This window comes from Exiguobacterium sp. TDN 0502 (genome assembly GCF_050846835.1).
Lineage (GTDB): Bacteria > Bacillota > Bacilli > Exiguobacteriales > Exiguobacteriaceae > Exiguobacterium_A.
The window spans coordinates 458,053-515,723 of the sequence record NZ_JBOZGJ010000001.1; the positions used below are offsets into that span (position 1 = coordinate 458,053).

A 57,671-nucleotide genomic window follows, 5' to 3' on the forward strand; every position below is an offset into this window, starting at 1 on the left:
GACGAGTAACGCAACAGCACTAGCATACGTAACAGCGAGCGTTCGTCCTGACAGCCAGACATAAAACAGATTGATCGATCCGTCGGGTACATCCGCATGTGCTTGAATAATTCCTGCGAACGCTGGAAGTGTCAGCAGCAAGCTGATTCCAAGCGTCCACCAGAGGAAGCGGTTCGAAGGGGGCGCTGTATTGAAACGTTCCATCAAGTAGGCTCCAATCAGGAACAATGATAAAATTTCCGGCCAAATGACACCGGAATTCATAAGCGCTTCTGGTAATTGAACCGTCGCATGATGCAACAAAAACCCGAGAATATCGCGCGATGCGACGAACGACTGAAGTGTTCCATCCATTTCGACGAGCGGAACATCGCCAAATTGACGAGCACCCCAAAAAATAAGTAGGTAGAGTAGAATGGCATAGATTTGAAATGCTATCGCAAATAGGAGTTTCGTGATCGGCTTGGTTTTTGCAAATAACAACAAGATAAAACCAGTCAGTGCATACGTATGTAAGATATCTCCCTGCCAGAAGACAAGATGCACGAGGCCGATGATGAGCAGAATTCCGAGCCGTCTTGCGAAAATCGTCATCGGTAGACCACGTTGGCGTAACCGATTGATGAACAGATAAAATCCTGCCCCGAATAAGGCACTGAACAACGTATAGAATTTCGTCTGGATGAAGAGATCAAAGAATAGACGGATCCATTGGTCTACCTCCCCCATCATCGCATTCGGTCGATCGCCCAGAAAACTCGGCATATTGACGAACAGAATACCACACAAAGCAAAACCACGTAACACATCCAAGTAAACGATACGTTGATTCAATTGTTGTTCCAATTTAACACTTCCTTTCTAAAAAAGACCGCCCAGAACGTGAGCGGTCATTGTCAGATGTTATTTCGATGTAAAGCGTTCCAACAAACTTAACAGCGGACGATAGCGTTCGCCGAGCAACCCGAGCGACTCGACTAAGATGTCGAGAACAAGCAGCAGCATCACGAGTGACACGAGAGCACCGAGCGAGTTCGTCTGGGAGAAAAGAATCGCCGTCATCCCGAAGATGGCACAGAGTCCGTAGATGACGAGGACAGCTTGGCGCATCGTAAAACCGAGGTCGAGCAACCGGTGATGCAAATGGGCCTTATCCGGTGCAAATGGCGGTTTTCCTTGCAGGACCCGCCGGACGATCGCAAACAGCGTATCGGAAATCGGGATCCCGAGCAAAATGACCGGAACGGCAAGCGAGAACAACGTCACGTTCTTGAATCCAAGGAGTGACAAGACTCCAAGCATGTACCCGAGGAACAAGGCACCGGTATCACCCATGAAAATCTTCGCCGGATAGAAGTTATGGAAGAGGAAGCCGAACGTGCTCATCAATAAGAGGATTGCGACGATCGTCACATAGACGTTTCCTTGGATGACGGCAAGACTGATCAATGTCAACAGGACGATACTCGAGACACCGGCCGCTAGTCCGTCTAATCCATCAATCAAGTTGACGGCGTTCGTGATCCCGATGACCCAAAGGAACGTCAGCGGCACACTCCACCAGCCGAGATACAGCTGCTGGTCGAACGGCAGATTGATGAATTCGATCCGGATGCCCCCGTTTAAGACGATGACGGCGGCAACGATTTGCCCCATCAGTTTCAGGCGGGCATTGAGTTGGAATCGATCATCGAAGGCGCCAGTCAAAATAATAACGAATCCGCCGACCAGTATATGCGTCGCGTACGGACTCGATGGTTGTAAGATAAAATAACCGATCATGAACGCGATATAAATCGCGAGTCCGCCAAGTCGCGGCATGATTCGGACATGTACTTTTCGCGCGTCCGGACTGTCAACGGCACCGACTGCAATCGCAAAGCGTTTCACGACGGGTGTGATCAGTAAGGCGGCGATAAAACAGACGATGGACGCAGTCCATAACATAGTAACATCACGCTCCTGCGCGAATTATATCATAAAAAAAAAGAGCCGACGAGCGGCTCTTACATGAAGATTGGTACTTCAGCTGCAGGATCATATGTATAGACGCCGCGTCCGACTTTTTTTATGGCAGGGTTTGCCTGTTCGACTTTCGCCATCAACTGGTAGATGTTACTAATTTGGTGACGATAGCGCAGTTCGAGCTCCATTTGGATATCACGCGCCGTCATGGATTCCCGCTCCCGCATCAGATCACTGATTTGATGGACGTAGACTTCAAGCGGATAACGCTGGTTGACGCGACGTTGCTTTAACGGACGTTCATGCGTGACAGCAACTTCCTGGGAGTGTTCTCCCGCTCCCCGGCTTAATTCCGAGATCAAGTATTCCGCACGACGTTGCAAACGACGGTATTCCTCTTCGATTTCCATTAGTTCGCGGTAAATATGTTCACTGTTCCCCATTCCTTGCCCCTCTTCCCTTTTTTATACATTAATATTTCATTTGTGTTTCAATTGTATGTATTTTGAAATATATTAAACTATAATTTGCCTTGATAATATATAATTTCTTTAATTATTTAATTATCCTGTAATATTTTCATATCCTTACCGATAAATTGGCTACACCTCATATTAACAGAAAGGAGTGAAAACGGAACATATAATTTCTACATTTAACTATTTTAATAATACTTAAGTTCTCATAAACCAATTTATATCTTTCTTATTTTACCGAAAAGGAGACTGGAAATTTAATGGACAAATTACCTAAAACACTTCAGACAGCGCTGGTACTTTCGTTGGTATCCGGATGTTTCGTCCCTGTTTCTTCTGTATCGGCTGCGACCGGCACATCTTTTACAAAAACCTCGTATCAGACGACGGACGCCTTGAATTTGCGCAGTTCGAACTCGACGTCTTCAAAAAAACTGCTGACGATCCCGAAAACGACGAAAGTCACATCCAGCTATCGGAAAGGTTCCTGGTATAAACTGTCATACAAAGGAAAGACCGGGTATGTAACGGGATCCTATTTAAAGAAGATCGAAAGCGGGACATCGTTTACGAAAACATCCTATAAGACGACGGATGCCCTTTCGTTGCGCAGTGCAGCTACGACTTCCTCCGCCCGGCTGTTGACGATTCCTAAAAATGCGAGTGTCCAGTCAAGCTATCGTAACGGCAACTGGTACAAAGTGACGTATGCGAAAAAGACCGGATATGTGTCCGGCTCTTATTTAAAGAAAGTCACCGCTCCCGCTAAAACGACTGTTTATACAACGACGGACCGGCTCAATTTCCGCTCCAGTCCTTCGACGTCCGGAAAAGTACTCGCTACGATTCCGAGCGATACTGCCGTCAGTTCCTTGTCCGTCAAATCGAATTGGCATACGATACAGTATCAAGGAAAAACGGGGTATGTCCTTGGAACATATCTGAAGAAGGGCACTTCCGTTCCGGCTTCGACGACCGGTGCCGCAGATTACAGCGGTTCGAAGATGTATGTCTTAATCCCGTCCGGTAACAGCGTTGCTTTACGCGCCGGTGCTTCGACACTCAGCGGACAAATCGCTCGCCTTGGTCGCGGTACCCCCGTTGTCGTCACGAATCCACGTCACCAGACGAAGGGCTTCGTTCCGGTCAGAACGGCAAGCGGTCAAAGCGGTTATATCGATGCGACGTATCTGACGTTGTTCCAACCGGCACCGTCGAATCGTCCGTTACTTGTCATCGATCCCGGGCACGGGGGGCATGACGCCGGCGCTGTCCGTTACGGTGTCACTGAGCGTGATATCGTTCTCACCGTCGCAAAACAGGTCGCAGCGCGTCTCGCGGGAAAAGTTGACGTCACGCTAACTCGTTACACGAACGACTATTACCCGACGCTCGGAGAACGCAGTGCTCTCGCGAACAGTCATGCAACGACCGCTTTCGTCAGTGTGCATATCAATGCGTCTACGAGCACGCAAGCGTACGGTGCAGAAACGTTCTACTATAAAGGTGCTTCTTCGGTCAATCTCGCCCGTAACGTCCAGCAACGACTCGTCTCCTACGCCGGCATGCGCGATCGCAGTGTACAGTATGCAAACTATGCTGTCATTCGCGGAACACAAGCACCATCGATTCTAGCGGAACTCGGTTTCCTCTCAAATAGCGCGGACCGTTCCAAATTGACGAATGCAACGTATCAATCACGCTACGCGCAAGCAATTGCGGACGGAATTCTCGCTTCATTCTAATTCTAATCGAATCAACATACGAAAAAGGATCGCTCAGGGAAGCGATCCTTTTTTCGATACACATTCATGTTCAAGGAATGTCCTTCACCATCAGGGAATGGTTCAGACAAGGGAGCGACTAGCGAGGATCTGCTCAAGGGAAAGCAAATCTGTCGAATCGACACGATAGTCTGCCTCATGGAGCGCCGATTCCGGTCCTACACCAACGGCATACATACCGGCAGCGTGGATGGCAGTGATGCCCGCTGTTGCATCTTCTACACCGATGCAACGACTCGGTTCGACGTCGAGCGCTTCCGCGGCACGGAGAAACACTTCAGGGTGTGGTTTCGATTGTGCAACGGTCGCAGCGTCTACGATGTCATCAAAATAGTGCCGGACCTTCAATGCCTCAACGACCATCAGCGCATTTTTAGAAGCGGACGCCATCCCGATTTTCAGCCCAGCGTTTCGGATTTCATCGAGGAATGCAGTGATTCCCGGAAGAAGGTCCTGTTCAGAGATATGTTGGATTAATGTGACGTAGTGATCATTTTTCTTCGCGGCGAGCGCTAGCTTCTCGTCCTCCGAAAAAGCGTCCTGTTTCCCACCGAGCGCAAGGATACGCTCCAGGGAATCCATTCGGCTGACCCCTTTTAATGTCTCATTGAACTCCCGGTCGAACGGGATCTCCAACTCCTCTCCTAATTGTTTCCACGCTAAGTAGTGATACTCTGCTGTATCGGTGATTACGCCGTCTAAATCAAAAATGACCGCTTCGATCGTTGGTGCCATCCGACATCCATCCTTTCTTCCATCGTCCATGCAAGGCAAGAAACCGAATGACTTTGCGCAAACGATTGCACTTGCCTCATGAATAATTTTACTGGTTCTTCCGAATCTTTGCAAGCGTTATCAAATATTTCTGATTCTTTGTTTTGGGATGATTCCTTTAGTTGATTTGATAACGCTTTCAATTTTAAGGGAATGTTTTACTTATTTCGTTCTTTTCTATTCGTTTTACATTTTTTAACTGCTATAATGAACCTCATAGCATATGAGGGAGTGACGAAGATGTTTCAACGTGTCAAACAGTTGTTGAATGATCAAAGTCGTAGAATCCATCGTTATGAAAAAATCGTAACGACGATCAATAGCCTAGAACGGGAAATGGAACAACAATCAGATCAAGCGTTACGTGAGTTGACGGTCGCATTACGTGAACGACTCCAGGCGGGTGAGCGGATCGAGACCGTTTCCCCGACCGCCTTTGCGCTCGTTCGCGAAGCGAGTAAACGCACACTCGGTTTGCGGCATTACGATGTCCAGCTCATGGGCGGTCTTGCCTTACTTGAAGGGCAGATCGCCGAGATGGCGACCGGTGAAGGAAAGACACTCGTCGCTTCACTCGCAAGTTTCACGCAGGCATTATATGGAAAAGGTGTCCATGTCATCACCGTCAATGAATACCTAGCACACCGCGATGCCGAACAAATCGGTCAGATTCACCGTTTTTTAGGACTCGAAGTCGGAATCAACTCGGCAGAGGCAACGTTTGAAGAGAAACGGATCGCTTACGCAGCTGATATTACATACGGGGTCGGCACCGAGTTCGGATTCGACTATCTCCGCGATCACCTGATTACGGAACCGGCGGAGCGTCTGCAACGTCCCCTTCACTTCGCCTTGATTGATGAGGTCGATAGCATTTTGATCGACGAAGCTAAGACACCACTCATCATGGCAGAGCGGGACAGCGTCCACGAAGGGTTACAACAACTCGTCCGTCATGTCGTCCGGACGTTTGAGGAGGAGCAGGACTACACGTTCGATGAGGAAATCAAAGCTGTCGCGCTGACGGATCAGGGAATTGAGATGATCGAAGAAGCATTTGCGATCGATCAACTGTTTGCTGCCGAACACTCCGTGCTGTTCCATTACGTCATTCAAGCCTTACGCGCCCATGTCGTCCTGAAGCGTGATGTCGATTATATCGTCAAGGATCAAAAAATCGCGCTCGTCGATCTGTTCACCGGTCGCCTAATGGAAGGACGCAGTCTGTCTGATGGTCTGCACCAAGCGCTTGAAACAAAAGAAGGTGTTCCGGTCACAGAAGAGAACCGGACGACCGCCCAAATTACAATCCAACATTATTTCCGCTTGTATGCACAGGTCGCCGGCATGACAGGGACAGCCTCGACTTCGCGAGAAGAATTCCAAAAGACGTACGGGATGGATGTCGTTTCAATTCCGTCGAACCGCCCCAAAATCCGGATCGATGCAGACGATATCATCTTTGCGACACGTGATGAAAAGCTAGAAGCTATCGCCATTGCTACAGAAGCGGCACACATTACCGGACGACCGGTGCTGATCGGAACATCTTCGATCGAACAATCACTTCGTGTCGCCGAGGTACTTGAGCGCCACGGGTTATCCTACGAAATCCTCAACGCCAAAACCGTCGATCAGGAAGTCCGGATCATCGCCTCTGCAGGACAGACTGGTCGCATCACGATTGCAACGAACATGGCAGGTCGAGGAACGGATATCCTGCTCGATGAAACGGCACAACAGCAAGGCGGTCTGTTCGTCATCGGTACCGAACGGCACGAGTCGGTCCGGATTGATAACCAACTCCGCGGTCGGGCCGGTCGGCAAGGGGATCCCGGATTGACACAATTTTATCTCTCACTTGAAGATGAGCTGCCTCGCCGGTTCGCCCGCGATCGTCTCGAGCGCGTGCAACAGAAAGTACGAGAGTCGTCTGGTCCGCTTGCTTCACGTGACGTCCGGGATTTGTTGCAATTCGCTCAATCGACATGTGAATCCGTCAACCGGAGTGTCCGCGACGAACTTGTCCAACTCGAGGAAGTCATCAGTGAACAGCGTCTCGCCATCTATCATCTGCGGAATCAAATCGTCGATGCGACGTCACTCGAAGACATCGTCCAGCCGTTTGCTTTACGTGTCCTCCCGTCAATCATCGACCAACTGCTCTCTGACGACCTCGTGCCAGAAGAATGGCCGCTCGCATTGGTCACAGCAGAGCTCGAACAGCTGCTGCATCACCCCGTCTCACTCAAGCGGCTGGAAACGATCGACGAGATGAAACGGCAACTCGATCCGCTGATTGCTGAGATCGAAGCGTTGCTCATCGCACACGTCGCAGCCGAAAAAGAGACCGCTAAACGTTTCATCCTTCTTGCACTCGATGAGCAGTGGACGCGTCATCTGACTGCGATGAACACGTTAAAAGAAGGCATTCATCTGCGCAGTTACGGTCAGGAACAACCCGTACGGATTTTCGAACGGGAAGGGATGGATTATTTTGAATATGCCATTGCCAGTTTTGAGAAGCAGGTTCTTTCCGGCATCTGTCGGGCGGAACGGATAACGGATAGCGAAGGAGAACTGCACCATGCACACGTCGAATGAAGTCCTGCGTCCCCCCCTCTATTTCACGGAGGATATGCCGATCGTCAAAGAAGATGAATACGTCTTCCGCCACGTTGCCAAACAACTTCCTGCATTACACAGCAACCAGATGGCGATTCATCTGGTTCAAGTATTGTCGCGTCGTCCGCTTCATGTCATTGCCCTGTTCCAAAATACGTTAGCCGAATCGTTTCAGCTCAATGATCTCGTCGTCTTGGTGTTATCCGGCGACGAACTAGTCGCACGTAAGGTCTTAAGTATCGAAGAAGTGCCGGTCCTTCTCCCGATGGCGACGCTTCCGCTTTGGTTGACTTTTGAAGAAGAAGACTGTTTCGTCGACCTCGAGCAGTTGACGGAGCCGCTGCAACTCGTCTTCTCAAGCGAGACGCTGACGGAGCTTTTCATCGACGATAACTTCACGGAACCCGAGCAACGGATGGTTCGTCAAGTCGCTTACTCGCACCCGACGCCCCCTGCGGATGGATGGTCCCTCTTACCGATTTCGATCGTGCGCGAGGCGGATGCAGTGACCGCGATCGTTCTCGTCCGCAATGCGAGCGCTCAGACACTGACGCTTGAAACCCTTGCGTTTGAATTGATGGACGACGAGACTCCGCTCGCAGAATTCACCCACCCGGGCGTGTCACTACCCGCTCACAGCGAGCAGGCGATCCGTCTTCGTTTTTCCTGCACGGCACCTGACGTCTCTTCATTCGGACTCCGGTACCTCCCGCCTTCTTCATAAAAAAACGTCTCGGCATCGTTTGATGCCGAGACGTTTTCGTTATCCTTTTAAGAGTCCGATGACACGGACGTTGATCGCTTTCGGTTGGAACGCGAGCATGTTTTCCATGTCTTGTGCGATCCGCTCTTGCACTTTTCCGGCCGTCTTGATGATCGACATACCGTATTTAATATGCACGGACAGACTGACCGTGATATCGCCGCCGACATCCTCGACCTTCACGAGTTTAACCATCTGTTTTTCCTGCAGTTTCGAATCATCCGCCGTAAAGGCGATGCCTTCCGTTTCCTGAACGGCTACACCTGCGATGACCTCGATGACTTGTTGCGAGACGTTTACGACACCATCCGCATTATTTAAATTATATGACATACCTTCCACGCCCTTCGTCTAATAATCCATCTATCTTAAAGTGTAATGCATTCAGCCCTTTTTTGAAAGGTCTTCCCGTTTCTCGACGATCGGACGGATGTCAATCTCGATCAAAGGACGGAGAACGCGGACGACGAGCGGGTGTATGATGATACCAACGATCAATAAAGCAACCCCGATCATGATCAATAGAGCGAGCCAGGCTTGTGGTACGAAGGCATCGGTCACGTACTGGCGCCACGCCATGACGAAGAACACGTGCAGCAAATAGACGTAAAGACTGAGTTCCCCTGCCCGTGTGACGAGCGGCAGGCGACGCATCGGAATCAACATCATGAAACCGAGCGAAGCCGCGATCGATAGAAGATAAATGACACTATGTTTGAGCACACCAATCCAGGCATCACTATCGTACTGTTCGACATACGGGAACCGGTGCTTGAACGCATTCGCAAAATCGACGATCTCTTGCGGTGTATCGCGCCATGCCTGAAACAATAAGAAGACCATGACGGCTGTAAACGTGATGCCTCCAATCAAGCGAACGTTCATTCGTCGCTTGAAGTTCTTTGGCATCTCAAAAATCCGGATGAACTGATGCTCCGACAAATAATTTCCAAGCAGGAAATACGGATAAAACATGATCAACTTCCGGAGTGCTAGGAAGCCTGTGTTTTCGAGTTCGAATCCATATAGTAACGCAAAGGCAAGACCGAACCAGACGTATCCACGCAAATGAACGACATACGGCGTCACGATATACCAGACGACCATGACGAACAGGTACCAAAGGGCCCAGTATGGACGCAGTAAATGCGTACCGATGTTTTCCCCGGACAAGAGTGGCAACCCTTCACCGAGCGTCGCCCAGGAGCCGATTAGAATTTGCCAGACACAGTAGACAGCAAATAATTGAATGACACGTAAATATTTGTTTTCGCGAAAGAAATAACCACTTAAAATAATAAATAATGGCATATGAAACGAGTAAATCAACAGATAGACTGTCTCAAGTAATTTCCCATCATAATCAAACCGTAAATCCGTCAACATATGACCGATGACGACAAAAATGACAAGAAAACCTTTAATATTATCAAACCACGGATTCCGATTCATGTTACACTACCCCTTATACTCCCTCGAAAGGAACGAAATGTTTATGAAAAAGACACTCTTGATTCTATCTGTTGTCGTAAACGTCGTTCTCCTTGCATTGTTACTGGGACGTAAACCGCTCGAACTAATCGAAAGCGTCTTACCTGCAACGAGTACGACTCCGGTCTCGACTTTCCAATACGATAAAAATCCGAACTACGTCCGGTTAAATAGTCTATTCCATACTTATCAATACCCAAAATCAGCGAATGCTGTCATGTTAGGTGACTCGATGACTAACTTTGCCGATTGGCGTATTCTGATGGAGGATCCGACGATCATCAACTTCGGGATTCCCGGAGATACGACGGAAGGATTTTTGACCCGGCTTGACCTGATCCTCGAGATGAAACCGAAACGCGTCTTTTTGATGGGCGGTATCAATGACATCCGTCACTATACGCCGATTCCGCAAATCACGGAGAACATGACGACGATCGTGACGACACTTCGAAAAAATAACATCGACGTCGTCATCCAGTCAACCGTTCCCGTCGCTCCGAAATATTCGGATTCGGTCCGGATCAACCAGGATGTCGAAGCGCTGAACCGGAACCTGCAGAAATTAGCGCAGTCGATCGGTGCACCGTTCGTTGACCTGCGCCCGGCTTTGACGAATAAACAAGGCTATCTGCAAAATCGATTGACGTACGACGGACTTCATCTCGTCGGCGGCGGATATCTCCGCTGGAGTGACGCACTGAAACCTTACGCGCTGAAAGCCGATATGACGGCGAATAAATGAGTATTCATAAAAAACGGCTCACCCCGAAATCGGAGTGAGCCGTTTTCCTGTTCGATTAATCTTCCTGGTTTTTGACACCCATGTATGCTGCGACGCTCGATGCTGAGAAAACAGCTACGGCAACGATACCGACAGCGATCCAAATCACCTGATCCATCATTTCTGTATATCCCCCTTTATGTAACCGCTCACTTCTATATGTAGCGTACACGAATTTCGTCAAGAAAGAAACACATTTTCCATGTCTAATGACTGGACGATTCGGGAAAAGTTAACTATAGTAGAAGGACAACTACAAATTGTCAGAAAATTCGATTATTTAACAAGGAGGTGTTTCTGATGGCCACTTCATTGCTTACGCCGAAAGAGACGTTACGACATCGAAGTACGCTCAACTTTGGATATTGGCTCGTCATCGGATGCATAGGATGGACGATGCTTGCCCTCGTCACGGATGTAGGTACCGTTCTTGGACGTCTCCCTTTGTATGAAAGCATCCCGCTTGCCATCCTCGTCATCGGTCTGACCGGTATCCTCTTGAAAATGGCACGGGACGAGTGGTGGATTCATTACCTGGAACGTCAGATGCAATACTATATCGGACACGAGACCGTCACCGGCTGGTGTACGACGATCGATAGCATGTGGCTGATCCGTAAGACGATGCGTCGTGAACTTCGGCTATTGTACCGGCAACTCGCACAGACGAAGGCATCGGAAGAAGTGAAACAGACACTTGCTCTCAAGCTCGTCGAACGTGGTGTCCTGATCGTCTACTCCCGTCCGAAAAGCGATCATCCTGCTTAACACGAAAAGAGGACTGCCCCATCGACTTCTGTGATAGAAGCGGATGGGACAGCCCTTTTTTTACTGTTTCAACCAATCCGTCGCCGCTTCGATCGTCGGCATGACGAGCTGGTGACCGTAGTTCGACCAGGTGACATCGACCGATGCTCCGGCCTCCGTCAGGAGTGTTGATAATTCCTCTGTTTCCTGCGCCGGGCAAATCGGATCGTTACTGCCGGCACCGATGAAGACACGGACGCTCGATAAGTCAGGCAGTGTCACACCGCGACGCGGTACCATCGGATGCAGCAGGATTGCTTGTTTGAATAAGGCTTCCTCAAACAACATATTCGCCGCGATGTTTGCACCGTTCGAATAACCGACGGGAATCAGACGATCAAGAGAAAAGTCATGCTCCGCTGCTTGCTCACGTAAAAATTGCATCAATCGTGCTGTCCGTAAAGCGAGGTCCTCCTCATCAAAGACGCCTTCTGCAAGCCGTTTAAAGAAACGCGGCATCCCGTTTTCCGAGACTTCTCCGCGGACGGACAAGTAGCCAGCTTCTGAATCGAGCAGTGAGACAAGTCCGACGAGATCTTGCTCCGTTCCACCAGTTCCGTGTAAGAGTAAAAAGATTGGTGCGTCTGCTGTTTTTGGTGCTTGATATAAATGAATCATACGAGTCTCCCCTTCGGTACTATAATAGGTGTTACATGATTTGCGATCGCCGCACGATGTGCTTCGAATTGCTCCGGTAACTTCAAATCTTCCCCGAGCATCTCGAACTCTTCATCGATAGTAAATCCTGGATTGTCCGTCGCGATTTCATGAAGAATCCGTCCGCGGTCATGGAAATAGATCGACGTGAAGTAGTTGCGGTCCTTCACCTCGGTCGTCAGTAAACCGAACGCGTTGATTGCCTTCATCCAATCGAGTTGCTCGCGTTGATCCGTTGCCCGCCAAGCAATATGATGAACCGTCCCAATACCCGGGCGACCGATCGGCATCTGACCGTGAACGACGTCAATGACATTGCCGAACTCACCTTCCGCGATATACCGGTCAACGGTTTCCGTCCGTTTGCTGAGTGTGAGTCCAAATGTATCTGTCAATAATTTGGCAGTGTCTGATGGATCCCGCGACAGTAACGTTGCACCTGCAAACCCCTTGATTGCAACGTTGCTTGAAATCCCATCGATTTCATAGCGACTGTCAGCTCCGTCCTTGCGTTCGACGAGTTCAATCTGCAGACCATGCGGATCTCCGAACGCGATTTGTTGTTCTCCGAATCGAACCGTTTCTTCAAACGAGACGTTCTTTTCCGTCAGCCGTGCTTTCCAGAAATCCGATGCGCCGGGCGGAATCGCGTAAGCTGTTGTTCCGACTTGTCCGGCACCTACTTGCCCTTTCGCCATGCCTTCAAACGGAAAGAACGTAATGATGGTTCCCGGTGCCCCGGACTCGTTTCCGAAATAGAAGTGATACGTTCCCGGATCATCAAAGTTGACCGTTTTTTTGACGAACCGTAGTCCAAGAACGGTTCCATAAAAATCGAGATTTTCCTGCGGATCGCCGACCATCGCCGAAATATGGTGAATGCCTGGTGTATGCATGTCATTCGTTCCCCCTTTTTAATTTCATCTGTTAATACGATAATAGTAACTAACAAACAAAAAGTAAACAAATAAGTCTTACCGTGTTTCTGGAACCATTACCCAATTTTATCCGTAGGACATCTTGTAAAAATGGTACACTTGTCGTGCAAGAGACATCTTTAAAGGAGGTTCTTATGCTAGAAATCAAACAGATCACGAAACGCTTCGGTGAATTTACAGCCGTTGATGCCCTGACGATCGAAGTGCCGCCCGGGCAAATTTTCGGTTTACTCGGCGCGAATGGTGCCGGGAAAACGACGACGTTCCGAATGCTGCTCGGTTTACTACAACCGACCGAAGGGTCCATCACCTGGAAAGGACAACGCATCCCGACTTCAAAAATCGGTTACCTTCCGGAAGAACGGGGACTCTATCCGAAAGTCCGAGTCGACGAACAGTTATTGTTCCTCGCAGAACTCCGCGATATGAAACGGAAGGATGCGAAACAGGCACTGAGTGAATGGCTCGACTATTTCCAAATTCCCCAGTATGAAAAGATGCGCGTCGAACAACTCTCGAAAGGGAATCAACAAAAAATTCAGTTGATTTCCGCTGTCCTACATAAACCAGAACTCCTGATTTTAGATGAACCGTTCAGCGGACTCGATCCGGTCAATGCGGAACAATTGAAGCGCGCTGTCAAAAAGCTGACGGATGACGGAACAACGATCGTCTTCTCGAGCCACCGGATGGACCATGTCGAAGAACTCTGCGAACACGTCGCGATTCTCGATCACGGAAAACCGGTTGTTGCTGGCTATCTCCCTGACATCAAGGCAGGTTACGGAAAAACGCGGGTTCTTCTGACGACGGACGCCCCGCCCCTCCTATGGGACAGCTTGGACGGTGTCCTGCAAGTCGAATCCGACAACAATGGACATATCGTTCAAGTCGCCTCGAAGGAAACAGCGGACCAGCTGCTAAAGCATATCGTCAGCGAAGGGTATCATGTCGACCGCTTCGTCTGGGATCAATTATCCCTGCAGGATATCTTCATCGAGGAGGTCGGAAAACGTTATGAACCGTAAATTTTTCACTTTATACCGCTTTAATCTATTGCAGAAGCTACGTGCCAAAAGCTTCTTGATCTCAACGATTCTGATGGTCCTGTTCCTCGTCGGTTTCGGAAACATCGAACGGATTCTTGATTGGTTCTCGGGTGACGATCCGAAAGTCGCTCTCGTCAGTGAACTATCGACGGACCTTCGCCCCGCCTTGAAGAAGGCCGGTGTCACCTCGGATATCACACCGAAGGAATACACGGTGGCGCAAGCTCGAAAAGCCGTCGATCGCGGCACGTTCGACGTCGTCGCGATCGTCAAGGATTCTTATGACGTGACACTCGTCAGTGCCAGTCCGGAATCCGAACTGCAGACACAGGTCTCGACAGTCGTCAAACAAGTACGTGATCAGGCGATCATTACAGATGCTGAGATTGATCCGAACGTGCTCGCTTCGCTCGCTCAACCGGTTCCCGTCAAACAGGAATTGACATCGACTGGCGGAAAAAGCGAAGACGAACTGTTCGCCGCTTCTGCTCTCGTTTATGTATTGCTGTTCCTGATGTACTTTACGATTGCCATTTACGGCGGCATGATCGTCACCGAAATCGCGAACGAAAAGTCCTCACGTGTCATGGAGTTGTTGATTTCAGCGGCGAGTCCGATCCAGCATATGCTCGCAAAGATTCTTTCAATCGCAACCGTCAGTATCGTACAGCTGTCGATCCTTGTCGGCGTCGGGTACTACAGTGCTCAAAACAGCAGCCTGTTCGACCAACTATCACTTGATTCCTTAAGTATTCGGACTATCGTTTATCTGTTCGTCTTCTTCCTGCTCGGATACTTCTTGTATGCGACGCTCCTTGCGGCACTCGGTTCACTCGTCAGCCGCGTCGAGGATGCACAACAAGTGACGTTACCCGTCATCCTATTGATCGTTGCCGCCTTCATGATCTCGATGTTCAGCCTGAACGCTCCGACAAACCAGGCCGTCGTCGTCTTGTCGTTCGTGCCGTTCTTTACACCGATGGTCATGTTTCTCCGTGTCATGCTGACTGACGTACCGGTCTGGCAAGTTTCGATTTCACTTATCCTGATGCTGATCAGTATCAGTCTCGCCTTGTTCGTCGGTACGAAATTCTACCGCGGCGGTGTTCTGTTCTATGGTTCGAATCCGGTCAAACAACTCCGGCGTATTTTAAGCGGTCGCCGGTAACAGTTTACAAGACGAATCGTTTCCGCTATCGTTAGGTGAGAAAAAGCCTTTAGGAGGAACTACGTTATGCGGTCTCGTTTTTGGGCAGCGATCCTTTTCACAGCTGCTGCCATGGTCTCGTCACTTGTCATGTTCACGAAATTCCCGCAAGCGAGTGCGACGTGGGAGCTCGTCCTTGCCTATGGAGGCATGGCGTTCATCTCCAGTCTCTTTTGCTGGTCCTTCGTTGCGGTCCGCCGCCAGTCTTCCCGTTTGTACGGTAGCTGGGTCGGTGTCTTCATCGCCGGACTGACCGTCCTGCTCGTTTGTGTCGCGCGATTCGTCATACGTGGTGACGTGATGATGATTTTCAAATGGCAAGCGATGCTCGGTAGCTTAACTCTCAATTTCGGCTATGTCGGTTGGGTACTCGTCATTGCAAATGCGATCATCGGTTTCATCATTGGTCGAACGCGTCAAAAGATGCGTCGTCCACGTCCGATGCCACAACGTTAACAAAAAGTCGCTGTCTTCTGAACGTCAATCAGAGGACAGCGACTTTTTTATTTCCGGTGATAACGCGCTCGGCTTTTTTGTTCACTATAGTCTGCGTAATACGTGGACCGGGACAAGGATACACCATCCGTCATCCGGTCGAGATACTCATCCAGTTGCATCATCGATGGTAGCTTATCTTCAAACAATTCATACGTCTCTTCCGCTTGGTCCCGTTGCAACTCTCCGGCTTCCATCACGGCTTCGACGAGTTCATGAAAGACACGTTGCTCCGTTGCACTCATCGTCTGCTCGATCCGTTTGACGTCATCGTCATACATCAAATCGAACAGGCGCATCCGTTCTTCGAGCTGCTCTTCGACCCACGAACCATCTTCTCCGAGTGTCTGTTCATACGCAAGCTTCATCTCGTCAAACGGCGTCTTCTGCTGCATGACGAACTTCAGCGATTCGCCTGTCCAGATATGGCGGGCTAAATAACTGGCGTCGATATTCAAGACGTCCGCCAATGCCTCGATATAGGGTTTTGTCGGGTAGACTTCGCTCAGTTCTGTCCGACGAATGAAATACGGGGCGACGCCGAGCCGTTCTGCCAGCTGTTCAATCGTAATTCCGGCACGCTCCCGCAAAATGCGGATCCGGTCACCGTAACCCCGATAGGGTGAATGGTCTAGCATATGATTCCCTCCCTTGTTCCTATGGTATCATCATACCCTTGAATCCGGTGCCGGAGACATGAAACTTTCGGATGATTTTCGAAACAGGTGCCGTGGATACCGTAACCAGATCGGCAGCACACTCAAGAAATAACCGACCGTGACGATTCCGATCCAAAACAGTGACAAGTCAAGGAACGAAGTCGTTTTAAGTCCGGCTTCCGAGATGAGCGCCTGAAACAGTAAGAAGGCATGGAAAATCGAGATCAGATACGGAACGATTAAGACCGCACCGTACTTCACAAGCAGATAGAGACGGACGTTTCCGGATCCGAAGCCCAGGGCAAACAAGGTCTTCATCCGCTTTTGTTCCTGCTCAGCTGTCATCTGCATCCAGACGTGCAGAAAACTCGCATTGATGACGAACAGCCAGACGGTCAGAAGAATGACGACGAACGTGACGAGACGAACGATCCGGATCCCGTCGATCTCGTCCTCGGTCTCATTGATCAATTGATACGGGACAGGTTGTTTCTCATCGAGTTTGGCTGTCGACTGGATGTTGCGGACGATCTTCATCCATTGCTTCCAGTCCTTCGTCCCGTAATCCTGATACGATGGTGTATCGAAGACGACGATTTGCCGGACGGGCTGGTCAAGCGTCTGAAAGACGGCATCGCTGACGACGAACAGCGTCTCGATCCGGTAATTGTAACCAAAGACAAGCGCATGGGAAGAAGCCGGCAGTAAGTCGAAGTCTGCTTGTTTCATGGCAGCTGCCGCCTTCTTCATCGTCGGCGTATTTTCCTCAAGTTGCACAGGGCGGGCGGGCACAAAGAAACTCTGCCGTCCTGTAGCCGTCCGCTCCGGGAGATGCAGGTGGCGCATCATCCCGTTGTATGCGGAAACCGGTAAGACGAAACGCGTTCCGTCCGACTTCAACCGGATATCTTGCTGATACCGATCCGGAAAGGCATCCGTCATCGTCTGTTTGACTTCCTTCAAGCGTTTCGTCGGTTGTGCGGATTCCTCATAATAGACAAGACCAAATTGGTTTTGTGACGATAAGTCGAGCCCGATCAGCTGAAAAAAGAAGACGAGGCCGACCGCCGTCAGCGCACAGGATGTCAAAATCGTTCCAAGCGCGATCAACGTGCTGTTCGTCCGCAATTGATTGGCAATCTCGGAAATGATCAGTTTTCGTAACGACAATCGGCAAGGACGGTATAATTTCGTTAACCACGGCAGGACATATCGACACATGAAAAAGGAACCGATGAAGATGACGAATGGAAACATCATGAAAAAGCCGTAAGTCCGGGTGAACGCTAATACGTACCCATAGATTAAAGTCAAAACGGCGACGACTTGCGTAACGATCCAGATCCGCTTTCGAAACACCGAACGCAGTCGCATCGGTCGATCGGGACGAAAACGATAAATGGCGAGGATCGTCGCCGTCAACAGGACGAAGAAGGAGCCGCCAATCAAAGCGAGGATTGCATAAATGGATAACTCGAATTCGATTGCGGGCAGGAACATGACCTTGACGACGGATAACAACAGCATCTTCGTCAGGACATTTCCAAGAATCATTCCGACCGTGATCGCCATTCCGCCAACCAGCAGGACTTCAATCAAGAAATATTTCAAGAAATGCGAAAAGCCGCTCCCGAGCGTCCGCATCGTCCGCAAATCATTCTTCCGGTGTTCAAGCATCGTATATGTCGTCGAATAGATGAATAGAACACTAAAAAATAGGATGATTAGCTCCGCGATGAAGACAAAGAAAATCGTCATCTCGATGACTTGGTTCAATTGACTGAGTACTTTGGCAACGTTTTGGAACGACTCATTCGTCAGTAAGTTCCAGTAGCTCGTCACGATCGTCATCGCAACGATGATCGTCAAAGCATAGCCGTAATACAGGCGCTGATAGCGACGGATGTTACGTAGGGCGTATTGCAGATAATTGATGCTCATCCCCTCCTAACAACGACAGCGATTCGATGACACGCTGGAAAAAGACACGCCGCGGCTCATCACGGAACAGTTCCGTCTGGATGCTACCGTCTTTTAGGAAGAGGACGTGATTACAATACGAAGCGACTTGCGGGTCATGGGTCACGATGACCATCGTCATGCCGGCTGCGTTCAACTCCGCTAAGACGTCCATGACGTGTTTCGTCGCTTGAAAATCGAGCGCCCCGGTCGGTTCGTCAGCAAGCATCAGCCGCGGGGCGTGAATCAGGGCACGTCCGATCGCCGTCCGTTGCCGTTGCCCTCCGCTCACTTCGTCGACCTGCTTATCGAGCAACTCGTCAATTTGTAAGCGCCGTGCGAGTTGTTCCATCTCCTCACGGGCAGGCTTCGCCTTTTTACCGGTCAACATCAACGGAACGAGCATGTTCTCGCCTAGCGTGAGGGAATCGAGCAGATTGAACTCTTGAAAGATGATGCCGAGTGTCTCACGCCGGAAGCGAATCGTCTCTTTGCGTTTGAACGTCGCCGTGTCGACACCGTCTATCAGAATCGATCCCCAGCTCGGCTCGTCGAGTGTCGCGAGCAGATTAATGAGCGTCGACTTCCCACTTCCCGATGGTCCCATGACCGCGACCATCTCTCCCTCCTCGACCCGGAAGTTCAAATCCGTCAGCGGCTGTTCGCTCACCTTTCCGGGATAGACTTTTCCTAATTGTTTGACCTCAATCATGTGTGCGACCTCCCACTAATCGAATCCGGCATGTCGTTCCGGTTCCTTCTTCACTTTCTAGCTCAATCTCATGTCCGAGCTTTAGGCATACCTGATGTACGAAATATAACCCCATCCCGGTCGATTCCCCGTATCGTCGTCCGTTCTCCCCGGTGAAGAAGGCATGAAAGACCCGCGGGACATCCCGCTTCGGAATACCGACACCATCGTCCTGGATCGAGAGGATGACTTGCCCATTCGTCTCAGCCGCCGACAAAACGACCTCCTGTCCATGACCGGTCGTATACTTAATCGCATTCGTCACCAGTTGCAGGACGAGGAAGCGAAACCATTTCGAATCGGTATAGACGTATATGCCCTCTGCAATATCCAGTTTCGGAAAGACCTGATTTTTGACGAATAAGCGTTTTTCCTGATTGATGATTCCTGTAATGAGCGGCTTAAGCGCCAGACGTTCCGCCTTTAAATCGGTCTCAATCGCTTCCAGTCGCGAGGAATACAGCATTTGATCGAGTCCCGACCGCAACCGGTCGACTTCCTGCCGTAAATCGGCCTGATACTGCTCCCCGGGATGTTCGAGAATCAGTTCGATGACGGACAACGGAGTTTTCATCTGGTGAATCCATTGATCGACGTAACGGTGCCGCTCCTTTTCCTTTCGACGCTCAGCAAACAGACTGTTTCGAAACAGCGTCTGTTGCCGTTCTAGGAATTGCTCGACAGCGACTGAAATCGGTTCTTCACTGTCACTGCGAATCGGCTCGGCAACAGATTGGATCGGCTGTTTCAACCGCCGGAGTAGCGGTAACATGCTGAAAAAGCGGTAACTGAGATAGATGACGAGGGCGATGCTGTTTAAGAGGACGATATAAAAGAAGGCAGCCGGTCGGTATAAATCGTACAACCATAAAACGGCGTACAACACGACCATCTGTCCGATGAAGAATAGGGTTCCCGGTAAAGCGTGCCGTAAGAACAGTTTCATGATTCAAGAACCAGCTTGTAACCAACGCCACGCACCGTCTCAAGACCCGTCACGCCAATCTCCGCCAACCGTTTTCGAACGCGAGTGATGTTGACGTTCAACGTGTTTTCGTCAACGAAGGCCTCGTCATCCCAAATCCGTTCGAGCAGATCCCCACGGCTGACGATGCGCGGACTGACGGTCAACAGCATCTCAAGAATCAAGCCTTCTTTTTTTGATAGCTCGATCGACTGTTCTCCATGTTCGACGATATACCGATCTAAATAGAGTGTGACCCCCTCTTTCGTCACTGTCCGCTCGTCACTTTCACTGGATAAGGCTCCATATGCCCGACGGATGTGGCTTTTGATTTTGGCGATGACGACCGCTCCCTGGAAGGGTTTGACGATATAATCGTCCGCCCCGTATTCGAGTGCCATGACCTGATCCATCTCTCCGACCCGGGCCGAGATGAATAGAATCGGTGCCCGTGTCTTCATCCGCAATTGCCGACACCAATAGAACCCGTCGAATTTCGGTAAATTGACGTCGAGCAGAATGACATCCGGATTCGTCTGTTCATACGTCGCGACGATATCGTCCCGTCCATCCTCGACGACGACCTCAAAATCATAGCGTTCCAGCAATTCCTTGAGTAACGTCGCAATTTTCACATCATCTTCTACTAATAAAATCGTATGCATCGTTCGCTTCAACTCCTTCTCCCTTTATCATAACGAACTCAAAAAGGACTGGAAACGATTATTCCGTTTCCAGTTCCGTGTACGCGTATTTAGTTCCTCACGTGACGATGCGGCGATACGCACGGACCGTAACGATGTAGTAGATCAAGTAAACGATCGTATAACAGCCGATGGCGAGCAGGGTCGGGCGAACGATATTGTAGTTCAACAGTTTTTGCAACACTTTCATCGCCACTAAACTATGCACGAGTCCGAGCACGTACGGTAAGGAGAAGACGAATCCGACAAGACGCCGGATGATGCCGGTCTGCTCCTTCGAATCAACACCAATCTTTTGGATGACGGCAAACCGTTGTTTTGATTCTTCTGCTTCCGCGAGCATCTTGAAGTAGATGATTGAACCGGTCGCAAGTAAGAAGACGAGACCGAGGAATCCGGCAGCGAATGCCAGTAAGCCGGTCGTTGCCGTCGTCATCGCATAGACCGGATAATAGGCTGCCATTTCCGTGTCCGCTTGTTTTCCATATAGTTGTGTCAACTGTTTCATCAGTCCATCGTCATGACGTTCATCTGAGAACTGATAATTCGTCAGCGTGAAGCCTTTTTCCGGCATCTTCGCGAAGGCATCATCGTTTACGACGAAGGCAAGCCTTTGTTTCTCATAAAGTTGAGCGATCGGAAGATTCGTCGCAGCGGTGATGCGAAAGGATTCGTGAACATCCTTGATTTTGACACCAATCGGTGATTTAACCTTCATCTTTAACAAATCGTTGCCTTTGAACGTCTCAAGGACGATCGCTTCGCCCTGTTTCGGTTCCGCAATGACCGGTTTTCCGTTTGCCTTTGCGAGCTTGACGTAATCCGAGTAGTTGACATAGCTGAATTGTCCCGGCTGGTCTTCATACGCATACGTCGCGTAGTAGCGTGTGAACGTCAGCGGATTCGGCAGCTCGGTCATCTGATGGTCGACGTTCTTGACGTTGACCATCGTCCGGCTTTCAATCTTCTGATCGGACTGTTCAATCAACTGTTCCGCTTCCGCCTGTTTACTGGCAATCGATAGACTGTAAGGGACTTGCTCCTCGACGGTCTGATCGATGAAGTAATAAATCGATGTCGCCGTCCCGACAGTCGTCAATGTTACGGCAGTGATAACCGTAATCGTCGATAGCATGACGGCATTCGATTTGATTCGTGATAACAATTGCCCGTGCAAAATTAAATTCGTTCCTTTAAAGTGCCGCGCTTGATTACTTAAGACGCGCAATAAGAAGATCGTGAAATAACTCATCGTTCCGAACGTCCCGAGAATGACACACAGCATCAAAAGCGGTGCGACGATCGTAAAGTGATCCATCAACGGTTGTCCTGTTAAATAGTAACCGACACCGATCAAGACGACCGAAAGAACGGCCAGGATTGGATGCACTTTCGGAAGGGATTCCGCTTGTTGTTCTGCTTTGAACAATTCGATCAATGTAAAACGATAAATCGTCCGAGCAGAACGTAAGGCGATGATCAGGAAAATCAACAGGAAGACACCGATCGTCTGCAGGACGGAAGCTCCACTGATCGTAAACGTCGCATCGACTTGCATCGCCATGACGGAAGCCAGCAACTGCACGAAGTATTTCGAAGCGACGGTACCGATCGCAATTCCGAGGATCAGACCGATCACCCCGTACCCCATCGTCTCAAGGAAGATGAGACGGGCAATCTGTCCTCGTTCTAAACCGAGCAACGCGTAGAGCCCGATTTCCTTCTTACGGCGGCGTAAGAAGAAGTCACTTGAATACCAAATGAAGATGGCAGAGAACAGCGCTAAAATGACACTTGCTCCCGTAAAGACCGTTCCTAGTTTTCCGTACAATTCGTTCGCCTGAAGCATCGCTTCGTTTGAGCGAATGGCGAGGAACGTATAATAAATGAGAATCGCAAACGTGACCGCACCGAGGTACATCACGTTTTGACAGATGTTTTTTAAATTCTGAAATGCCAGTTTAAACAAGCTCACGAACGGCACCTCCGAGTTCCCGCTGGACTTCCATGATTTGTTCGAAGAATTCCTTCTGCGAACCGAAGCGATGGACTTCCTTGAATAGCTCTCCGTCCTTGACGAACAGAATCCGTTCCGCGTAAGACGCCGTCATCGGATCGTGTGTCACCATCAAGATCGTCGCGCCTTCGTCGTTTAGTGATTGCATCGCTTCGAGCAATCCGGTCGCGGACTTCGAATCAAGCGCACCGGTCGGTTCGTCCGCTAAGATAAGCGACGGATCATGAATGATGGCACGAGCGGCAGCCGTCCGCTGTTTTTGTCCACCAGAGAGTTCGACCGGACGTTTATCGAGCAGGTCTGCGATACCGAGTTGATGCGCCACACGATCGACACGCTCCAAGATCGTTTTCTTATCGATGTTCGCGAGCGATAGCGGTAAGGCGATGTTTTCCCGGACCGTCATCGTATCGAGGAGATTAAAGTCCTGAAAGATGAAGCCGAGCTGTTCCCGGCGGAAACGGGCTAATTGTTTTTCCTTCATCGCTGTCACGTCTGCTCCGTTGATCAAAATCGAGCCGTCCGTCGGCTGATCGATCGTCGACAGTAAGTTGAGCAACGTCGATTTCCCGGCACCCGACGGTCCCATGATACTGACGAACTCTCCTTCATGGACACGGAGCGTCGTCGGACGCAGCGCTTCGTGGCGCGCGGTTTTTGTTTGATAGGTTTTTGAAATCTGTTCTGCCTGTAAGATTGCTTTCATCTGTAATGCCTCCTGTGTTTGATTCGTTACACTCAGTCTAGTACGAGTGCTCGTTTCTCAAAATGGACTTTGCTTTCACTTCTCTTACAAAACGGTAAGACACGGGAGGAGACAACAAAAAAAGCCCCCATTCGTAAGGAATGGAGGCGTATCGTATCTTATTTATGTGTTGCTTTGAAGAGTTCTGTGTCGCCTGCGACAACAGAAGTTCCTTCAGCCGGAACAGCTGAAAGCGTGAATTGATCGTGGTTCGTCACGATGATCGGTGTGATCGTCGATGGGGCGTTCGCACGGATGTAGTCAAGGTCGAACTCGACGAGGACGTCTCCTGCTTTGACTTTGTCACCTGACTGGACGTGAGCCGTGAAGCCTTCACCTTTAAGGTTAACTGTATCAAGACCAACGTGAATCAACAGTTCAAGACCATCTTCACCTTTTAGACCGATTGCGTGTTTTGTTGGGAAGATCGTTTCAACCGTTGCGTTGATCGGTGAGACGACTTTACCTTCAGTTGGTTCGATTGCGACACCGTCGCCCATCATTTTTTGAGAGAAAACTTGATCGGGTACGTTCTCGATGTTGACGATTTTACCTGTAAGTGCAGAAGCGATTTTCGCGTTTCCTGCGTCGTTACCACCAAACAATTTTTTTAAGAATCCCATGATACTATCCCTCTACTTTCTCGATCGTTTTTCTTCCGAATGGAAGTTTCGATTTTTTATAGGAGTAAGCTGTTCGACAGCTCGCTCACGTTCTCACAAAAAGCATACGTTTGTCCCTCTAGTTTTGCAAGTATTTTTGTGTGATAATAGTTAGAAATCAAAAGGAGGCGCTTACATGTTGCCATTTTCAGAAATTACATATGTCCGTCCTGATCTTGCCTTGCTTGAAACATCCATGAAGCAAGCAATCGCTCGACTGACGGAAGCCACACAGGTAAATGAAGCAAACGCAGCCATCACTGAGATTAATACCCTCAGAAATCAATTTGAAACGGCAAGCCAGCTCGTCGAGATCCGCCATACGATCGATACACGCGATACGTTCTATGAGACGGAACAAGGGTTCTTCGATGAAGCAAGCGCGATCTATCAAGGATATGTTTCAAGCTATTATCAAGCGTTGACGACGCATCCACTCCGCAGCGAACTCGAACAGACACAAGGCAAACAGTTATTCCTGATTGCGGAAGCGAGCCTGAAGACGTTCTCAGAAGAGATCATTCCAAAACTCCAAGAAGAGAACCGTCTCTCAAGCGAATATACGAAACTGATGTCTTCTGCTCAAATCGAGTTTGATGGCAAGACGCTCAACTTATCGCAGTTCGGTCCTTATCTTCAATCACCTGATCGTGACGTCCGTAAAGCGGCTTCAGAAGCACGCTACGGCTATTTAAACGAGCATGGTGAAGCCATCGATACGATCTACGACAAACTCGTCCGCATCCGAACTGAGATCGCGAAAACGCTCGGTTTCCCGTCGTTCGTCGAACTCGGTTATGCACGGATGCTCCGCGTCGACTACAACCAATCGATGGTCGAACAATACCGCGAACAAATCCGCGAGACGATTGTTCCGCTCGCGACACAACTCAAAGAGCGTCAGCAACGACGCATCGGTGTCGATCACTTGTACTACTACGATGAAGGGTTTGCCTTTAAGTCTGGGAATGCAACACCGAAAGGCGAAGAGTCATTCATCATCGAAGGCGGTAAAAAGATGTACGCCGAGATGTCACCGGAGACGAATGAGTTCTTCAACTACATGCTCGACCGGGAAGCACTCGATTTAACAGCGAAGCCGGGAAAAGCCGGCGGCGGGTATTGTACCTACATCGCAGACGAAAAACTCCCGTTCATCTTCTCGAACTTCAACGGAACGGCAGGCGATATCGATGTTCTGACGCACGAAGTCGGACACGCGTTCCAAGTCTATGAGAGCCGTCACCTGACAGCGCCAGAGAGTGCTTTCCCGACGTATGAAGCGTGTGAGATTCACTCGATGTCGATGGAATTCTTCGCTTATCCGTGGATGGAAGCATTCTTCGGTGAAGAGACGGCGAAATACAAATTCAATCACCTCGCAGGAAGCGTCACATTCCTTCCGTACGGCGTTGCGATTGATGAGTTCCAACACGTCATCTACAACCAACCGGAATTGACACCGGCTGAGCGTCGCGAAGCATGGCGGACGATCGAGAAGAAATATCTGCCGCACCGTGATTACGAAGCGAACGATTATCTCGACTCAGGCGCATGGTGGCATCAACAAGGACATGTCTTCGGCAGTCCGTTCTACTATATCGATTACACACTCGCTCAAGTCTGTGCCTTCCAGTTCTATGCTTGGATGGAGCAGGACCGGGAAGCGGCTTGGAAGTCGTATCTCGATCTCTGTCGTGCCGGCGGATCGGAAAGCTTCCTCACACTCGTCGAGCGCGCTGGACTGAAGTCTCCATTCGCACCAGGCACAGTCGAGGCGGCAGTCGCACCGGTCAAAGCGTATCTTGAACAAGCAGACGACCTCGTACTCGATCGCGTTTGATTCGTTGCGTGCAAGGTCATGCTTACAACGAACGTTTTTTGTCATCCTCGCTTTCTTTTCCTGTATGCGTCGCGGGTGAACATTCACGTTCTCTAGTTATCGGATACAAGAAGCTGACTTAAAGGCTCTATAAAGACAAGGGTGGAAGAATGATCCTCTGCCACCCTTGTCTCGTAAAAAATGACACGTCACACGCAACTCCTACAGAAAAAAGCGCATTTTTGCGCTGTCAGAGACAAACAAGACCCGCTTTCCTGCTTGAACGAAGCAGGAAAACTGGCTTGTGTCTCGCCTGAGGAAAGGGCGTGAAAAGACGCGTCATTCTTTTTTTGAGTCGGACCCTTTCTCATTTTAAGACACATCCATATTAAACGGAATGGACGACTTTCATTCAGGAAGAAGCGTTTCATGATACTTCCCGTACCAGATCCGGAACTCATCCGCCGGAATCGGTCTTGAATAATAGAATCCTTGCGCATATTCACAGCCAAGAACACGGAGATGTTCTCCTTGTTCCGGTTCCTCGATTCCTTCCGCGACGACATCATACTTCAAGGTATGTGCAAGCTTGATGATCGTCTCAATAAGCGGCGCGTTCGAACACGCATCTGGTCCACTGATGAACGACCGGTCGATTTTCAGACGCTGGATTGGTAAGCGGCTTAGATAAGATAAAGAAGAATAACCTGTACCGAAATCATCGATCGCGAGACGATACCCCATTTGATGTAATGTTTGAAGGGCATCAAAGACGCGCGAATCGGAAAAGACGCCAAACGATTCCGTAATCTCGAGTTCCATCCGTTGTTCGATTCCCGGATGAACGTTTCGAACGTCCGTCAGATAGTCAACGATTCGACCCGAGACGAGTTCTTTGACGGATAAGTTCGCCGATACCCGCAGTGTTCCAAGCTCCGTCTCTTTCCATGCTTCGACTTGTCGGACCGTCTCCGCGACGACCCACATCCCGATCTCTTCGATCAACATCGACCGTTCAGCAATCGGAATGAAGATTGCCGGACTGATCATGCCACGCTCCGGATGGAACCAGCGCAAGAGCGCTTCACACCCGTCGACCTGTCCAGTCGCCAGATTGATTTGCGGCTGATAAAACAGCTGAAGCTCATTCTTTTCGATCGCATCACGCAATTCACCCTCTAACACGACCGACTCCAGATACTCCGCGCTCATCCATGGTTCGAACCAGACCGGTCCGCCTTCCGTCTGTTGCTTTGCATGCTGCATCGCGATATCGACCGAGGACAACAAGGACGTGACCGCTACGGCATCATCCGGATAGCGGACCATGCTCATACTGATACTGACATTAACGAACTCGCCATTGATTTCATAGACATGTTCGATGACCTGCTTCAGGCGTTGATAATCGACGATGTCCTGTTGGGCAACGAGTACTGCGAATTCATCTCCGCCGATACGAGCAGCCTGCCCGGTTCCGATGAAATGGTGCCGGAGTCGATTCGCAAGATCTTTTAACAGTTGGTCTCCTGCAGCATGCCCGTAAATATCATTGATCCGCCGGAACTGACGCACACTGATCGTCACGAGTTCACCCGGTTGGGGCGCCTTTAACGCATCTGTCATCTTCTGTTCGAACCCGTTTCGGTTTAAGAGCCCGGTCAACATATCATACAGTGCCAGTTGTGTGATCCGCTCTTCCCGCCGGAACTGGTCCGTCTCATCGTGACAGGACAAATAAAGGGCAATCCCGGTATCATCTTCTTTTTTCGGGACATGGATGACGTTGACGAACATGTTTAAGATCGTATCATCAAACAGCATCTTGCAGCGAATCGTCTGACTGTTCCCTTCAAGTGCTCGTCTAAGTGCACGCCGCATCCGGTTGAGATCTGCCGGATGAATCAGTTCTTCGATCGTCCAGTCAGTCGTCGCCCGCGTCAGCTGACGGAAACGTTCGTTTCCACTTAAAATCGTGTAGTCCGAGGACAAGGCAAGGATCGGGTCCATGTTTTGTGAAAACAGGGATTCGATTTCCGCCTTCTTTTGTTTGATTTCTTTCGTCTTCGCATCATTATGGTCGAGGAGTCCCGCGATGATGGCGGTCATCGTCCGAAAGGCTTGCACGACCGGTTGAAAATCATTTCGTTCCGGTACGTGATAGCCGGACTGGCGCCGGTCCTCTGCGAACGTATTCGCCTCTCCCTTTAGCAGTGACAGATCCTGTCGGAAAGCCCGCAACAAGGACCATGTCAACAGCAGCAATCCGAAAATCACGCCAACCGTCGCTAAGAACAAGATCCAGGCATTGCGGATGATCTGATTTCCCCGGTCCTGCATTTCTGTTGCGACATGATTGATTTCCTGGTTGTACAGACGATACATACTCGCTTCATACCGCTCCGCCTGACTTGACAAGGCCGTATAGTTTGCCGCCTCCGGAGCGCGCAAAAGATCGTCCAGTGTCTGCGTGAAAGCATCCATCTCCTCCCGCATCGTCGCAATGCTCCGTCGACCGGCATCGTCTTGAAGCGGTACGACATCATATAGTGCTTTGATGAGTGATTCCTGACGAACCGGTAAATCGATGCGCATCTGCTGGATCCGCAAACGATCGATGGAACTCGGTTCGTCTTTTTGCCGGGCAGTTTTTAACACCTGTGCCGCCTTACCGAGCTGCTCTTCCATCAGGATCAGGTTCGAGAACACGTTATAGTACGACCCCGTCTCTTTACTCAACACGAGCTGATTGAAGATGATTTCACTCTTCAGGTTCGTTGCTGCCGTGAAAAAGCGGTGGTTGGACTCCTCTCCTTGCCGTTGCAACTTTTTGATTTCGGTTTCGACTTCCTCACGCGCCGTTTGCGTCACCTGCATAGTCGGTAAACGGTCCATCAGTTGAGCAAGTGCCTGTTCTGCTTTAGCCGTTTGTGTTTCATCGGCAGTATCACGTAAGGATGAAAAATAATTTCGTGTCACTTCCTGTTCGGCATGATTAAAAGGTGTCACTCCGGCAATCATGTTTCCTGATTCCTTGAAGCGATACCCTTCTTCTAGCGTTTTCGTCAAGTGCTGGCAGGCAACGATCAGTGCAAGCAGACCGATGATCGCAATCATCCATGAGAACGTTTTATAGTAGGAGCGTCTTCGAAATGCTTCTACGATGAAGACTGGTGATAAACGTCGCAACCCATCGTCCTCCCTAAAATGTCATTATGCTTCTATATCGTCTCTTTTAATCATTTCCTGAAGTCGTTTTGAGTCAATAAAAAGCACTAATTTCCGCATTTCTCGAAAATTAGTGCTTTTTTTACTAGTTTTTTTAATTTTTAGTAGCTGACGTTCTCACGCGCTACTTTTTTTGCAAAATAATCGATGATATCACGTCGCCGGATGATTCCGATGAAATGTTTGCCGTCATCGATGACCGGCACGAAATTTTGATCGGTGATGACTTCAATCATCTCTTCCATCTGTGCAGTGATGGCGACCGGTTTGTATCGGACACGCTGTTTAATATCCGTCAGACGTGTCTGCAGCACATGATCATAATCCGCATGTTCGAGATTCGATTCAAGCGCCCATAAGACATCGCCTTCTGTTAATGTTCCGGCATATTTCCCTTTACTGTCAACGAGTGGGACCGACGTAAAACGATGATGTTTCATCTTTTCTAGTGCTTGTCTGACCGTTGACTCAGGATCTAAATATTTCACCTCATCTTTAGGTAATAAGAAAAAAGCAATATTCATTTCAGTTCCTCCCTAGCCACTCTGTGACACCCTTTTCATTTTATCATGAACCCCGCTTCGATTCATTTCTCAAATGATGAAAATCTCAACATAATTCCTTCATATTTATTCGTACCCTTCCGATAATCCTAATATACAGAATTTAAAGACTATTTAGATAGGAGAATACATATGCGCCTCCCGATCACCCGCCGCCTGTTCATCGGGCTTATTTTATTGCCCGCGCTCACGCTTGGCGTCTCGACCTGGTTTTCTTACGATCAGACGAGCCGAACCGTCGATCAACTTGTCGACTCGACGTCGCAGACGGCTCTCAAGCAACTCGAACAATCCTTCACGCGTATCATCGATGATACGAAAAAGGATACGACACTTCTTGCCGGCCTTCCGTTCAACCGGGCGGATGGAGCACTTCCGAACTATACCGATCAAACGAAACAACCCGACCCATCTGCTCTTCCTTCTCAAAAAGCATCGGATATCTTCAGTATCTTAGAAAAATATGGATCTTCAAAAATCGAAAACTCCTTCATCCAGTACGCGGACACGAGCGGAGGGTACCTCAACTGGCCAAGACAGGACGCAACCCCTGGATATGACCCGCGAAAAGAAGACTGGTATAAAGAAGCACTCGATAACTCAAGCGTCGTCACCATGAGTGAACCTCACTACGACACGGCAACGAAGTTATCAATCATCGGTTTTTCGAAAGCAACACTTGATGCCCAAGCCAATGTCAAAGGTGTCTTATCCGTCTATAAAAGCATCAACCGCTTGGCTGAAGACATGAAGCGGATTGAAATCGGTCAAAAGGGATTCGTCTTCAGTTATACCCAAAACGGAAAAATCGTGACCCATCCTAAAGAACAATATTTCTTTCAAAAGGTCACACAAATGAAAGCAGACGGGAAACCTTACTTTTCTGCACCAACAGCGATGATGGAACAGGAATCGGGTTCCGCCATCATGGATGTCGCCGGAACGAAGTCCGTCGTCATCTGGCAGACTTCTTCAAAAACCGGCTTTAAGTTAGCCGTCGTCCTTGACTATGCTTCCCTGTATGCACCGAAGGAAGCCATGCTCAGTCAGTCGCTGATCAACTTCGTCATTGCTATCGCCTTAGCTACAGGGATCGCTTGGTTGATCGGTCGTTCGATCAACCGCCCTCTCGCTTCACTTCGTAAGGAAGCACTTGCCATCGCTTCTGGTGATTTACGGACGCAACAGCGACCGAAACGTTTCATCCGGGATGAACTGACGGATCTTGCCGAAAACTTTGATGCGATGCGTCTTCGACTACGTCAAACGATTCTCGCTTTGACGACTTCTGCGACGACGGTCCGCGATGCATCGGCTGAGTTATCGACGAATGCCGCACATGTCCAGAGCGCGTCCCTTCAAATCGGACAAACGATGGAGGAAATCGCAGCTGCCGGTGAGACGCAGACGAAACAGGCAGAGCGTTCTTCTCATGCCGTCTATGGAGTCAAGGAACGTTCAACGGCGATGCAACAGGTCGCATCCACGACGTTGTCGGAAGTCTCAACCGTCGCACAAGCTGCTGTCCGGGGGAGTGATGTGACGAAGCAGACGATTGCTGAACTGCTGAATCATTCGGTCTCACTCGAACGGGAAATCGAAAATACATCCGATTTCCTCGGAAAACGGTCCGACGAAATCGGGAAAGTCCTCGGAACGCTTCAGGCAATTTCCAGCCAGACGAATCTGCTCGCCTTGAATGCCGCAATCGAAGCGGCACGTGTCGGCGAACAGGGACGCGGTTTTGCCGTCGTCGCAAGCGAAGTCCGAAAGCTTGCTGAAGAAAGTGATCTATCCGCAAAACAAATCAAGCAGTTGCTTGATAATATCCAAGACGAGACACAAACAGCAATGAATGCCATGCATCACGTCATGGATGATTTGAAACATTCCCTGGATTCCGTGAAGACGACGGGAGACGATTTCGAGCAGATCGCAGGCTCCGTACAACATGTTTCCTTACGGACAGAAGTCCTGACCGGTGACATTCAAGCGCTGACCCAAGCGACCGAAGAAGTGTCGGATGCGATGGGAACGATCCTTGCCTTGACGGAAGAAAATGCCGCGGGTCTTGAAACGAGTAGCGCGAGTATCCAAGAAACGAACGCTACGCTCGAATCCGTCACGTCTGCTGCGAACCATCTCGCACATATCGCCGGTGATTTGCATCAATTGACACTCGACTTCCAACTCGATGAGACAGCGGAACCGCTTGATGAAGCAACCGAGTCCGAGGAACCGATTGCGTACGACGAAGCGGCAACGACTCTCCTTGGTGGTGAACCGGAGACGGATCCAGAAGAACCACCCGCTCCCTCTCACTGATTCTTTTTGAACGAAGCCCTCTTTTTGAGTGCTTCGTTTTTGTTTCGTTCTCGACTATCTACGAAAGAGGACATACACTAGAAGCAATCCACTTCATTTAGAAAGGAGTCGTGTCATGAATCGCTTGTCGACATCCGATTTGACGCAAATCGCAGAACACCTTTACGGAATGACCGGTTTTTTCGTCACGTACCGAGATCGTCATGGTACTCCGCTTGCTTTACGTCCAGAAGCTCCAACTCATCCTGGCATCTTGACGATTGAGAATGAATGGCCCGTACTTAAAAAGACTCCTCTACTCTATACCCTGAAAGATGGTACCGCGTACCTCTTTTTAGACGTTCCGGAACAAGGAATGTATCGAATCGGACCTGTTTTATTACAATCCGCGCTCTTTCGGGCACACATTCAAGATGAAGCCTATCATCAGTTTTATAAGGTTCTCCCCCGGACGACAGAAAATCGACTGATTGACTGTGCTCATCTCGTCTACCGTTTGTTGCACAATGAAGGATTACCGCAACGCGACATCGAACAGCTGTCTGATATTCAGGAAGCCGAGATTCCTCTCGTTGCGGACGCTCCTTCCCATACGGGTGTGACGGCGTATCGGAAAGCATGGCAACGGGAGCAACAAATCATCGATTGGATTGCGACCGGTCAAAGCGAACGACTGGCTACGACCTATTCCTTGCCTGCTTACGGTGAGTTCGGAACACTCGCACGCCACCAGCCATTACGTGCTGAAAAGAATTTACTGCTCGGAACCGTTCTCTTAAGCGCGCGTGCTGCGATTCGCGGAGGACTGGAACCGGATGAGGCCTTCTCACTCAGTGACCGGATGATCGAGACGATCGAAGCGGCGACGAGTATTTCAGAATTGCGTAATCGCCATGTCCGCATTACGGTTTCTTTTGCCGAAGCCGTCAAGGAACTTCAAGCATTGCGTCATTCGCCACACGTGCTAGCGGCAATTCGTTATATTCAACAGCACCTGTATGAACCGTTATCCGTCTCCTCGATCAGCCAGGCAATCCATGTCTCATCCAATTATCTGTCAGTCCTCTTTAAAGACGAGACAGGTCTACCGCTCGCGCGCTATGTCATCCGGGAGAGGATCCGGGAAGCCAAACGTCTCTTACGTTCTTCGGACGATTCCTTGCTGACGATCTCAAACAAGCTTCATTTCTCGAGTCAAAGCCATTTCAGTCAAGCCTTTAAACAAACAACCGGCGAGACACCGACCCATTACCGGCAACGAACTGAATTTTAAGAGAATCGTGTCTTTTTTTCATTTTGTGATATTCTATTCAACAGGTACTATTTTCGCGAATCCGTTTTGGACGGATTCTTTCATCAAAAAGGAGAATCAACATGAATTCAATTAGTGTCATCATTCCTGTCTATCAAACCGAATCACAAACAAAGGTAGCCATTCAGTCCGTTCTCGACCAAAAGGTTTCCGTTCCTGTAGAAATCATCGTCGTCTTTGATGGACCGAGCGCATTCGTCGAAGAAATCCGCTCGCTCTATCCAACATGTACGATCGTCGAGCAGACGCATCAAGGAACATACGCCGCACGCCGTCGCGGTCTTGAAATGGCGACAGGTGACTATGTCACCTTCCTCGATAGTGATGATATCCTTGCTCCGCGCGCCCTCTATACGTATATCAAAGCATATGAGAAATCACGCGGTGAAGTGATCATCGGGAAGGTCTCCCCCGTCTACAACAAAAAGAAATGGCTCATGCCGATCGATGATGATCGTTATTTCTTCTACACCCGTACGAAGTTCAACTCGCGTCATTTGACGACAATCCACGGCTGGATGATTAAAAAAGAGTTATTGAACGATTTGCCGGTGCTTGAGACACGCTGGTTCGCCGATACGATCATGGCGCATACGATCATCTCGAAATTGACGAACCTGACATCGGTCAGTTATGTCGTCTACGGTCGAAACTCGCGCAGTACACCTCTTGAAGGACAATCGCTTTACCAAGCACGCGATATCACGACATTGTCCGACATCTCACGGATGTACGGGATGTTGTCTGCCCATACACAGGATACCGATGTTCAAAACTTCTTGAATACATGGTACAAACGCTTCATCTCAAAACGCGGTCGTGCGTTGCTCGAGCGGAGTACGTCCAAAAGTCAGCAGGCAGATGTCTTCCGTCATGTCGCTTACGATTTGAGACGGACGAAGACGCGGAGTAAGTATCTGCAAGCATGGTCGACCGGTTCATACATCCTGTTCCGTTCCTACATCACTGCCGTGAAGACGAAACGGACACTACGGGCAGCACGACGCAAAAAGATCAAGAACGGTCTCATGCTCTATCGTCTGTTCCAAAAGATGCCGGTCAAAGAGAATCTTGTCTTATTCGAGAGTTTCCTCGGACGCAGCTACTCCGATAATCCGAAGGCGCTTTACCTGAAATTAAAAGAACAACGCCCAGAGCTTGAACTCGTCTGGATTTTTGCACAAGAGCCGTCAGATGACGTCAAGGAAGCCTGTCCGAACTGGGTGCTGAAAAACAGCTTCGCATACTACCAAGCGATGGCACGTGCGAAGTACTGGATCTTCAATACGCGCCAGCCACTCAGCTTAACGAAACGCGAAGAGACGATCTATCTCCAGACATGGCACGGCACACCATTAAAACGACTGGGTCTCGACATGGAAGAAGTCCATATGGCGGGAACGAATGCGACACGTTACAAACGGAACTTCTATAATCAGGCACAGGAATGGAACTACCTCATCTCTCCGAATGCCTATTCGAGCGAAATCTTCAAGAGTGCGTTCGGTTTCCAAAACACGATGCTTGAGACAGGATATCCGCGAAACGATCTCTTGTATACGGATGATCAAGCCGGATTGATCAGTGAAATCAAAGCACGCCTTGAAATCCCGGCTGACAAAAAAGTCGTCTTGTATGCCCCGACATGGCGGGATGACGAGTTCATCGCGCGCGGAAAATACCGTTTTGACCTTCAGCTCGACTTGAATGAGATGCAGGCACGTCTCGGTGACGATTATGTCGTCTTGCTCCGGATGCATTACTTGATTGCACAAAACATGGACATCAGTGGACACGAAGGATTCGCCTATGACGTATCGTCGTACGGTGACATCGCTGAGTTGTACTTGATCAGTGATGTGCTGATCACCGACTATTCGTCTGTCTTCTTCGATTACGCTCACTTACAACGTCCGATGATTTTCTTTACGTATGACTTAGAGAAATACGCTTCGACGTTACGTGGCTTCTACTTCGATTTCGAAGCAGTCGTTCCGGGACCACTCTTGAAGGAAACGGATCAAGTCATTGATTATATCGAACAGATCGATACAAAGTCCGTCGCTTATCAAGAAAAGTATGATCGTTTCCTCGAACGGTTCTGTAGTCTAGATGACGGCACGGCAAGTGAACGCGTGCTTGCTGAGTTGTTCCCGAACACAATCTCAGCAGACACTGAATGAGGATATATAATGAAAAAAGGAGAAAGATGCGCTGTGGCGCTCTTTCTCCTTTTTCGTATCATCGTCTACGATACGGTGCAATCCGTTCTTTAAATTCAGGATGGACGAAACTAGGACGTAACGATAAGACGACCTCACCGAGAAGATGTTCTACCACGTCATCCCATCGTTCGACGATCTCAGAAGTGGTCTTCGCAGAAACATCATCCTCTTCGAGTAATGCTGTCTCGTCAGTCGTTCTCATAAAGATCCACGTATCATCAGAGCGCTTGCGTCCCATCAAGGTGATACGCCCACCTTCCATCCGGTACAAAAGGATTCGCTCCCATTGACGCTTCCGACTCGGTGCCGTAACTTCACGATGTCGCGCGATGATTTGCTCTTTGATCGTTTCCCGACTAGCAACGAGATTCGGACACAGATGATAAAAATCATCTGTTCTTGGATGCTTGATGCCAAAGTGTAGAATACCCGACGCTTCGAGACGCTTCATCCACTCCTCCTTCGCTTGTCGTAAGTGTGTCCAACGAATAAGATGTCTCTGAACTCCCCATCCTGTAATCACGAATGGGTGCCGTCGTAGTTCTTCGACTGACGCAAACAACGTCTGTTTTTCAAATGATGTCTCTTGACAGAGTTCTTCAAAACGATTGATCGATGTGACATCATTGCCATGTTGCATCGGAAATAGATTATATAGATGAAAGCGTCCAGATAAGGTTTTCCCTTCATAGATACCTTCTACGATACGGATGATTTGACGCATTGTATCATCCAATCGTCCAACCTCACCCGTTGCTTGACCTGTCGTATCAAGTTGCTGACGCAATGCTGGATCCACCGTCGCAGATCCTGGATTCAACATCAGACATGCACCAAGTGACGTCTCGCTTTCCCCCCACTGGATATATGTATGATAGCGATACAATACGTCCTGCTCCAACCGAAATGTCGCATACACTCGAACATCGTTAGTCTCCATCATGAACCCTCCTATACTTTTATATACAACTTGATTATTTTACCATATAGAGGTTCTTATTTACTTTTTTTGTACATCAGGTCAATCAAAAAACGAGACTGACTCAAAAGTCAGTCTCTACAAAGATAAGGGTGGCAGAATGATGATCTGCCACCCTTATCTCGTAAAGAATGACGCGTCACACGCCACTCCTACAGGAAAAGCGCATTTATGCGCTGTCAGAGACGAACAAGACCCGCTTTCCTGCTTCAACGAAGCAGGAAAACTGGCTTGTGTCTCGCCTGAGGAAAGGGCGTGAAAAGACGCGTCATTCTTTTTTTGAATCAGCCTCATGAACGATTTAGTTACGGACGAACAAAGCAACGCTTTCGACGTGTGTCGTATGCGGGAACATATCAACCGGTGTCACTTCGACGAGTGTATACCCGAGTTCTGTCAACAGCTTCGCGTCACGTGCTTGTGTCGACGCGTTACATGAGACGTAGACGATCCGCTTCGGTGCGACATCTGCCGCAGCACGCAAGAACTCTTCGTCACAGCCTTTACGTGGTGGGTCGACGACGATGACGTCCGGTTGGATACCGGCTTTAACGAGTGCCGGCATGACCTTCTCGGCCGCACCGTACTCGAACGTCACGTTCTCGATGCCATTCGCTTGCGCGTTCCGGCGCGCATCATCGATCGCTTGTGGTACGATTTCGATGCCGTAGACGTGCTTCGCTTGTTTCGCGAGTGACAATGAAATCGAACCGATGCCACAGTAAGCATCAACGACTGTCTCATCGCCCGTCAACTGGGCATACTCGAGCGCTTTCGCATAGAGTTTCTCCGTTTGCAGCGGGTTGACTTGGAAGAACGAATGCGGTGAGATCTCATACGTCAATCCAGCGATCTGATCGCGGATGACGGACGGTCCGTACAAGACGACGTTCTTTTTCCCGAGAATGACGTTCGTATCATCCGGGTTGATATTGTGCTGGATCGATGTGACGTTCGGTAACGCCTTTAGGATTCCTTCGACGATCTTATCAATCCCGCGCAGTTGTTTGACCTTCGTGACGAGAACAACCATCAACTCGTTCGTATGGTAGCCATGACGTGCCATGATATGACGGATGACACCTGCTTTTTTCTTCTCGTCGTACGCTGGGACTTTTAAGTCGGCGAGGACTTTACGGACCGCTTGGACGGCTTCGTCGTTTTCTTTGTTTTGGATCAAGCAGTAGTCCATATCGATGATCCGGTGGCTCCGTTTTTGGTAGAAACCGGCCATCAGTTTGTTCGATTGGAACGCGACCGGTACTTGTGCCTTGTTGCGGTACCCCCACGGATCTTCCATGCCGATCGTCTCGTGGACGGGAATTTCAAGACCGGCTAGGCGAGCGAAAGCGTCACGGACACGGTTGTGCTTGAACTTGAGTTCTGCATCGTATGACAAGTGCTGTAATTGGCAACCGCCACACTGGTTGTAAACCGGACAAGGCGGCTCGACACGATCGACACTCTTCGTCTTTTGACGGATGATACGACCGAATCCGTAAGACTTCGTCGTTTTCGTGATTTTGATCTTGACCTGCTCCGTCGGCAAGGCACCTGGGATGAAGACCGTGTAGCCATCGATGCGTGCAACCCCTGACCCTTCATGTGTCAGGTCGACGATTTCGACGACGTGTTCATCGTTCTTTTGTACTGGAATCATGAATATCCTCCTTAAAAACCTCGCTTCACGCGAGGTTCATTTCTGCTTCTTGTAGTTGTGTATTAATCTGTTCCATCTCTTCGATCCGGAACTTCGGTGTCATGACTTCGAAATGAGAGCGAAGATTCGTCATCTCGCCTTCGCAGATGCCGCCAAACTCACCATCGATGTTCAGACTCATCTCTGATGTATTCTTCATGCGGACGAATGAGGTCGTGACATGCTCGATGCAAGGGTCCGAGAAATGATCCCCTTTTAAGGCAAGACGCATGACGCGAATCAACTCGACGAGGTTACATTTCTTCAGGATGAAGAGGTCGAACCGACCGTCGTTCAGCGACGCGTTCGGTGACAACTTCTCGAACCCGCCGACGGAGTTCGTGTTCGATGTCAAGAACAGCATGACTTCTCCTTTGAATATACCCTTTTCATGCTCCAGTTCGACATACGTCGGTCGGATTTGCGGAAGTTTCTCCATCCCTTTGACATAGTACGCAAGCTGTCCGAGTGCCGTCTTCAGCTTTGAAGGCACTTCGTACGACAGCTCTGTCATGATGCCGCCGCCAGCGATGTTGATGAAGTAATGGACATCAGCAGATCCTTCAATCTTCCCGATATCGACCGGCATCGTATGTCCCGTGCAGATGACATCCATCGCCCCTTCGATCGTCAACGGAATCCGCATCGCCCGACCAAAGTCATTCGTCGTTCCGACAGGCAGGACACCAAGCTTCGGACGCTTGCTATAAGCTGCCATTCCGCTGATTACTTCGTTCAACGTACCATCGCCGCCTGCTGCGACGACGAGATCAAAGTCTGCTTCGCACGCTCGTGCTGCTTCATACGTCGCATCGCCGACCGCTTTCGTCGAGTAGACAGATGTCTCATAACCCGCTGCTTCGAGTCGGTCGAGGATATACGGTAAATTTCGTTTAACCATCTCTTTCCCGGAAGTCGGGTTATAAATCACGCGCGCTCTAGGTCTCATAAGATTTTCTCCTTTTTGACTCAACCGTTCATTTGATACATAACTGTTTTATTTTACATGAACTCGCTGGACTTTACAAAGCCAAAAAAGACAGCGTCCGATTCCTCAGAGAAGTGAAGGAGGAACGGACGCTGTTCGATCAGGTACTTATTTTAGTTTTTCGAGTTCTTCGTAGAAGAGTTGATCGAGGAGGGCAGGGTTTGCCATTCCTTTTGTTTTCTTCATGATTTGACCGATGACGAAGCCTTTCTTCCGGTCACGTCCACCGAGTAATTCCTCGACGACGGCTGGGTTTGCTTCGAACATCTCGACGATCAGACCACGTAACAATCCTTCATCCGAAATTTGGGCGAGACCGTTTGCTTCGACGTATGCACGCGGCTCGACACCCTCTTCGATGACGGCGGTGAAGACTTGTTTCGCGATTTTCGATGAAATCGTTCCGCTTGCGATCAAGTCAATCATCTCCGCCAGGCGAGCCGGTGTCATCTTGACTGTTTCGAACGTTTCCGTCGATTTGTTCAAGTGACCTTGGATCTCACCGATCGTCCAGTTGGCTGCTGCTTTCGGCTCTGCACCTGCTGCGAGCGTCGCTTCGAAGTACTCTGCCATCTCACGCGTGACCGTCAATTGTTTTGCGTCATACGCTGACAGACCGAGTTCTTCTTGGTAACGAACGCGACGTGCATCCGGCAATTCCGGGATACCGGCACGAATCGCTTCTTTCCAATCATGATCCAGCACGAGCTTGACGAGGTCAGGCTCTGGGAAGTAACGGTAGTCCGACGCCCCTTCTTTGACACGCATGAGGACGGTTTGTTTTTTCGTCTCATCGAAACGGAGTGTTTCTTGACGCATCACACCACCAGCAAGCAATAGTTTGCGATGACGATCCTCTTCGAACTCAAGCCCTTTTAAGACGTTTCCGAACGAGTTCAAGTTCTTGAGCTCCGTTTTCGTACCGAACTTCTCTTGTCCGTATGGGCGAACGGAGATGTTACAGTCGCAACGAAGTGACCCTTCTTCCATCTTCACGTCTGAGACGCCTGCATATTGTAAGACTTCCTTAAGACGTTCGAGATAAGCGACTGCATCTTTCGGTGAACGCATGTCCGCTTCACTGACGATCTCAATCAGCGGTGCGCCTGTCCGGTTGAAGTCGACGACCGAGTGGTTCGCACCCGTGTGGTTCATCTTACCAGCATCTTCTTCAAGATGAACACGTTCGATTCGGAAGCGTTTCGTTTCGCCATCGACTTCCGCATCGATGAATCCGTCAAAACCGATCGGTTGATCGAACTGCGAGATTTGATACGCTTTTGGCGTATCTGGATAGAAGTAGTTCTTCCGGTCGAATTTCGTTTGATCGGCAACTTGGCAGTTCAGTGCCATTGCTGCACGCACAGCGAGTTCGACGGCTTTTTCGTTGATTTTCGGCAGAACGCCCGGATGTCCAAGACAAATCGGACACGTTTTCGTGTTCGTCTCCGCGCCGTATTCCCGCGCACAACCACAGAACATCTTCGTGTTCGTGCTCAGTTCGGCGTGGACCTCGATCCCGATGATCGTTTCAAAGTTCATGATACATTCGCTCCTTATAACTTCGGAAGCGCGAATCCGCCTGTCGCAAGCTCAAACGCATGCGCAGCGCGATAGATCGTCGCCTCATCGAAATGTTTTCCAATGATTTGTAAGCCGACCGGAAGACCGTCGACGAATCCAGCTGGAACCGAAATGGCTGGAACACCTGCCAAGTTGATTGGAATCGTCAAGATGTCATTCGCATACATCGTGACGGGATCATCGAGTTGTGCACCGAGTTCGAATGCTGGTGTCGGTGCTGTTGGTCCGATGATGACGTCATAGTTCGCGAGGACATCGTCGAAATCCTTTTTGATCAGCGTCCGGGCTTGTTGTGCTTTTTTATAATAGGCATCGTAGTAACCAGAACTGAGCGCATACGTTCCGAGCATGATCCGGCGTTTGACTTCGTCTCCGAATCCTTGTGAACGGGAATACTTGAAGACATCTTCAAGTGCATCCGCTTCCGCACGGACGCCGTAACGAATGCCGTCAAAGCGTGCGAGGTTCGATGATGCTTCCGATGAAGCAAGTAAGTAGTACGTCGCAAGCGCATATTTCGAGTTCGGAAGTGAGACTTCGTCAACCGTCGCACCGAGTGCTTCGAGTTTTTGGATTGCTTCCCGGATGTTAGCTTTGACGCCTTCACTGACACCCTCACCGAAGTATTCTTTCGGAACAGCGATCTTCAGACCTTTGATATCACCTGTCAACGCTTGTGTGTAATCCGTTGCTGCGACGTTCGCAGACGTCGAATCCATCTCACAATGTCCTGCGATCGCGCTCAACAGATACGCGTTGTCTTCGACTGTCCGTGTCAACGGACCGATTTGGTCAAGCGACGACGCAAACGCAACGAGACCGAATCGTGAGACGAGACCGTATGTCGGTTTTAAGCCGACGACACCACAATAGGCAGCCGGTTGACGAATCGAACCACCTGTATCCGAACCGAGGCTGAACAGGACTTCACCCGCTGCGACAGCTGCTGCTGAACCACCTGAAGAACCGCCTGGGACGTGGTTCGTATTCCATGGGTTACGAACTGGTTTGTACGCTGAATTCTCGTTTGAAGAACCCATCGCAAACTCATCCATGTTCAATTTCCCGATTGTGATCGCCCCTGCTTCATGCAAACGCTCGACGACTGTCGCATCATGAGCTGGTACGAAGTTCTCGAGGAATTTCGAACCACATGTCGTCGTCATCCCTTTCGTGACGATGTTATCCTTGACGCCGATTGGAAGACCAAACAATGGGTTTGCTTCGTGTTTCGCGACATCGTCCATTCGTTTCGCTTGTTCGAACGCTTCTTCATTCAATGAGAGAAACGCACCGATTTTTCCGTCGACACGGTCGATTTGATCAAAGGATTCTTGGACGAGTTCAGAAACTTTGACTTCGCCATCCTGAATGAGTGTGTGTAGTGTTTTGACACCATGTTCAAAAAGTGACATCGGGTCATTTCCTCCTTATTCGAACACCGCTGGGACGCGGACTTGTCCGTCTTCCCAATCGGGTGCGAGTCGTTCTACTTCCGTACGCGGAAGTGATGGACGTACTTCGTCCTTACGTAGGACGTTCTTTAAATCGAGGACATGAGTCGTCGGTTCGACGCCAGTCGTATCGAGTTCATTTAATTGTTCAGCGAACCCGAGAATCTTCTCGAGTTGTCCTGTGAATTGTGCTACTTCTTCATCTGTCACGGCAAGGCGTGCCAAATGCGCCACGTGGCGGACTTGCTCCTCATTAATCTTTGCCATGTCATTCCACCTCCGGAACTTTTGCGATATATTTTACACTATTTCTAATCATAGCACTTTTCGTCCAGACAAAAAAGACGATGGTGCATCGGGGGGAGGTCCGCACCATCGTCTTATAGGGGTAGCAAAGCTTCCGGGCGGAAAGCTTCTAGTTATGAAATACCCGCTTTAAATCAGACGAAACAAAAATACTGAATATTCATACTAATACATCGACGAGCAGATAGACATTGAAGACGATGACGATTGAGACGATGACCCAGGCCAACGCGTTCATGAACCGACTGTTCCGATGTTCCCCCATGTACCGTTCACTCGCTGTTGCCCGGATTAAGGGAATCAAGGCAAACGGAATCCCGAACGACAAGGCGACCTGACTGAGGACGAGAGCCCGTGTCGGATCAAAACCGGAGAACAGCAACAGGATTGCCGGTAACATCGTCACGGTCCGGCGAACGAACAGTGGTAGCTGGAGATGGAGGAAGCCGCGCATGATCGCGTCCCCCGACATCGTCCCGACGCTTGATGAGGCGAGACCTGATACGAGTAAGGCAATCGCAAACAGATACGGCGCGATGCCACCGAGCGTGACATGTAGTCCTTCATAAATTTCTTCAAGCGAACCGGCTTGATACTTCGTGCCGTAAAAGACACTGGCGGCGATAACGAGCATCGCTCCGTTGACTGCTCCGGCAATCAACATCGCACCCCAGATGTCGAAACGTTGGATCCGTAACATCGACAATTTATTCGCAACGTGTCCCATCCGCCGTTTCGTTAAATCGGAATGGAGATAGATGGCGTGTGGCATAACGGTTGCACCGAGCATTCCGGCAGCAAGGACGATGCTCGACGTACCTTCGAATCCCGGTAATAACCCTGCTGATAAATCTCGGAACACCGGATGGACTTCAAAGACTTCAATCGCAAAAGCCGCGGCGATGATTAAAACAAGAACGGCGATGACGGCTTCAAAATGACGGAGTCCCTTTTGCTCGAATCCGAGGATGACGAATGATAGGACTGCCGTCAACAGCGCCGCCATCCGTAAATCGATTGCAAACAGTAAATGAAATCCGAGTGCCGCGCCGACGAACTCGGCGAGATCGGTCGCCATCGCGACGAGTTCGGCTTGGACCCAGTAGAAGAAGCGAGTAACCGGCGATAACTCTTCCCGGATCACTTCCGCTAAACTAAGATTGCTGACGATTCCAAGCTTGGCTGACAGGAACTGAATGACGACCGCCATCAAGTTCGAGGCAACGATGACCCAGAGCAACAAGTACCCGTACTGGGCACCTGCCGTCATGTTCGTCGCGAAGTTTCCCGGATCGAGATACGCGACGGCAGCGACGAACGCCGGTCCGATATATGTCCGTTTTTTCGGTAAATCTTGTGTAAGTGGCTGTGTCGCCATCTCGTTCACCTCACTTTTTGTTTTTATTATACGCTCATTTTGCGCAAGTACAACAAATATGTTTATGGTAAATAACAACGTATGAAGTGAACCAATTATGACTTCTAAATTCAACGATGAACATTTCAGTCACTCTCGCTTTCCGAAGACGAGATGTTGAACTTTCATGTTCTGCTCCACTAAAAAGGAGTGAGGCTGACTCAAAAAAAGAATGACGCGTCTTTTCACGCCCTTTCCTCAGGCGAGACACAAGCCAGTTTTCCTGCTTTATTCAAGCAGGAAAGCGGGTCTTGTTCGTCTCTGACAGCGCAAAGATGCGCTTTTTCCTGTAGGAGTGGCGTGAAACGCGTCATTCTTTTTGTTAGGAGATCAGGATGGCAGCACATCATTCTGCCACCCTGATCTTTGTGGAAACTGACTTTTGAGTCAGCCCCACTCGATTCATCCATTCTGATATTCTGCAACCATCCGTCGAATCAATGCTTCTTGATAACCAGCTCGTTTTTCCTGACGCATGACCTCAATCACGAGACGTAATGACTCATCCTGTATTCCGTTTAACTTCGCCAGTCGTTCGTCCGATAAAATGACATCTGACTTCGACTGAAGATATGCTTCTTCGTCTAAACACCAATACGTCAAACGATCAGCATATCGCGCTTTCAGTCTTGCTGCCATCTGAAGCCCTTCCGGATCTAAATCTCCTGCATATCGTAGTTGATGACCCGATGCGACGAGCTGATCGAGCAACTGATACGCTGCTAGTTTGAATTGACCGTGCGTACACACGAGCTGCATACCTGGTAAGACATCAAGCAGCTCCGAAAAGACACCTGAATTTTCAACGATCCAAACCGATCGTTTTTCACCATAAATCCGGTCGACCTGTAGTAATTCGCGAAGCGGAACATTTAAAACGCTGTTACGCTTTGACGCTCCGCTCCACATCTCATGGAGGATGCCGTGCTTCTCTGCCATGAGGTTCACACAGGTTACGAAATTCAACACGTCATCCCGTAACAAATGAAAACGAAGATACAACTCATTGAGACTTTCGGAATCCATCGGAGGTGCACCGAGTCGTTGTGCTTTTACGTGCAGCAGATGAATGAATAATTTTCCGAGCTCCGTATCACGGTCGAGCGCATGGGGATCACCTGTCATCCGTTGCGCATAAAGTGGAATCCGTTCGTATTCAACAGGAAGTGATTGATTCATTTTCTCAAGTTGCGTACACAAGTGTTCAAAGTGAGGCAGTTCACTCGTTCGGTGAACGAACAACGTATCCGGTGTTTTTCGCGTGAGATGATCGAACCAATCTAGTAATCCCGGGAAAGTCTCTTTTAAGCTTTCCCATTTCTGAATCTCCTGCTGCTTCACCAGCAGACGACGTTCTTGATTCGTCTGAAGCGGTGATTCGAAATAGGCTTCTAATAATTGCTGCAACGTGATGCTCTCGAACCGTGATTGTCGCAGTCTTCGTTCAAAACGTATCAATGTCACAGTCCCCCGTCGTCGTAAGTCCTCGACGTCCTCGCTCAAGAAAAGTGCGATCGCTTGTTGATCCTCCCGTCGAAAGCTGCGAATCGACACACTTCCCCCGACACGACCGTACGATGCATACTTTTTACGAAATTGTTGAAAAAGCTGTTCGAAACGCTTCCCCTCGCGAAAGTAACATAATGCTTCTTCGAGAACCTGCTCACTCATGAACTAAGACCCGTTGCTTCCCGTTCCAGTAGTATTTCAACACACCGACGTAATCCGCGTTTTGCGGACGAAGCAATTCGTACACCGATAAATGATCAATCGTGTCATAGTCACCCCAAAGAATTTGCGAGTTCATGATGAAGTCGAAATCGAGTTGTTTGACGACATCGAACATTTCACGGATGTTATTTTCATCGACACCCGCGAATGCTTCATCTAGCGAAATGATATAAGGTGCCGTGTCAGTCGCCTCTTGATAGCGCGAATAACAAGCCGTGAACAACGGAATATACATGGCGAGTGCTTTTTCACCACCACTGAACTTATCAAATTTATTATTCGTCAGTTCCGTCTTCGGCTCATTCGTCCGCTCATGATACAAGATGAAAGAGAACCATTTTCGGTAATCGAGAACCTCTTTTAATACTTGTAATAGCGTTTGTCCCGCTCCTTCTTCCTTCATCAAACGTTGCGCGCGATCAATCCGGGAGCGGAAGTGATTCGTGATGCGTTCATAGTCCTCATCCTTCATCAATCGAACGTCTTGTTTCAGAATCGCGACGAGGTCTTTCGTATCCAGTTCATCCTCTACATCAGCAGTCCGTGGCTTCCACTTGATCGAGAAGGTGATGCCAGATGAGATATTTCGATTTTCCATGATTTGATTCATTTGTGTCGTCCACTTCTCAGCCCGACGAATCCGACTACGTAACTTAGATCCGACCGACTTGAAGAGAATTTCCTCATAGAGTTCCCGGTCATCCTCGTTTAGAATCTGTTGCTGTCGTGCATATTCTTCTTCGACCGTCTGTTTGACGAGACGTGGATTGACCTGCTGTCCTCTCAAATCGAGCGTGATCATCCGTTGCGTCGTCTTTTGTTGGAACGTCTCCACTTCATGCCGGAAATGCTCTTCGTTTTCCTGCATCCATTCTGGTAGAGACCGCTCTTCCGTGTAGTCACGCATACGGTATTCCATCAAATCACTCTGTAACTCATAAAATGTCTTCGATAAGAGTTCATCTGCTTTTGATCGCGTCATGTTCAATCGATGCGCATAGTGTGTCGATTGATTTCTTACCCATTCCGCGAATGGCATCTCAGTTGGTTCACTTCCCGTCTCCGTTTGTTGAAAACGTTCACGCAATACGTCTTCCCATATTTGCTGCAACTGTTGATAAAAGGCTTGGATCGGTTCTTGGCGCAATCGTTCTTTTTGGTCGACCTCGAGTTGCGTCGCATGTGTCGTCGCTAGAATCGTGATTGTCTCCAACTCTTTTTCCACGACTCGTAACTGTTCTTGGATGTCTTGAATTTGCTGACGAATATCCTCTGCCTTTTCTTGTTGCAGTTGCTGTTCGATGTGTTGAATCAATTCCTCGATTTGTTTGCGCTCCGACTCGAGTTGATACAACTCCCCCGACTGTTCATCAAGATCGTGCTCAATCTCGCTGATATCGAGTTGAAGTTGTTGCGACGTGCGCTTTACCTGCAGCAGGTGTCGCTGAAGTTGTTCGATTTCACGCAGATCGTCTTTATACGTATACGCATGCTCGAGTGCGTATCGGAACGCTTGAGCGGTCGTATCGATTCCAAAGAATCGCGCTTCTTCTGAAACGGTATGTCGCAACTGACTGAAACGTTCGTTCAATGCTTTAAGGACCGCGTTCATCCGTTCTGCTTGGCGTCTCAGTCCTTCCATCTCTTTTTTCTTCTCCCAGATGGATTCCTGGATCGTTCGCAACTCACGATCGAGCGGAAATGCGTTCCATGCTTCCTCTGCATCCTGAAGGCGTTGCAGTAAACGTTCAATCTCTTGTCCGACGAAAGAGTGTTCCGTCGATAGTTCATCGATTTCGCCGCGTAATGCATCAATCAATTTCTCCCGGTAGTTCTTTCGCGCCTCGCGTCCGATATAACGAACATATTCCACTTCAACGGCATGACCTGCTACGAGACCGATTCGGTATGTTCCATCCTCCATGATTCTCGTCTCGCCAGCATCAATTTGAACACTTCGAAGGAGTTCGTCAATTCGTTCGATCGTGACATGCTCGTTTTCAGTCGGTTGCAGATAATCTGCTAACGTGTGCGTCATTTCATGCGGATCAGCGATCAAAGTACGGTCGTGTATGACTGGTAAATCCGTGATCAACGCGTTCAACATGCCGCTATCGCTGAGGGCTGCCTCAATCCGACATTTCACTTCTTCAGGTACTCCCGATCGGAAATCAATCACGGAATAAAACGGTACGACGGGAACGCCTTGTTCCTGCATCATCTCCCGCGCATGTCTTGTTTCGGGATGTAACGGTGGCTCCGGATCGATTTGTTGCTTCCAGCTTTGAAGCTCCTGTTCTTTTACGGTCAGTTGCTGAACCAGTGTTTCTTGTCTTGATTTATGAAGTGCGATATCTTCGCGAATATGATCTTGAAAACGCGAGATCGATGGTCGAATCTGACGACGGATGCTCTCCATCGTGTCGACGCCATATTCGTTTCGTAATATCCGTTCCATGAACTGGACGTTTTTCTCATCAACGGAAAATTCCTGATGACGTTGTAACCACATATGAATATCTGCTATATACGTCTCTAGTTCTTGATCAAATGTTTTTTGCCAATCATCATGTTCCCGCTTCGTTTGATCAAATAACTGTTCTTCAGCCGCTAACTCTTTTTGTTGAAGTTGCAATCGTTCTTTCGTTTCTTCAAAATGACGGACCTGTTCTACATCATTGTTTAATCGCGTAAGATGCGCCGCCACTTCAGTGTGCCAAACGGTAAAGTCGAACATTTCTCGTTGACGCTCGAAATCCGCCACATTTATTGCATGTCGCTGAAATGATGCCATTTCTGCCTCTTCTTCTAATTGAGTCAAACCGTCCTCGATATTACTCGTCGTCTGGCGAAGCATGATCTGTTCATCATCGAGTCGTCTTTTGAAGATACGCATTTTATCACGCGTACGGTCCTGCTTTTGCTCCTGAGACTCGATTTTCCGTTCGAGTTTCAGCTTCTTATCCTGTTCTCGTTTTTTCTCATCTTCGAGACTCCATACTTTGTGTGCTTGCAAGCGTTGTTGCTGACGCTCTAGCGTTTCTTTTTTGAGATGGCATCGGTTTTTTTCAGCAGACGCTTGCGCGACCTGCTGTTCATGCTGTGCAATTCGTTCAAGAAGATGCGTCTGTTTTTCCATCTCTTCCTGTGCCTTCGCAGCTACCAATTCGTATTCTTGAGCCATATCTGCCAGCTGTCGTTCAGAATAAGCGTCATAGCCCTTACTTAATCGTGCGAGCGCCTCTTTTTCCCGGCTTAGCTGTTCGAGCTGTTGTTTCGTCTGGTCCATATGTTCGATCGTATCCGACAAGTGACGTAAATCCTCATCCGATAACGCTGGTAAGGACGCCTCTAGAATCTCGTAGATGACCGTCGGACGGAAATCCTTCGATAACTTCGGACTTCTCAATTGAATCAATAGCTTAATCAATTCCTCATACGCTTCCATCGTCTCAAAACCAAATACATGTTTGTTGACGAGCTGCATATATTCCCCTTGTGTCTGAACGACTCGACCACCATCTCCGATCATCCGTTCAAGTTCGACTCTCGAATATGGAATTCTTTGTTCCGTCTCGCCTTGACGACTCTTCTTATACAGCGTGATATCTTTCCCGATCCGGCGATGATCCGTAATGACGAACCCCCAGAACTTCATCGGTTTTCCCCGTTTTGCCTGTAAGCCGATTCCAGTCGTCACGTATTGTTCCGAATCCGTTCGCTTGTATTCAAGGAATAAATAACCGGTCCGTTCTTCTCGATTCGAGATTTCCTTTTCACCGAGTAAGTAGTCTTCCATCTTCCGTGCACGTGATCCGAATGGATCGAGGCGATCCGGTGATTTTTTTCCGTCTAGCAATATCGGAAGGAAGCTTTGCATCGTGACCGACTTTCCTGAGCCATTGCTTCCGCGAAGTAACATCTTCCCGTCCGACAAGTCAAAAATCTGTTCAGTGTAGTACCAAAAATTCAACAATCCAGCTCGGTTCATCTGCCAGCGGTTCGTCGCTCTCATCTCTATTCTCTCCTTCATGCTCCAATCATTCGACCAAATCCCGAATGCAGAACGATCATGTCTGACTCTTCTTCCACTTCTATAAGCTCCCAGTTTCGCAGTAACGGAATCAACTCCTTCGCGATCGCACGCGCCGTACTCTCCCGATACTGTTTCGACCATTTCGCTTCATACGTCTGTTTTGTTTGTTCAATCAATGCATGAAATTCGAATAACGTCATCCGGATCTCCCCCATCTCATCCGGCACAGGTGCGTCTTGCCGCAGCTTCGTCGCGACATGCAGCGCGACCGTCGAAATTCCTTTTTTATCCGGGAATAAGGTATAGCGTTGTTTTGCTTCCGGTAAAACGAGAAGTGCCGCATTTTTGAATACTTCTAGTCGAAACGGTGTATAGCGCTCGAACTCATCGACGAGACGATTGCGAAAGTTACGAATGTATGCAAAGTCTAGGTCGTCCTTCGATTCACGATAGACGATCGGTGATAACATTAACTTCCGGTAGACACGTTTTCGCCGTTCATCGTCTTTTTGTCGTGACCATTCGCTCGATAGAATCGCTTCTACCGAATCATATTGGAATAAATCTTCTGGGTACGAACGCATGAAGTAACGGGCGTGCACGCTGACTTCATATAACACTTCCTCTGTATCGTTCATCGCAAAGGCGTCGATTTCGCCATCCACTGTGCGGATCAGCTTTAACGCGTCCAACTGCTTCAACGCCCGGACGAGCGATTTTCGATGCTGATAATTCGTCCAATCGATTGGAAGTTCACCAGGATACATCTCTTCGATTTCTTCCGTCAGATGTGTGAGTAGAAATTGTTCATCCGTTGATTTTCCTTCCGTGAAGGCTAACGCACAACAAAAGATCGCGTAATCCATTGGTTCAACGAATGATTGAATCCCCATCCAGGCTTTCGGATCGACAGGAATCTTCTCTAGTTTGATGAAGTGCTGATGCACGATCAAATCGAAACCGAATTTTTCCGACACATATCGCTTTAACTGGTGCTCTTGTTCGCGTAAACGATGATAGACAAGTGGTTCATCGGCACGCAACACCCAAAACTGTTCAAATAAGATTCCGAGCGCTTCTTCCATCCGTTCATCTTGTTGCATCCGTTTCACCTCTTTTCTCTAAAAACTCATAATGCACATCCGGCATCTCCAAATCCCCATCAGTTGAACGCAGGATGACACGTTCTTGTTGAATCGTCACGCGAACCGTCGTTCCGAATTCCGTCTGTACTAATTGATCTTCATGTAACATCGCTTTTCCGACCCAGTTCAACAATAATTTTCGGACGAAAGGATCGATGACCGGTAACTGCTTGATACGCAACCAGCGCTCATCCATGTACTGTTCAATGATCCGGCGTTGCTGATCAAGTCGTGACAGATACTCACGTTGAACGGCTTCAATTTCTGCTTTTCGATCGATGATCGCGATCGTCTTATTTGCATTTCGTGTCGGTTCCGCTCGCTCATTCACGACGTGCTTAATCGGTTGCTCTTCCCAAATATCCGTATAGAGATCATCGGTTGGCCTCGCGTCACCAACGAAGTGCTTCGTATGAAAAATTCCGAATACGACGGACGATAATTCATGTGCTTCTTCGATCGAGTCCAATCGTTCGAACCATTTCGCTAAATGTTCGTAATCGCGCCGCCGACTTCTGAATTGTTGATGACGTTCACTCATTCGTTGCACGACACGCGTGATGCGCCGGATCGCCTCGTTCGTTCGCTCCTGCAGACGTTCGAATTCACTTTCGCCATAAGCTGATCCTAAAAACCATTCTTTGAGACTTTTCCACTTTTCAAGTTGCTCTGTTAAGATATCTCGCTGCTCTTCTTCAATTCGAAAAGTCTGTTGTTGATGCAAGACGACCTTTTCGAAAAACAATCGCAACGATTCGTCCGAAAACTCCGTCAGTAATTCCTGAATTTGATTGGAGGTTCGTTGCAGACCAACGATGAAATCACGTAAATAGATCGTAAAACGATCCTTATAGACGAGAAACGCTTCCGTCTTCATCTTTTCCGCGACTTTTTCACTATGAATATAGGCAATATAATCTGATGTATTCCGCGTAATTTGCCGGAAGTACGTCATGGCATCAGCCCATAGTTGAGCAGATTCCTCAGCTGATTGGTGATTCGATTTCTCGATTTTTAAGAGAACCTGATACAGGCGCTCGAACTGTGTCTTCTCGAGTGATCCCCCGAACGTATCACCCATCTGTTCTAGCTGAACCATCATCCGTTCGAATTCAACCGTATACGGCGTACATTGATACCGTGCATTTTTCTTTTTATACTCATCAATCGTTTTCGCTTTCCGGTGATCTTGACTCGCAATGAGGTTTCCCCACTTCGTAAGTGATTCTAGATCCTGTTGCACCATTTCGAGCGTATAATCTTCGAACTCCTCATGCTGCTTCAAATGATCGAGGATTTCTTCTGGAAATAGGAACTCCCGCATCCGTTCATGCTGTATGTAGAAATAACGCAGGATCGGACGATAACTCCAAGCTTTCTCTGCTGTTAAGTATGTTGCTTCCTTAATTCTTCTTTTAATCATTGAATCCAATCATTCCGCCTCCTATCCTTTTTAATTGTAACTTTATCCCAAAATAATTAGTATATCTTGCATTGAAAATTTTTAATTAGGCATTGTTGCATAGTACTCCTTTTAAATCATCTCACAAAAAATAGCGGCTGTTCTCCCTCGAGAACAAACCGCTATCATCAATGCTTATTATTTTAGTTGAATCAAACGATTTTTCGCTCAGGTTCTGCACCTTTTAGCTGTGCCTGTACTTGATCGAATTCATCATAGATCGCTTGACTCGGCTCCTTCGTCACGAGGCTACCAATGACGAGGGCAATCGTTGAAGCGATGAAGGCTGGAATCATCTCGTACATTTCCGAAATGTACGATGGTAATCCATCAACATTCTGGTTGATCAGAATCCAAGCGATGACGACGACGGATCCCGTAATCATCGAAGCGAGTGCTCCCGTCTTGTTCATCCGGCGCCACAGCAGACTGAACAAAACGACTGGTCCGAACGCTGAACCAAAACCAGCCCACGCATATCCGACAAGCGTCAGGATCGACTTCTGTGCTCCGAACGACAAGAGAATCGCAAGAACAGCAACGACCAATACCATGACGCGACCCATGATCATCAGTTCGCGATCCGAGGCGCTGCGTTTTAAGAAGCGCTGATAAAAATCATTCGTTGCCGCACTCGACGAGACGAGGAGCTGCGTCGAGATCGTCGACATGATGGCAGCGAGTAAAGCCGCAAGCAGTAATCCTGTTATGAAGCCAGGGAAAAGGTCCCGTGATAATTGAATGAAGACGTTCTCTGGATTTTTTAATCCAGCACTTTGTTGCGTGAAGTAGGCATATCCGATCAGACCTGTAATCATCGCCCCAATGATCGAAAACGTCATCCAAATCATCCCGACACGACGGGCCGTCTTCATCTCACGCAGATTGCGGATCGCCATGAAACGGACGATGATATGCGGTTGACCGAAGTAACCGAGTCCCCAGGCGAGGAGCGAGATGATGCCAATCGTCGTCGTTCCCTTGAACAGTTCAAGTTTTGAGCCGTCTGTCGACCGGATCGTCTCGAGTGTCTCATTGATCCCGCCGCTTAACGTCAGGGCAACACCCGGAACGATCAGAAGCGCGATGACCATGATCATCCCCTGCACGACATCCGTCCAACTGACGGCAAGGAAACCACCGAGGAAGACGTAGGCAATGACAACACCCGCCAGAATCCAAAGACCTGTCGTGTACTCAAGACCAAAGACGGCTTCGAACAAACGACCACCGGCGACAAACCCGCTTGATGCGTACATTATAAAGAATATTAAGATAACTCCAGCTGAAACGGTACGCAAGACACCACTTTTATCGTGGAATCGTTTTTCAAAGTAATCGGGAATCGTGATTGCATCCCCTGCATGTGCCGTATACGCACGCAGACGTGGTGCGACGAGTAACCAGTTGGCATAAGCGCCAAGCAATAGTCCGATGACGATCCATCCACTGGACAGACCAGTTGCATACATTGCACCCGGTAATCCCATCAACAGCCAGCCACTCATGTCACTTGCTCCGGCAGAGAGCGCCGTGACGACGGGACCGATCGTACGTCCCCCAAGCATGTAGTCATTCATGTTCTTTGTCCGATAATACGCAATGACGCCTAGTGCGACCATCAGTCCGAGATACAGCAAAATCGCGAACCACATTCCGTTCATCCTTGCTCCTCCTTTTTTCATGATATAAGAAAAACGGGCATGCAGGTCGCACACCCGTTTCATCTATTAAACACCATTTCAGAACATTTCTGAAGTTGTTTTTGCTTGAAGATGTAAAGTCAAGTAATCCGGTCCGCCTGCTTTCGAATCCGTTCCTGACATGTTGAATCCACCGAATGGTTGGTACCCGACGATTGCGCCTGTGCACCCACGGTTGAAGTAGAGGTTACCGACGTGGAAGTTTGCACGCGCGTACTCTTGGTTCGTCCGGTCTTGTGTGATGACAGCACCTGTCAAGCCGTATTCCGTGTTGTTCGCGATGTCGATTGCTTCTTTGAAATCTTTCGCTTTCGTAAACGCAACGACTGGTCCGAAGATTTCTTCTTGCATCAAACGATCGGTTGGTTGAACGTCCGCGACGACTGTCGGTGAGACGAAGAATCCTGTTGAATCATCCGCTGTACCACCTGCGACGATGCGTCCTTCTTCTTTTGCGACGTCGAAGTACGACGTGATTTTCTTGAATGCTGCCGCGTCGATGACTGGTCCGACATTGTTTGCGACATCCGTCGGGTTACCGATGCTCAGTTTGTTCGTGTTCGCGACGACTTTTTCGAGCAACTCGTCATAGACAGAGTCGAGTGCAACGACACGTGAACAAGCTGAACATTTTTGACCTGAGAAGCCGAATGCTGCTTTTGTGATCATGTCTGCTGCGTAATCAAGATCAGCCGACTCATCGATGACCATCGTATCTTTTCCGCCCATTTCCGCGATGACGCGTTTGAGCCAGATTTGACCTTCGTTCAATTTCGATGCCCGCTCGTTGATGCGAAGACCGACATCACGTGATCCCGTGAAGCTGATGAAACGTGTTTTCGGATGGTCGACGAGGTAGTCACCGACTTCTGCCCCTGAACCTGGTACGAAGTTCAAGACACCTGCAGGAAGACCTGCTTGCTCCATGACTTCGACGAATTTTGCTGCGACGACCGGTGTCGTCGATGCTGGTTTCAAGAGGATCGGGTTCCCTGCCACGATCGCTGCGACTGCTGTTCCAGCCATGATTGCGAGCGGGAAGTTCCATGGTGAGATGATGACACCGACACCAAGTGGAATGTAGTCGTAACGGTTGTATTCGCCTGGACGGCTCTCGACTTTTTTGCCGTCTTTTAAGACGAGCATCTGACGTGCGTAGTACTCGAGGAAGTCGATTGCTTCTGCTGTATCTGCATCCGCCTCGTTCCAAGGCTTCCCTGCTTCTTTGACGAGGTAGGCAGAGAACTCATGCTTCCGCTTACGGATGATGTTCGCTGCTTTGAATAGGACGTCCGCACGTACAGACGGATTGACGAATTTCCATGTTTCGAAGGCTGTGACTGCTGCTTGCATCGCTTCTTCCGCATGCTCTTGTGTCGCTTTTGAGACACGTCCGACGATCTCTTCTTTGTTAGCCGGATTGACGGAGACGATTTTATCTTCCGTCGTCACATGTTTTCCACCGATGACGAGCGGATAATCTTTGCCGAGTTCTTGCGTGACGAGTGCAAGTGCCTCTTCGAACGCTTTCTTGTTTGCTTCTTGTGAGAAGTCCGTGAATGGTTCGTGTTTGTACGGAATCATCTCTATTCCCCCTTTAATCTCTACTTTAAATCGCTTACATTCTCCATTGTACAGAAGCATGAGTCCGCTTACAATTATTCTAGTCAAAAAAATAGAGGAGCGACCGATTTGGTCACCCCCCTTCTCGATTATTCCTTTGCTTGTGAAAAAACGATTTCTTCATGTTCGATCGAGACTTTGACGTCCTGTCCTTGGAATAACCAGTCATCCTGATCTGAGACGACGAAATGAATGCCGTCAACGACCTCTTCGACAGCCGCCCGTTCGACTTCCTCCATATGAACACCGACCGAGAACCCTTGTGTTAAATCCGTTGATCCACCATATTTTGCGAAGAAGCGAATCGTATCGCCCGATTTTGCTTCCATCTCATCTTTGAAGTATTGCAATGCCTCATCTGTAATATGAATTTTCATCTCTATCACTCTCCTTTCGTTTAGTGTACCGATATCCTACTCAAAAAAGCGAATTTCCTGTATGGTAGAGACAAGATTAAGTGTGGATTCTTCATCACGGAATATCCATCTAGGAGGAATTCGAATGAAACGATCGCTCGTAGTGCTGCTTGCGACCAGTCTCGTACTCGTCGGTTGCGGAAACGATTCCCCGTCTTCTACAGATACCAAATCCCCGAAGACGACGGAAACGAAACAACAGACGGCGGAACAAGCCGTTCTTGATGTCTATCAGACGTATGAACAAACACTCGGTCAATCGGGACGAGCAGATGCGAAGGACCTCGCATCGATTGAATATACGGGTGACGCAAAACAACTTGAACCACTCGCCGTCGGTGCGAAGAACTTAAACGTCGTTCCCGGTAAGGTCATCAAGTCGTTCCAAAAAGGCGACGTCGCCTATATCATCCATGAATTCAAAGATGCGAAAGGATCGATTCTCCCGAACCGGGGATCGAAGCTGTTATTGAAAAAAGACGAGGAGTGGAAAATTGTTTTGACACCGACGACGTTCGACCCGTCCGTCTTCTCGACGCTTGGCGACATATTCACTGGGTTTAACGCCGATGAATATGGTGTCAATGCGAAAGCAGCCGACGAAATCGGGAAAACGGATGAAAAAGACCAAGATGCTGTTTTCTCCCGCGTCAATGCGCAAACCGATTATATGGCGCTTGAGATGAACAGTAACATCCTGATGATTTATGGCGAAGCCCTGAAAAATGAAGGAAACCCCGAAACACTCGTCGATTATTATAAGGACTACGCGGACTGGTACGAGGCGGAACAACCGCTTCTGATGAAGACCGCAAAAGCCGGTACCGATTATGAAAAGTACCTGATGGCACTCGATCCGTTAAAAGAGAGTCTTCAAAAGAAACTTGAAAAATATGCGGATCAATTAAATATGGAACTCGGATGAGGAGGACATTTCATGCAAGCACCAACGTTCACGTTACCAAACGCACAAGGAGAACCGGTTTCCCTCGAGGATTATCGCGGAAAAAAAGTCGTGCTCTATTTCTATCCGAAGGACTCGACACCGGGTTGTACGACTGAGGCCTGTGATTTTCGAGATGCCACACAAGCCTTCGAAGAACATAATACGGTCATACTTGGGGTTTCCGCTGACAGTCAGAAACGCCATCAGAATTTTATCGCAAAATACGAACTGCCCTTTCAATTGTTATCGGATGTCGACCACGAAGTCTGTGAGCAATATGGTGTTTGGCAACTAAAAAAGAACTATGGTAAGGAATATTTTGGAATCGTTCGTTCGACGTTCCTGATTGACGAATCAGGCGAAATCGTCAAGGAATGGCGCAGTGTAAAAGTAAAAGATCACGTAGCAGAAGCACTTCAGTACGTAAAAGA

46 protein-coding genes (2 of these 46 only partly in view) are annotated in these 57,671 nt (G+C 49.0%); 14 read left to right on the top strand and 32 right to left on the bottom strand.

Features of this window, described 5'->3' with window-relative positions:
- The 3 genes in view from ACRPK8_RS02255 to ACRPK8_RS02265 are tightly spaced (at most 59 nt apart) and all read right to left on the bottom strand, a layout consistent with a single transcriptional unit that may run on beyond the window.
- Nucleotides 1-846, bottom strand: partial view of a DUF418 domain-containing protein gene (locus ACRPK8_RS02255; protein WP_432236715.1) — the 5' portion only. 258 nt of this gene lie to the left of the window's left edge; only the first 846 of its 1,104 coding nucleotides appear in the window; its start codon is at nt 844-846; its stop codon lies off the left edge, out of view.
- Between the two features lie 57 nt (nt 847-903).
- Complete coding sequence (locus ACRPK8_RS02260; protein WP_432236716.1) at nt 904-1,947, bottom strand: glycosyltransferase family 4 protein; 1,044 nt, start codon at nt 1,945-1,947, stop codon at nt 904-906.
- Nucleotides 1,948-2,006: 59 nt separating this feature from the next.
- Complete coding sequence (locus ACRPK8_RS02265) at nt 2,007-2,408, bottom strand: hypothetical protein (RefSeq protein WP_432236717.1); 402 nt, start codon at nt 2,406-2,408, stop codon at nt 2,007-2,009.
- A 293-nt stretch (nt 2,409-2,701) separates the two neighbouring features.
- On the opposite strand from ACRPK8_RS02265, the gene ACRPK8_RS02270 reads away from it, so the two are divergent.
- Entirely contained in the window at nt 2,702-4,186 is a 1,485-nt protein-coding gene (locus tag ACRPK8_RS02270; protein ID WP_432236718.1) for an N-acetylmuramoyl-L-alanine amidase, read from the top strand.
- Between the two features lie 102 nt (nt 4,187-4,288).
- Here ACRPK8_RS02270 and pgmB read toward each other — a convergent pair whose 3' ends face one another.
- Nucleotides 4,289-4,960: a beta-phosphoglucomutase gene (gene pgmB, locus ACRPK8_RS02275; protein WP_432236719.1), complete on the bottom strand. Its 672-nt coding sequence runs from the start codon at nt 4,958-4,960 to the stop codon at nt 4,289-4,291.
- Between the two features lie 279 nt (nt 4,961-5,239).
- Between pgmB and secA2 the strand changes: the two genes are divergently transcribed.
- The gene (secA2, locus tag ACRPK8_RS02280; RefSeq protein WP_432236720.1) at nt 5,240-7,603 is read left to right on the top strand and encodes an accessory Sec system translocase SecA2; all 2,364 of its coding nucleotides are present in this window, start codon (nt 5,240-5,242) and stop codon (nt 7,601-7,603) included.
- Nucleotides 7,587-8,348, top strand: coding sequence for an SLAP domain-containing protein (locus ACRPK8_RS02285; protein WP_432236721.1), 762 nt, complete (start codon nt 7,587-7,589; stop codon nt 8,346-8,348). Before secA2 ends, ACRPK8_RS02285 begins: the two co-directional genes overlap by 17 nt.
- A 39-nt stretch (nt 8,349-8,387) precedes the next feature.
- Here the strand turns inward: ACRPK8_RS02285 and ACRPK8_RS02290 are convergent, their stop codons facing one another.
- Together ACRPK8_RS02290 and ACRPK8_RS02295 are read right to left on the bottom strand one after the other, a co-directional pair.
- Complete coding sequence (locus tag ACRPK8_RS02290) at nt 8,388-8,720, bottom strand: Asp23/Gls24 family envelope stress response protein (protein ID WP_029342549.1); 333 nt, start codon at nt 8,718-8,720, stop codon at nt 8,388-8,390.
- Between the two features lie 51 nt (nt 8,721-8,771).
- A complete protein-coding gene (locus tag ACRPK8_RS02295; protein WP_432236722.1) occupies nt 8,772-9,839 on the bottom strand; it encodes an acyltransferase family protein in 1,068 nt (355 codons plus the stop codon).
- A 43-nt stretch (nt 9,840-9,882) separates the two neighbouring features.
- On the opposite strand from ACRPK8_RS02295, the gene ACRPK8_RS02300 reads away from it, so the two are divergent.
- Both ACRPK8_RS02300 and ACRPK8_RS02305 read left to right on the top strand, forming a co-directional pair.
- Nucleotides 9,883-10,623 (top strand): SGNH/GDSL hydrolase family protein, encoded by a 741-nt coding sequence (locus tag ACRPK8_RS02300; RefSeq protein ID WP_432236723.1) that lies wholly within the window; start codon nt 9,883-9,885, stop codon nt 10,621-10,623.
- Nucleotides 10,624-10,962: 339 nt separating this feature from the next.
- Nucleotides 10,963-11,430, top strand: a complete 468-nt coding sequence (locus ACRPK8_RS02305) for a hypothetical protein (protein ID WP_432236724.1) — start codon at nt 10,963-10,965, stop codon at nt 11,428-11,430.
- Nucleotides 11,431-11,490: 60 nt separating this feature from the next.
- On the opposite strand, the gene ACRPK8_RS02310 is transcribed toward ACRPK8_RS02305, so the two are convergent.
- Together ACRPK8_RS02310 and ACRPK8_RS02315 are read right to left on the bottom strand one after the other, a co-directional pair.
- Nucleotides 11,491-12,087 (bottom strand): alpha/beta hydrolase, encoded by a 597-nt coding sequence (locus ACRPK8_RS02310; protein WP_432236725.1) that lies wholly within the window; start codon nt 12,085-12,087, stop codon nt 11,491-11,493.
- Nucleotides 12,084-13,022, bottom strand: coding sequence for a VOC family protein (locus tag ACRPK8_RS02315; RefSeq protein ID WP_432236726.1), 939 nt, complete (start codon nt 13,020-13,022; stop codon nt 12,084-12,086). The genes ACRPK8_RS02310 and ACRPK8_RS02315 overlap by 4 nt, the downstream gene beginning before the upstream one ends.
- 176 nt (nt 13,023-13,198) lie before the next feature.
- On the opposite strand from ACRPK8_RS02315, the gene ACRPK8_RS02320 reads away from it, so the two are divergent.
- The 3 genes from ACRPK8_RS02320 to ACRPK8_RS02330 all read left to right on the top strand — a co-directional run bounded on the left by ACRPK8_RS02320 (nt 13,199) and on the right by ACRPK8_RS02330 (nt 15,776).
- Nucleotides 13,199-14,092 carry an ABC transporter ATP-binding protein gene (locus ACRPK8_RS02320; RefSeq protein ID WP_432236727.1) on the top strand — a complete coding sequence of 298 codons (894 nt, stop codon included), beginning with the start codon at nt 13,199-13,201 and terminating at the stop codon, nt 14,090-14,092.
- Entirely contained in the window at nt 14,082-15,281 is a 1,200-nt protein-coding gene (locus tag ACRPK8_RS02325; RefSeq protein WP_432236728.1) for an ABC transporter permease, read from the top strand. Before ACRPK8_RS02320 ends, ACRPK8_RS02325 begins: the two co-directional genes overlap by 11 nt.
- Before the next feature lie 66 nt (nt 15,282-15,347).
- A complete protein-coding gene (locus tag ACRPK8_RS02330; protein ID WP_432236729.1) occupies nt 15,348-15,776 on the top strand; it encodes a hypothetical protein in 429 nt (142 codons plus the stop codon).
- Nucleotides 15,777-15,823: 47 nt separating this feature from the next.
- Here the strand turns inward: ACRPK8_RS02330 and ACRPK8_RS02335 are convergent, their stop codons facing one another.
- The 8 genes from ACRPK8_RS02335 to ACRPK8_RS02370 form a co-directional block, all read right to left on the bottom strand.
- Nucleotides 15,824-16,453 (bottom strand): helix-turn-helix domain-containing protein, encoded by a 630-nt coding sequence (locus tag ACRPK8_RS02335; protein ID WP_432236730.1) that lies wholly within the window; start codon nt 16,451-16,453, stop codon nt 15,824-15,826.
- 30 nt (nt 16,454-16,483) lie between these two features.
- Nucleotides 16,484-18,415 carry an ABC transporter permease gene (locus ACRPK8_RS02340; protein WP_432236731.1) on the bottom strand — a complete coding sequence of 644 codons (1,932 nt, stop codon included), beginning with the start codon at nt 18,413-18,415 and terminating at the stop codon, nt 16,484-16,486.
- Nucleotides 18,381-19,145 (bottom strand): ABC transporter ATP-binding protein, encoded by a 765-nt coding sequence (locus ACRPK8_RS02345; protein WP_432236732.1) that lies wholly within the window; start codon nt 19,143-19,145, stop codon nt 18,381-18,383. Before ACRPK8_RS02345 ends, ACRPK8_RS02340 begins: the two co-directional genes overlap by 35 nt.
- Nucleotides 19,138-20,130, bottom strand: coding sequence for a sensor histidine kinase (locus ACRPK8_RS02350; RefSeq protein WP_432236733.1), 993 nt, complete (start codon nt 20,128-20,130; stop codon nt 19,138-19,140). Before ACRPK8_RS02350 ends, ACRPK8_RS02345 begins: the two co-directional genes overlap by 8 nt.
- Nucleotides 20,127-20,813: a response regulator transcription factor gene (locus ACRPK8_RS02355; RefSeq protein ID WP_432236734.1), complete on the bottom strand. Its 687-nt coding sequence runs from the start codon at nt 20,811-20,813 to the stop codon at nt 20,127-20,129. Before ACRPK8_RS02355 ends, ACRPK8_RS02350 begins: the two co-directional genes overlap by 4 nt.
- Before the next feature lie 97 nt (nt 20,814-20,910).
- Entirely contained in the window at nt 20,911-22,827 is a 1,917-nt protein-coding gene (locus tag ACRPK8_RS02360; RefSeq protein ID WP_432236735.1) for an ABC transporter permease, read from the bottom strand.
- Entirely contained in the window at nt 22,814-23,575 is a 762-nt protein-coding gene (locus ACRPK8_RS02365) for an ABC transporter ATP-binding protein (protein WP_432236736.1), read from the bottom strand. The genes ACRPK8_RS02360 and ACRPK8_RS02365 overlap by 14 nt, the downstream gene beginning before the upstream one ends.
- 158 nt (nt 23,576-23,733) lie before the next feature.
- Complete coding sequence (locus tag ACRPK8_RS02370) at nt 23,734-24,237, bottom strand: PTS sugar transporter subunit IIA (RefSeq protein ID WP_035396161.1); 504 nt, start codon at nt 24,235-24,237, stop codon at nt 23,734-23,736.
- 178 nt (nt 24,238-24,415) lie between these two features.
- Between ACRPK8_RS02370 and ACRPK8_RS02375 the strand changes: the two genes are divergently transcribed.
- Entirely contained in the window at nt 24,416-26,119 is a 1,704-nt protein-coding gene (locus ACRPK8_RS02375) for a M3 family oligoendopeptidase (protein ID WP_432236897.1), read from the top strand.
- 387 nt (nt 26,120-26,506) lie between these two features.
- On the opposite strand, the gene ACRPK8_RS02380 is transcribed toward ACRPK8_RS02375, so the two are convergent.
- Together ACRPK8_RS02380 and ACRPK8_RS02385 are read right to left on the bottom strand one after the other, a co-directional pair.
- Nucleotides 26,507-29,287 (bottom strand): putative bifunctional diguanylate cyclase/phosphodiesterase, encoded by a 2,781-nt coding sequence (locus ACRPK8_RS02380; protein WP_432236737.1) that lies wholly within the window; start codon nt 29,285-29,287, stop codon nt 26,507-26,509.
- A 140-nt stretch (nt 29,288-29,427) separates the two neighbouring features.
- Complete coding sequence (locus ACRPK8_RS02385) at nt 29,428-29,850, bottom strand: CBS domain-containing protein (RefSeq protein WP_432236738.1); 423 nt, start codon at nt 29,848-29,850, stop codon at nt 29,428-29,430.
- A gap of 171 nt (nt 29,851-30,021) precedes the next feature.
- Here ACRPK8_RS02385 and ACRPK8_RS02390 point away from each other — a divergent pair, with 171 nt between their 5' ends.
- The 3 genes from ACRPK8_RS02390 (at nt 30,022) to ACRPK8_RS02400 (ending at nt 35,709) form a co-directional block, all read left to right on the top strand.
- Entirely contained in the window at nt 30,022-32,214 is a 2,193-nt protein-coding gene (locus ACRPK8_RS02390; RefSeq protein ID WP_432236739.1) for a methyl-accepting chemotaxis protein, read from the top strand.
- Nucleotides 32,215-32,329: 115 nt separating this feature from the next.
- Nucleotides 32,330-33,487 carry a helix-turn-helix domain-containing protein gene (locus ACRPK8_RS02395; RefSeq protein ID WP_432236740.1) on the top strand — a complete coding sequence of 386 codons (1,158 nt, stop codon included), beginning with the start codon at nt 32,330-32,332 and terminating at the stop codon, nt 33,485-33,487.
- 101 nt (nt 33,488-33,588) lie between these two features.
- Nucleotides 33,589-35,709: a bifunctional glycosyltransferase/CDP-glycerol:glycerophosphate glycerophosphotransferase gene (locus ACRPK8_RS02400; RefSeq protein ID WP_432236741.1), complete on the top strand. Its 2,121-nt coding sequence runs from the start codon at nt 33,589-33,591 to the stop codon at nt 35,707-35,709.
- A gap of 58 nt (nt 35,710-35,767) precedes the next feature.
- Here ACRPK8_RS02400 and ACRPK8_RS02405 read toward each other — a convergent pair whose 3' ends face one another.
- From ACRPK8_RS02405 to ACRPK8_RS02470, 14 genes are all read right to left on the bottom strand, one after another.
- Nucleotides 35,768-36,691 (bottom strand): hypothetical protein, encoded by a 924-nt coding sequence (locus tag ACRPK8_RS02405; RefSeq protein ID WP_432236742.1) that lies wholly within the window; start codon nt 36,689-36,691, stop codon nt 35,768-35,770.
- A 340-nt stretch (nt 36,692-37,031) separates the two neighbouring features.
- Nucleotides 37,032-38,390, bottom strand: a complete 1,359-nt coding sequence (gene rlmD / locus ACRPK8_RS02410; RefSeq protein ID WP_432236743.1) for a 23S rRNA (uracil(1939)-C(5))-methyltransferase RlmD — start codon at nt 38,388-38,390, stop codon at nt 37,032-37,034.
- Between the two features lie 25 nt (nt 38,391-38,415).
- On the bottom strand, nt 38,416-39,378 hold the full coding sequence (locus ACRPK8_RS02415) for a diacylglycerol kinase (protein ID WP_432236744.1): 963 nt from the start codon (nt 39,376-39,378) through the stop codon (nt 38,416-38,418).
- 147 nt (nt 39,379-39,525) lie between these two features.
- On the bottom strand, nt 39,526-40,959 hold the full coding sequence (gatB, locus tag ACRPK8_RS02420) for an Asp-tRNA(Asn)/Glu-tRNA(Gln) amidotransferase subunit GatB (protein ID WP_432236745.1): 1,434 nt from the start codon (nt 40,957-40,959) through the stop codon (nt 39,526-39,528).
- Nucleotides 40,960-40,973: 14 nt separating this feature from the next.
- Nucleotides 40,974-42,416: an Asp-tRNA(Asn)/Glu-tRNA(Gln) amidotransferase subunit GatA gene (gene gatA / locus ACRPK8_RS02425; RefSeq protein ID WP_432236746.1), complete on the bottom strand. Its 1,443-nt coding sequence runs from the start codon at nt 42,414-42,416 to the stop codon at nt 40,974-40,976.
- Nucleotides 42,417-42,431: 15 nt separating this feature from the next.
- On the bottom strand, nt 42,432-42,722 hold the full coding sequence (gene gatC, locus ACRPK8_RS02430) for an Asp-tRNA(Asn)/Glu-tRNA(Gln) amidotransferase subunit GatC (RefSeq protein ID WP_023469336.1): 291 nt from the start codon (nt 42,720-42,722) through the stop codon (nt 42,432-42,434).
- A gap of 199 nt (nt 42,723-42,921) precedes the next feature.
- Entirely contained in the window at nt 42,922-44,148 is a 1,227-nt protein-coding gene (locus ACRPK8_RS02435; protein WP_432236747.1) for an Nramp family divalent metal transporter, read from the bottom strand.
- A gap of 432 nt (nt 44,149-44,580) precedes the next feature.
- Nucleotides 44,581-45,849 (bottom strand): TIGR02679 family protein, encoded by a 1,269-nt coding sequence (locus ACRPK8_RS02440; RefSeq protein WP_432236748.1) that lies wholly within the window; start codon nt 45,847-45,849, stop codon nt 44,581-44,583.
- Nucleotides 45,842-49,924 carry a TIGR02680 family protein gene (locus tag ACRPK8_RS02445; RefSeq protein WP_432236749.1) on the bottom strand — a complete coding sequence of 1,361 codons (4,083 nt, stop codon included), beginning with the start codon at nt 49,922-49,924 and terminating at the stop codon, nt 45,842-45,844. Before ACRPK8_RS02445 ends, ACRPK8_RS02440 begins: the two co-directional genes overlap by 8 nt.
- A gap of 14 nt (nt 49,925-49,938) precedes the next feature.
- Entirely contained in the window at nt 49,939-51,048 is a 1,110-nt protein-coding gene (locus ACRPK8_RS02450) for a TIGR02678 family protein (RefSeq protein WP_432236750.1), read from the bottom strand.
- Entirely contained in the window at nt 51,035-52,513 is a 1,479-nt protein-coding gene (locus tag ACRPK8_RS02455) for a TIGR02677 family protein (RefSeq protein WP_432236898.1), read from the bottom strand. The genes ACRPK8_RS02450 and ACRPK8_RS02455 overlap by 14 nt, the downstream gene beginning before the upstream one ends.
- A 191-nt stretch (nt 52,514-52,704) precedes the next feature.
- Nucleotides 52,705-54,216, bottom strand: coding sequence for a sodium/proline symporter PutP (gene putP, locus ACRPK8_RS02460; protein WP_432236751.1), 1,512 nt, complete (start codon nt 54,214-54,216; stop codon nt 52,705-52,707).
- A gap of 78 nt (nt 54,217-54,294) precedes the next feature.
- Complete coding sequence (gene pruA, locus ACRPK8_RS02465; RefSeq protein WP_432236752.1) at nt 54,295-55,839, bottom strand: L-glutamate gamma-semialdehyde dehydrogenase; 1,545 nt, start codon at nt 55,837-55,839, stop codon at nt 54,295-54,297.
- A 128-nt stretch (nt 55,840-55,967) separates the two neighbouring features.
- A complete protein-coding gene (locus ACRPK8_RS02470; RefSeq protein ID WP_023469340.1) occupies nt 55,968-56,255 on the bottom strand; it encodes a HesB/YadR/YfhF family protein in 288 nt (95 codons plus the stop codon).
- Nucleotides 56,256-56,379: 124 nt separating this feature from the next.
- On the opposite strand from ACRPK8_RS02470, the gene ACRPK8_RS02475 reads away from it, so the two are divergent.
- Entirely contained in the window at nt 56,380-57,219 is an 840-nt protein-coding gene (locus ACRPK8_RS02475) for a hypothetical protein (protein WP_432236753.1), read from the top strand.
- Nucleotides 57,220-57,231: 12 nt separating this feature from the next.
- On the top strand, nt 57,232-57,671 hold the 5' portion of the coding sequence (gene bcp, locus ACRPK8_RS02480) for a thioredoxin-dependent thiol peroxidase (protein WP_432236754.1). 10 nt of this gene lie beyond the right edge of the window; 440 of the gene's 450 nt are visible here — the first part of the coding sequence; it begins with the start codon at nt 57,232-57,234; its stop codon lies beyond the right edge, outside the window.

Excerpts from the sequence above, each read along its gene's own strand:
- gatB (WP_432236745.1), bottom strand. The coding sequence starts at position 40,959 with ATGAACTTTGAAACGATCATCGGGATCGAGGTCCACGCCGAACTGAGC.
- ACRPK8_RS02455 (WP_432236898.1), bottom strand. The coding sequence starts at position 52,513 with ATGATTAAAAGAAGAATTAAGGAAGCAACATACTTAACAGCAGAGAAA.
- ACRPK8_RS02260 (WP_432236716.1), bottom strand. The coding sequence starts at position 1,947 with ATGTTATGGACTGCGTCCATCGTCTGTTTTATCGCCGCCTTACTGATC.
- ACRPK8_RS02400 (WP_432236741.1), top strand. The coding sequence starts at position 33,589 with ATGAATTCAATTAGTGTCATCATTCCTGTCTATCAAACCGAATCACAA.
- ACRPK8_RS02340 (WP_432236731.1), bottom strand. The coding sequence starts at position 18,415 with ATGAGCATCAATTATCTGCAATACGCCCTACGTAACATCCGTCGCTAT.
- ACRPK8_RS02325 (WP_432236728.1), top strand. The coding sequence starts at position 14,082 with ATGAACCGTAAATTTTTCACTTTATACCGCTTTAATCTATTGCAGAAG.
- ACRPK8_RS02390 (WP_432236739.1), top strand. The coding sequence starts at position 30,022 with ATGCGCCTCCCGATCACCCGCCGCCTGTTCATCGGGCTTATTTTATTG.
- ACRPK8_RS02445 (WP_432236749.1), bottom strand. The coding sequence starts at position 49,924 with ATGAGAGCGACGAACCGCTGGCAGATGAACCGAGCTGGATTGTTGAAT.
- ACRPK8_RS02345 (WP_432236732.1), bottom strand. The coding sequence starts at position 19,145 with ATGATTGAGGTCAAACAATTAGGAAAAGTCTATCCCGGAAAGGTGAGC.
- ACRPK8_RS02310 (WP_432236725.1), bottom strand. The coding sequence starts at position 12,087 with ATGATTCATTTATATCAAGCACCAAAAACAGCAGACGCACCAATCTTT.
- ACRPK8_RS02295 (WP_432236722.1), bottom strand. The coding sequence starts at position 9,839 with ATGAATCGGAATCCGTGGTTTGATAATATTAAAGGTTTTCTTGTCATT.
- ACRPK8_RS02405 (WP_432236742.1), bottom strand. The coding sequence starts at position 36,691 with ATGGAGACTAACGATGTTCGAGTGTATGCGACATTTCGGTTGGAGCAG.
- ACRPK8_RS02350 (WP_432236733.1), bottom strand. The coding sequence starts at position 20,130 with ATGAAACTGTTCTTACGGCACGCTTTACCGGGAACCCTATTCTTCATC.
- ACRPK8_RS02370 (WP_035396161.1), bottom strand. The coding sequence starts at position 24,237 with ATGGGATTCTTAAAAAAATTGTTTGGTGGTAACGACGCAGGAAACGCG.
- ACRPK8_RS02265 (WP_432236717.1), bottom strand. The coding sequence starts at position 2,408 with ATGGGGAACAGTGAACATATTTACCGCGAACTAATGGAAATCGAAGAG.
- ACRPK8_RS02320 (WP_432236727.1), top strand. The coding sequence starts at position 13,199 with ATGCTAGAAATCAAACAGATCACGAAACGCTTCGGTGAATTTACAGCC.
- secA2 (WP_432236720.1), top strand. The coding sequence starts at position 5,240 with ATGTTTCAACGTGTCAAACAGTTGTTGAATGATCAAAGTCGTAGAATC.
- ACRPK8_RS02415 (WP_432236744.1), bottom strand. The coding sequence starts at position 39,378 with ATGAGACCTAGAGCGCGCGTGATTTATAACCCGACTTCCGGGAAAGAG.
- gatC (WP_023469336.1), bottom strand. The coding sequence starts at position 42,722 with ATGGCAAAGATTAATGAGGAGCAAGTCCGCCACGTGGCGCATTTGGCA.
- ACRPK8_RS02305 (WP_432236724.1), top strand. The coding sequence starts at position 10,963 with ATGGCCACTTCATTGCTTACGCCGAAAGAGACGTTACGACATCGAAGT.
- putP (WP_432236751.1), bottom strand. The coding sequence starts at position 54,216 with ATGAACGGAATGTGGTTCGCGATTTTGCTGTATCTCGGACTGATGGTC.
- pruA (WP_432236752.1), bottom strand. The coding sequence starts at position 55,839 with ATGATTCCGTACAAACACGAACCATTCACGGACTTCTCACAAGAAGCA.
- ACRPK8_RS02300 (WP_432236723.1), top strand. The coding sequence starts at position 9,883 with ATGAAAAAGACACTCTTGATTCTATCTGTTGTCGTAAACGTCGTTCTC.
- ACRPK8_RS02470 (WP_023469340.1), bottom strand. The coding sequence starts at position 56,255 with ATGAAAATTCATATTACAGATGAGGCATTGCAATACTTCAAAGATGAG.
- pgmB (WP_432236719.1), bottom strand. The coding sequence starts at position 4,960 with ATGGCACCAACGATCGAAGCGGTCATTTTTGATTTAGACGGCGTAATC.
- ACRPK8_RS02330 (WP_432236729.1), top strand. The coding sequence starts at position 15,348 with ATGCGGTCTCGTTTTTGGGCAGCGATCCTTTTCACAGCTGCTGCCATG.
- ACRPK8_RS02450 (WP_432236750.1), bottom strand. The coding sequence starts at position 51,048 with ATGCAACAAGATGAACGGATGGAAGAAGCGCTCGGAATCTTATTTGAA.
- ACRPK8_RS02365 (WP_432236736.1), bottom strand. The coding sequence starts at position 23,575 with ATGAAAGCAATCTTACAGGCAGAACAGATTTCAAAAACCTATCAAACA.
- ACRPK8_RS02475 (WP_432236753.1), top strand. The coding sequence starts at position 56,380 with ATGAAACGATCGCTCGTAGTGCTGCTTGCGACCAGTCTCGTACTCGTC.
- ACRPK8_RS02395 (WP_432236740.1), top strand. The coding sequence starts at position 32,330 with ATGAATCGCTTGTCGACATCCGATTTGACGCAAATCGCAGAACACCTT.
- ACRPK8_RS02315 (WP_432236726.1), bottom strand. The coding sequence starts at position 13,022 with ATGCATACACCAGGCATTCACCATATTTCGGCGATGGTCGGCGATCCG.
- rlmD (WP_432236743.1), bottom strand. The coding sequence starts at position 38,390 with ATGATTCCAGTACAAAAGAACGATGAACACGTCGTCGAAATCGTCGAC.
- ACRPK8_RS02285 (WP_432236721.1), top strand. The coding sequence starts at position 7,587 with ATGCACACGTCGAATGAAGTCCTGCGTCCCCCCCTCTATTTCACGGAG.
- ACRPK8_RS02335 (WP_432236730.1), bottom strand. The coding sequence starts at position 16,453 with ATGCTAGACCATTCACCCTATCGGGGTTACGGTGACCGGATCCGCATT.
- ACRPK8_RS02290 (WP_029342549.1), bottom strand. The coding sequence starts at position 8,720 with ATGTCATATAATTTAAATAATGCGGATGGTGTCGTAAACGTCTCGCAA.
- ACRPK8_RS02440 (WP_432236748.1), bottom strand. The coding sequence starts at position 45,849 with ATGAGTGAGCAGGTTCTCGAAGAAGCATTATGTTACTTTCGCGAGGGG.
- ACRPK8_RS02270 (WP_432236718.1), top strand. The coding sequence starts at position 2,702 with ATGGACAAATTACCTAAAACACTTCAGACAGCGCTGGTACTTTCGTTG.
- ACRPK8_RS02355 (WP_432236734.1), bottom strand. The coding sequence starts at position 20,813 with ATGCATACGATTTTATTAGTAGAAGATGATGTGAAAATTGCGACGTTA.
- gatA (WP_432236746.1), bottom strand. The coding sequence starts at position 42,416 with ATGTCACTTTTTGAACATGGTGTCAAAACACTACACACACTCATTCAG.
- ACRPK8_RS02385 (WP_432236738.1), bottom strand. The coding sequence starts at position 29,850 with ATGAATATTGCTTTTTTCTTATTACCTAAAGATGAGGTGAAATATTTA.